53 protein-coding genes and 1 pseudogene (2 of these 54 running past the window's edge) are annotated in these 56,656 nt (G+C 69.9%); 33 read left to right on the top strand and 21 right to left on the bottom strand.

Annotation, left to right across the window (positions count from 1 at the left end; translation table 11 throughout):
* Positions 1-523, top strand: partial view of an ATP-binding cassette domain-containing protein gene (locus M4V62_RS16895; RefSeq protein ID WP_249588094.1) — the 3' portion only. The gene continues 485 nt to the left of window position 1, outside the view; 523 of the gene's 1,008 nt are visible here — the last part of the coding sequence; the start codon falls outside the window, past its left edge; its stop codon occupies positions 521-523.
* Entirely contained in the window at positions 520-1,386 is an 867-nt protein-coding gene (locus tag M4V62_RS16890) for an ABC transporter permease (protein ID WP_249588093.1), read from the top strand. Before M4V62_RS16895 ends, M4V62_RS16890 begins: the two co-directional genes overlap by 4 nt.
* Before the next feature lie 70 nt (positions 1,387-1,456).
* Here the strand turns inward: M4V62_RS16890 and greA are convergent, their stop codons facing one another.
* Together greA and M4V62_RS16880 are read right to left on the bottom strand one after the other, a co-directional pair.
* Positions 1,457-1,954: a transcription elongation factor GreA gene (gene greA / locus M4V62_RS16885; RefSeq protein WP_249588092.1), complete on the bottom strand. Its 498-nt coding sequence runs from the start codon at positions 1,952-1,954 to the stop codon at positions 1,457-1,459.
* A gap of 211 nt (positions 1,955-2,165) precedes the next feature.
* A complete protein-coding gene (locus M4V62_RS16880) occupies positions 2,166-2,573 on the bottom strand; it encodes a DUF4307 domain-containing protein (protein WP_249588091.1) in 408 nt (135 codons plus the stop codon).
* Between the two features lie 113 nt (positions 2,574-2,686).
* On the opposite strand from M4V62_RS16880, the gene mca reads away from it, so the two are divergent.
* Both mca and M4V62_RS16870 read left to right on the top strand, forming a co-directional pair.
* Positions 2,687-3,568: a mycothiol conjugate amidase Mca gene (gene mca / locus M4V62_RS16875; RefSeq protein ID WP_249588090.1), complete on the top strand. Its 882-nt coding sequence runs from the start codon at positions 2,687-2,689 to the stop codon at positions 3,566-3,568.
* Complete coding sequence (locus M4V62_RS16870; RefSeq protein ID WP_249588089.1) at positions 3,561-3,818, top strand: hypothetical protein; 258 nt, start codon at positions 3,561-3,563, stop codon at positions 3,816-3,818. The genes mca and M4V62_RS16870 overlap by 8 nt, the downstream gene beginning before the upstream one ends.
* On the opposite strand, the gene M4V62_RS16865 is transcribed toward M4V62_RS16870, so the two are convergent.
* The gene (locus M4V62_RS16865) at positions 3,815-7,009 is read right to left on the bottom strand and encodes a tetratricopeptide repeat protein (protein WP_249588088.1); all 3,195 of its coding nucleotides are present in this window, start codon (positions 7,007-7,009) and stop codon (positions 3,815-3,817) included. The genes M4V62_RS16870 and M4V62_RS16865 overlap by 4 nt on opposite strands.
* A 168-nt stretch (positions 7,010-7,177) precedes the next feature.
* Between M4V62_RS16865 and M4V62_RS16860 the strand changes: the two genes are divergently transcribed.
* Positions 7,178-9,199, top strand: a complete 2,022-nt coding sequence (locus tag M4V62_RS16860; RefSeq protein ID WP_249588087.1) for a thioredoxin domain-containing protein — start codon at positions 7,178-7,180, stop codon at positions 9,197-9,199.
* Positions 9,200-9,379: 180 nt separating this feature from the next.
* Here the strand turns inward: M4V62_RS16860 and M4V62_RS16855 are convergent, their stop codons facing one another.
* The 4 genes from M4V62_RS16855 to trhA form a co-directional block, all read right to left on the bottom strand.
* Positions 9,380-10,156, bottom strand: coding sequence for a Mut7-C ubiquitin/RNAse domain-containing protein (locus M4V62_RS16855; protein WP_249588086.1), 777 nt, complete (start codon positions 10,154-10,156; stop codon positions 9,380-9,382).
* Between the two features lie 41 nt (positions 10,157-10,197).
* Positions 10,198-10,842, bottom strand: coding sequence for a TetR/AcrR family transcriptional regulator (locus M4V62_RS16850; RefSeq protein ID WP_486388574.1), 645 nt, complete (start codon positions 10,840-10,842; stop codon positions 10,198-10,200).
* 5 nt (positions 10,843-10,847) lie between these two features.
* Complete coding sequence (locus M4V62_RS16845) at positions 10,848-12,407, bottom strand: MFS transporter (protein ID WP_249588084.1); 1,560 nt, start codon at positions 12,405-12,407, stop codon at positions 10,848-10,850.
* Positions 12,408-12,542: 135 nt separating this feature from the next.
* Complete coding sequence (trhA, locus tag M4V62_RS16840; RefSeq protein ID WP_249588083.1) at positions 12,543-13,265, bottom strand: PAQR family membrane homeostasis protein TrhA; 723 nt, start codon at positions 13,263-13,265, stop codon at positions 12,543-12,545.
* 309 nt (positions 13,266-13,574) lie between these two features.
* On the opposite strand from trhA, the gene M4V62_RS16835 reads away from it, so the two are divergent.
* Both M4V62_RS16835 and M4V62_RS16830 read left to right on the top strand, forming a co-directional pair.
* A complete protein-coding gene (locus M4V62_RS16835) occupies positions 13,575-15,419 on the top strand; it encodes a phosphoenolpyruvate carboxykinase (GTP) (protein ID WP_249588082.1) in 1,845 nt (614 codons plus the stop codon).
* Between the two features lie 216 nt (positions 15,420-15,635).
* The gene (locus M4V62_RS16830; RefSeq protein ID WP_249592870.1) at positions 15,636-17,348 is read left to right on the top strand and encodes a YncE family protein; all 1,713 of its coding nucleotides are present in this window, start codon (positions 15,636-15,638) and stop codon (positions 17,346-17,348) included.
* Between the two features lie 139 nt (positions 17,349-17,487).
* On the opposite strand, the gene M4V62_RS16825 is transcribed toward M4V62_RS16830, so the two are convergent.
* Positions 17,488-17,898, bottom strand: coding sequence for an SCO4983 family protein (locus M4V62_RS16825; protein WP_249588081.1), 411 nt, complete (start codon positions 17,896-17,898; stop codon positions 17,488-17,490).
* 104 nt (positions 17,899-18,002) lie between these two features.
* Positions 18,003-19,214 carry a pyridoxal phosphate-dependent aminotransferase gene (locus M4V62_RS16820; RefSeq protein WP_249588080.1) on the bottom strand — a complete coding sequence of 404 codons (1,212 nt, stop codon included), beginning with the start codon at positions 19,212-19,214 and terminating at the stop codon, positions 18,003-18,005.
* Positions 19,215-19,424: 210 nt separating this feature from the next.
* On the opposite strand from M4V62_RS16820, the gene M4V62_RS16815 reads away from it, so the two are divergent.
* Both M4V62_RS16815 and M4V62_RS16810 read left to right on the top strand, forming a co-directional pair.
* On the top strand, positions 19,425-20,258 hold the full coding sequence (locus M4V62_RS16815; RefSeq protein WP_249588079.1) for a S1 family peptidase: 834 nt from the start codon (positions 19,425-19,427) through the stop codon (positions 20,256-20,258).
* A gap of 143 nt (positions 20,259-20,401) precedes the next feature.
* Complete coding sequence (locus M4V62_RS16810) at positions 20,402-21,268, top strand: trypsin-like peptidase domain-containing protein (protein ID WP_249588078.1); 867 nt, start codon at positions 20,402-20,404, stop codon at positions 21,266-21,268.
* Between the two features lie 66 nt (positions 21,269-21,334).
* Here M4V62_RS16810 and M4V62_RS16805 read toward each other — a convergent pair whose 3' ends face one another.
* Together M4V62_RS16805 and M4V62_RS43900 are read right to left on the bottom strand one after the other, a co-directional pair.
* Positions 21,335-22,762, bottom strand: coding sequence for an FG-GAP-like repeat-containing protein (locus M4V62_RS16805; protein ID WP_249588077.1), 1,428 nt, complete (start codon positions 22,760-22,762; stop codon positions 21,335-21,337).
* Positions 22,711-23,213 (bottom strand): annotated as a pseudogene (locus M4V62_RS43900) (hypothetical protein); the annotation flags it as partial. The gene M4V62_RS16805 and the pseudogene M4V62_RS43900, both read right to left, overlap by 52 nt.
* Before the next feature lie 165 nt (positions 23,214-23,378).
* On the opposite strand from M4V62_RS43900, the gene M4V62_RS16795 reads away from it, so the two are divergent.
* Together M4V62_RS16795 and M4V62_RS16790 are read left to right on the top strand one after the other, a co-directional pair.
* A complete protein-coding gene (locus M4V62_RS16795; protein ID WP_249588076.1) occupies positions 23,379-23,705 on the top strand; it encodes an ATP-binding protein in 327 nt (108 codons plus the stop codon).
* Between the two features lie 215 nt (positions 23,706-23,920).
* On the top strand, positions 23,921-24,532 hold the full coding sequence (locus M4V62_RS16790; protein ID WP_249588075.1) for a hypothetical protein: 612 nt from the start codon (positions 23,921-23,923) through the stop codon (positions 24,530-24,532).
* 631 nt (positions 24,533-25,163) lie between these two features.
* On the opposite strand, the gene M4V62_RS16785 is transcribed toward M4V62_RS16790, so the two are convergent.
* Together M4V62_RS16785 and M4V62_RS16780 are read right to left on the bottom strand one after the other, a co-directional pair.
* Positions 25,164-26,774, bottom strand: coding sequence for an N-acyl-D-amino-acid deacylase family protein (locus tag M4V62_RS16785; protein WP_249588074.1), 1,611 nt, complete (start codon positions 26,772-26,774; stop codon positions 25,164-25,166).
* Between the two features lie 341 nt (positions 26,775-27,115).
* Entirely contained in the window at positions 27,116-28,423 is a 1,308-nt protein-coding gene (locus M4V62_RS16780) for an amino acid deaminase (protein ID WP_249588073.1), read from the bottom strand.
* Positions 28,424-28,624: 201 nt separating this feature from the next.
* Between M4V62_RS16780 and M4V62_RS16775 the strand changes: the two genes are divergently transcribed.
* The 4 genes from M4V62_RS16775 to M4V62_RS16760 all read left to right on the top strand — a co-directional run bounded on the left by M4V62_RS16775 (position 28,625) and on the right by M4V62_RS16760 (position 32,435).
* Positions 28,625-29,623 (top strand): sugar kinase, encoded by a 999-nt coding sequence (locus M4V62_RS16775; RefSeq protein WP_249592869.1) that lies wholly within the window; start codon positions 28,625-28,627, stop codon positions 29,621-29,623.
* Complete coding sequence (locus M4V62_RS16770; protein ID WP_249588072.1) at positions 29,620-30,378, top strand: IclR family transcriptional regulator; 759 nt, start codon at positions 29,620-29,622, stop codon at positions 30,376-30,378. The genes M4V62_RS16775 and M4V62_RS16770 overlap by 4 nt, the downstream gene beginning before the upstream one ends.
* 7 nt (positions 30,379-30,385) lie before the next feature.
* Positions 30,386-30,799, top strand: coding sequence for a RidA family protein (locus tag M4V62_RS16765; protein ID WP_249588071.1), 414 nt, complete (start codon positions 30,386-30,388; stop codon positions 30,797-30,799).
* 139 nt (positions 30,800-30,938) lie between these two features.
* Positions 30,939-32,435 (top strand): GntP family permease, encoded by a 1,497-nt coding sequence (locus M4V62_RS16760; protein ID WP_249588070.1) that lies wholly within the window; start codon positions 30,939-30,941, stop codon positions 32,433-32,435.
* 73 nt (positions 32,436-32,508) lie between these two features.
* Here M4V62_RS16760 and M4V62_RS16755 read toward each other — a convergent pair whose 3' ends face one another.
* Positions 32,509-33,492 (bottom strand): hypothetical protein, encoded by a 984-nt coding sequence (locus tag M4V62_RS16755; RefSeq protein ID WP_249588069.1) that lies wholly within the window; start codon positions 33,490-33,492, stop codon positions 32,509-32,511.
* Positions 33,493-33,636: 144 nt separating this feature from the next.
* On the opposite strand from M4V62_RS16755, the gene M4V62_RS43580 reads away from it, so the two are divergent.
* Complete coding sequence (locus M4V62_RS43580) at positions 33,637-33,768, top strand: hypothetical protein (protein ID WP_283779088.1); 132 nt, start codon at positions 33,637-33,639, stop codon at positions 33,766-33,768.
* Positions 33,769-34,079: 311 nt separating this feature from the next.
* Here M4V62_RS43580 and M4V62_RS16750 read toward each other — a convergent pair whose 3' ends face one another.
* Entirely contained in the window at positions 34,080-35,420 is a 1,341-nt protein-coding gene (locus M4V62_RS16750) for a M14 family metallopeptidase (protein WP_249588068.1), read from the bottom strand.
* Positions 35,421-35,567: 147 nt separating this feature from the next.
* Here M4V62_RS16750 and M4V62_RS16745 point away from each other — a divergent pair, with 147 nt between their 5' ends.
* Complete coding sequence (locus tag M4V62_RS16745; RefSeq protein ID WP_249588067.1) at positions 35,568-36,899, top strand: Nramp family divalent metal transporter; 1,332 nt, start codon at positions 35,568-35,570, stop codon at positions 36,897-36,899.
* Between the two features lie 66 nt (positions 36,900-36,965).
* Here M4V62_RS16745 and M4V62_RS16740 read toward each other — a convergent pair whose 3' ends face one another.
* Positions 36,966-37,934 carry a chitinase gene (locus M4V62_RS16740; RefSeq protein ID WP_425575066.1) on the bottom strand — a complete coding sequence of 323 codons (969 nt, stop codon included), beginning with the start codon at positions 37,932-37,934 and terminating at the stop codon, positions 36,966-36,968.
* A 261-nt stretch (positions 37,935-38,195) separates the two neighbouring features.
* On the opposite strand from M4V62_RS16740, the gene M4V62_RS16735 reads away from it, so the two are divergent.
* From M4V62_RS16735 to M4V62_RS16685, 11 genes are all read left to right on the top strand, one after another.
* The gene (locus tag M4V62_RS16735) at positions 38,196-39,104 is read left to right on the top strand and encodes a hypothetical protein (RefSeq protein WP_249588065.1); all 909 of its coding nucleotides are present in this window, start codon (positions 38,196-38,198) and stop codon (positions 39,102-39,104) included.
* A 107-nt stretch (positions 39,105-39,211) separates the two neighbouring features.
* The gene (gene cpaB, locus M4V62_RS16730) at positions 39,212-39,925 is read left to right on the top strand and encodes a Flp pilus assembly protein CpaB (protein WP_249588064.1); all 714 of its coding nucleotides are present in this window, start codon (positions 39,212-39,214) and stop codon (positions 39,923-39,925) included.
* A gap of 91 nt (positions 39,926-40,016) precedes the next feature.
* Positions 40,017-41,627, top strand: coding sequence for a CpaE/TadZ family protein (locus tag M4V62_RS16725; RefSeq protein WP_249588063.1), 1,611 nt, complete (start codon positions 40,017-40,019; stop codon positions 41,625-41,627).
* Between the two features lie 116 nt (positions 41,628-41,743).
* Positions 41,744-42,073, top strand: coding sequence for a TadE/TadG family type IV pilus assembly protein (locus M4V62_RS16720; protein WP_249592868.1), 330 nt, complete (start codon positions 41,744-41,746; stop codon positions 42,071-42,073).
* A 10-nt stretch (positions 42,074-42,083) separates the two neighbouring features.
* The gene (locus M4V62_RS16715; protein WP_249588062.1) at positions 42,084-43,442 is read left to right on the top strand and encodes a TadA family conjugal transfer-associated ATPase; all 1,359 of its coding nucleotides are present in this window, start codon (positions 42,084-42,086) and stop codon (positions 43,440-43,442) included.
* A 70-nt stretch (positions 43,443-43,512) separates the two neighbouring features.
* Positions 43,513-44,457 (top strand): type II secretion system F family protein, encoded by a 945-nt coding sequence (locus tag M4V62_RS16710; protein ID WP_249588061.1) that lies wholly within the window; start codon positions 43,513-43,515, stop codon positions 44,455-44,457.
* Positions 44,458-44,493: 36 nt separating this feature from the next.
* Positions 44,494-45,384, top strand: a complete 891-nt coding sequence (locus tag M4V62_RS16705) for a DUF5936 domain-containing protein (RefSeq protein WP_283779087.1) — start codon at positions 44,494-44,496, stop codon at positions 45,382-45,384.
* Positions 45,385-45,882: 498 nt separating this feature from the next.
* Positions 45,883-46,071, top strand: coding sequence for a hypothetical protein (locus M4V62_RS16700; RefSeq protein WP_249592866.1), 189 nt, complete (start codon positions 45,883-45,885; stop codon positions 46,069-46,071).
* Positions 46,072-46,127: 56 nt separating this feature from the next.
* Entirely contained in the window at positions 46,128-46,679 is a 552-nt protein-coding gene (locus M4V62_RS16695; protein WP_249588060.1) for a pilus assembly protein TadG-related protein, read from the top strand.
* Between the two features lie 33 nt (positions 46,680-46,712).
* Positions 46,713-47,309: a hypothetical protein gene (locus M4V62_RS16690; protein ID WP_249588059.1), complete on the top strand. Its 597-nt coding sequence runs from the start codon at positions 46,713-46,715 to the stop codon at positions 47,307-47,309.
* A gap of 3 nt (positions 47,310-47,312) precedes the next feature.
* Entirely contained in the window at positions 47,313-47,978 is a 666-nt protein-coding gene (locus M4V62_RS16685) for an OmpA family protein (RefSeq protein WP_249588058.1), read from the top strand.
* Between the two features lie 1,318 nt (positions 47,979-49,296).
* Here the strand turns inward: M4V62_RS16685 and M4V62_RS16680 are convergent.
* Positions 49,297-49,755 carry a hypothetical protein gene (locus M4V62_RS16680; RefSeq protein WP_249588057.1) on the bottom strand — a complete coding sequence of 153 codons (459 nt, stop codon included), beginning with the start codon at positions 49,753-49,755 and terminating at the stop codon, positions 49,297-49,299.
* Positions 49,752-50,297 carry a hypothetical protein gene (locus M4V62_RS16675; protein ID WP_249588056.1) on the bottom strand — a complete coding sequence of 182 codons (546 nt, stop codon included), beginning with the start codon at positions 50,295-50,297 and terminating at the stop codon, positions 49,752-49,754. Before M4V62_RS16675 ends, M4V62_RS16680 begins: the two co-directional genes overlap by 4 nt.
* Positions 50,298-50,434: 137 nt before the next feature.
* Here M4V62_RS16675 and M4V62_RS16670 point away from each other — a divergent pair, with 137 nt between their 5' ends.
* Complete coding sequence (locus M4V62_RS16670; protein ID WP_249588055.1) at positions 50,435-51,196, top strand: class I SAM-dependent methyltransferase; 762 nt, start codon at positions 50,435-50,437, stop codon at positions 51,194-51,196.
* A 45-nt stretch (positions 51,197-51,241) separates the two neighbouring features.
* On the opposite strand, the gene M4V62_RS16665 is transcribed toward M4V62_RS16670, so the two are convergent.
* Positions 51,242-52,417, bottom strand: coding sequence for a winged helix DNA-binding domain-containing protein (locus tag M4V62_RS16665; RefSeq protein WP_249588054.1), 1,176 nt, complete (start codon positions 52,415-52,417; stop codon positions 51,242-51,244).
* Positions 52,418-52,478: 61 nt separating this feature from the next.
* On the opposite strand from M4V62_RS16665, the gene M4V62_RS16660 reads away from it, so the two are divergent.
* Entirely contained in the window at positions 52,479-52,892 is a 414-nt protein-coding gene (locus tag M4V62_RS16660) for a winged helix-turn-helix transcriptional regulator (RefSeq protein ID WP_249588053.1), read from the top strand.
* 222 nt (positions 52,893-53,114) lie between these two features.
* Here M4V62_RS16660 and M4V62_RS16655 read toward each other — a convergent pair whose 3' ends face one another.
* A complete protein-coding gene (locus tag M4V62_RS16655; protein WP_249588052.1) occupies positions 53,115-53,474 on the bottom strand; it encodes a DUF192 domain-containing protein in 360 nt (119 codons plus the stop codon).
* Positions 53,475-53,819: 345 nt separating this feature from the next.
* On the opposite strand from M4V62_RS16655, the gene M4V62_RS16650 reads away from it, so the two are divergent.
* Complete coding sequence (locus M4V62_RS16650) at positions 53,820-54,314, top strand: hypothetical protein (RefSeq protein WP_249588051.1); 495 nt, start codon at positions 53,820-53,822, stop codon at positions 54,312-54,314.
* Positions 54,315-54,384: 70 nt separating this feature from the next.
* Here M4V62_RS16650 and mgrA read toward each other — a convergent pair whose 3' ends face one another.
* Positions 54,385-55,422, bottom strand: coding sequence for an L-glyceraldehyde 3-phosphate reductase (mgrA, locus tag M4V62_RS16645; RefSeq protein ID WP_249588050.1), 1,038 nt, complete (start codon positions 55,420-55,422; stop codon positions 54,385-54,387).
* Between the two features lie 117 nt (positions 55,423-55,539).
* On the opposite strand from mgrA, the gene M4V62_RS16640 reads away from it, so the two are divergent.
* Both M4V62_RS16640 and phoH2 read left to right on the top strand, forming a co-directional pair.
* Complete coding sequence (locus M4V62_RS16640) at positions 55,540-56,301, top strand: isoprenyl transferase (RefSeq protein ID WP_249592865.1); 762 nt, start codon at positions 55,540-55,542, stop codon at positions 56,299-56,301.
* Between the two features lie 319 nt (positions 56,302-56,620).
* On the top strand, positions 56,621-56,656 hold the 5' end (the start) of the coding sequence (gene phoH2, locus M4V62_RS16635; RefSeq protein ID WP_249588049.1) for an RNA 5'-3' helicase PhoH2. It continues 1,287 nt past the right edge of the window; 36 of the gene's 1,323 nt are visible here — the first part of the coding sequence; the start codon lies at positions 56,621-56,623; the stop codon falls past the right edge of the window.

Here is a 56,656-nt window from a genome sequence, read left to right as displayed (position 1 = left end):
GACCACGGGCCTGGACCCGCGCAACCGCCAGCAGCTCTGGGAGGTCATCCAGGAGCTGGTGTCGGGCGGCACGACCCTGCTGCTCACCACCCAGTACCTCGAAGAGGCCGACCACCTGGCGCACGACATCTGCGTCATCGACCACGGCCGGGTCATCGCGCGCGGCACCTCCGACCAGCTCAAGGCGCAGACCGGCGGCGAGCGCGTCGAGGTCGTGGTGCACGAGCGCGAGCACATCACCCCGGCCACGGAGGTCCTGCGCGGCCTCGGCAAGGGCGAGGTCGCCGTCGAGAGCCACACCCGCAAGCTCACGGTCCCGGTCTCCGGCGGCGCCAAGCTGCTCGCCGAGGTCATCCGCGAGCTGGACGTCCGCGGCGTCGAGATCGACGACATCGGGCTGCGCCGCCCGACCCTGGACGACGTCTTCATCTCGCTGACGGGCCACGTCGCCGAGCTGAAGGACGAGACGAACGGCGAGACGGCGGACGACGAGGGCACGGGCGAGAAGGAGACCGACAAGTGAGCGCTGCATCGGACACGCGACAGCTCCTGGCGCCCCGCCCCAAGGGCGGCATCGTCCAGTCGGGCAGGGACTCGCTGGTCGTGGCCCGCAGGAACCTGATCCGCATGACCAGGATCCCCGAGATGATCCTCTTCGGGGTCATCCAGCCGGTGATGTTCGTGGTGCTGTTCACGTACGTCTTCGGTGGCTCCATCAACATCCCGGGCGCCCCCGCCGGAAGCGCGAGCGCGTACAAGGAATTCCTGATGGCGGGCATCTTCGCGCAGACCGTCACGTTCGCCACGGCGGGCGCGGGCGCGGGCATCGCCGACGACATGCACAAGGGGCTGATCGACCGCTTCCGGTCGCTGCCGATGGCGCGGGGCGCCGTGCTGACCGGTCGCACCCTCGCGGATCTGGTGCAGACGGCCGTGACCCTGGCCGTGCTCGCGGTGGTGGCCCTGATCGTCGGCTGGCGCACGCACGAGAGCATCGGCGAGGTGCTCGCGGGCTTCGGCCTGCTCCTGCTCCTCGGGTATGCGTTCACCTGGATCGGCGCACTGATCGGCCTGTCCGTGCGGACCCCCGAGGCGGCGACCTCGGGAGGGCTGATCTGGCTGTTCCCGCTGACGTTCATCTCGAACGCGTTCGTGCCGGTCAACGGCATGCCGAAGTTCCTTCAGTACGTCGCCGAATGGAACCCCTTCAGCGCCACGGTGGCGGCGGCCCGAGAGCTGTTCGGCAACACGATCGAGGGCGTCCCGAAGTCGGTCACCGGAGCCTGGCCGATGGAGCACCCCGTCTGGGCGTCGCTGATCTGGTCCGTGCTGATCATCCTGGTGTTCCGCACGCTCGCGGTCCGCAAGTACCGCCGGGCGGCCTGAGTCCGGGCATGCGAAAGGCCCCCCGCGCTCGATGCGCGGGGGGCCTTTCGCGTGGCCGACGCAGGGGGCCTCAGGCCTGGTAGGGCTTCGCCTCAAGGATCTTGACCGAGGCGAGCTTGCCGTTCGGCAGTTCGTACTGCGCGTCCTCGCCGATCTTCTTGCCGTTCACGCCGCTGCCGAGCGGGGACTGCGGCGAATACGTCTCGATGTCGCTGCTCGCGTACTCGCGCGAGGCGAGCAGGAACGCCAGGGTGTCGTCCTCGTCGCCGTCGAAGGCGATCGTCACGACCATGCCGGGCGCGACCGCGCCGTCCGCGGCCGGCGCCTCGCCGACCTTCGCGTGCTCCAGGAGCTGGGTCAGCTGGCGGACGCGGAGCTCCTGCTTGCCCTGCTCCTCCTTGGCCGCGTGGTACCCGCCGTTCTCGCGCAGGTCGCCCTCCTCACGTGCCGCCGCGATCTTCGTAGCGATCTCGGTGCGCGCAGGACCAGACAGGTACTCCAGCTCGGCCTTGAGCTGGTTGTACGCCTCCTGGGTCAGCCAGGTGACGTTTTCGCTGGTCTGGGTCACAGGTGCTCCTCGTAGGTACTGGGAATACAAAGCATCGCCCTACCCAGAAGGATGTTCCCTAACGGGTGGGCGAAACCACGAGCCTAACAATTCAGGCGCCTGAGGGGGAGGACATAAGCCATCAGAAATACGTCAACGCAGGTGAGGGCCGGTACCCCGGTGGCGTCGGGCGACCGGTGGGACGCGAGGGGCGCCCCGAAGGCGGCCCGCGTCAGCCCGAGTGGCAGCCGAGGAGCTCCGCGCTCGTCCCGCGGGCCTTCGTGCGCAGCGTGAGGACCTTGTCGATCCGGCCGGTGTCCTGGTCGAAGCGGAAGTCCCTGCGGCCCACCTCTTCACCGTCCTCGGCCTGTGAACGCAGGGTGCAGTAGCCGTTCGCGTCGGCGTCCTTGCGCACCTCCAGGTGCACCTCGACCGCACTGTCCGAGACGACGCTGAACTTGATCACTTCGCCGCTGATCTTCGTGCCGGAGACGTAGTCGTATCCGAACCAGCCGACCATCAGGAGGAAGAGCACACCGAGGACGCCACCGGCGATCTTGAGCTTGTGGTCCGCGCGCTCATCGGCCGAGCGCGAGTGGCCGTATCGCCCCTCGGGGGCCTTCTCGCTCACGGCGGTCATGATCGTCCTCCAGGAAAGGGGATGCCGGAATTTTCCGCCCCCCGGTTCCGTCACTATAGAAGCCGCACATTGCGCCGAATGACCGAGGGCGCCAGATCACTGAGGATCGAGTCTTGACTGAGCAGCTGCGACTGATGGCCGTGCACGCCCACCCCGACGACGAGTCGTCGAAGGGCGCGGCCACCATGGCCAAGTACGTGTCCGAGGGGGTGGACGTGCATGTCGTGACCTGCACGGGCGGGGAGCGCGGCGACATCCTCAACCCCAAGCTCCAGGGGGACAAGTACATCGAGGAGAACATCCACGAGGTGCGCAGGAAGGAGATGGACGAGGCGCGCGAGATCCTCGGCGTCAAGCAGGACTGGCTCGGCTTCGTCGACTCGGGTCTGCCCGAGGGCGACCCGCTGCCGCCGCTGCCCGAGGGCTGCTTCGCCCTGGAGGACGTCGACAAGGCGGCCGGTGAGCTGGTCCGCCAGATCCGTTCCTTCCGTCCGCAGGTCATCACGACGTACGACGAGAACGGCGGCTATCCGCACCCCGACCACATCATGACCCACAAGATCACGATGGTGGCGTTCGATGGTGCGGCGGACGCCGAGAAGTACCCCGAGAGCGAGTACGGGCCCGTCTACCAGCCGCAGAAGCTCTACTACAACCAGGGCTTCAACCGGCCGCGCACCGAGGCGCTGCACCAGGCGATGCTCGACAAGGGCATGGAGTCGCCCTACGGGGACTGGCTCAAGCGGTGGGACGAGTTCGAGCGGGTCGAGCGCACCCTGACCACGCATGTTCCCTGCGCCGACTTCTACGAGGTCCGCGACCGCGCGCTGATCGCGCACGCCACGCAGATCGACCCCGAGGGCGGCTGGTTCCGGGTGCCGATGGAGCTCCAGAAGGAGGTCTGGCCCACGGAGGAGTACGAGCTCGCGAAGTCGCTCGTCGATACATCCCTCCCCGAGGACGACCTCTTTGCGGGCATCCGCGACAATGCCTAGCGTGAACGCACATCTGGCAATGACGCATCTCGTCCCTCTCGCCAAAGAGGTCGACGATGACAAGGTGACTCCGGGTGTTCTCGGCTTCATCGTCTTCGCGGTGATGGCTCTCGCCGTCTGGGGTCTGATGAAGTCGATGAACAAGCACATGCGGAAGGTCGACTTCAAGGAACCCGCGGAGTCCTCGGACTCCGCGGAGTCCCCATCCGGCGAGGCGAAGACCGCCGGGGCCGAGGCCACCAAGGGCTAGCCCGCCTTCGCCACCGTCACTCCCATCACCTCGCGGGAGTGACGGTTCGGCACCATGCCCAGGCGCCAGGCCTGCCAGCCGGTCTCCAGGTCGGCGCCCCGCTCCATGAGCAGGGCGTACGCCTCCATGTAGTCGTCCAGCTTGCCGTCGCGCGTCGGGTGAGAGGCGCGGGCCAGCTGGCTGAGCTCCTCCTGGGCGACGGCGGTGCCGATCTCCCAGCCGCCGGGCGACGCGTACGGCAGCAGGGTGCAGCGCAGGAAGCGGGCCCAGTCCTCGCCACGGCGGTCTCCGTACGAGGCGAACAGCGCGGCGGCCTCGTCGCACAGGGCGAGCGCCTGCTGGCCGCGGGTGTTCCCCGCGTCCACGACCGCGAGCTCCAGGCAGGTCCAGGCCTCGCCGTGCGCGACGCCGATGCGCTGGAAGTCGGCGCGGGCGTCCACCAGGAGCTGGCGGGCGAAGCCGGAGTTGCGCAGCGAGCCCGTCTGGGCGGCGCGCTGGTCGCGGGTCACCCGTGCCGAGTGGTGCCGCGCGCAGGCCAGGCCGTACACGTCCCGCATCCGCGAGAACATCGTCCGCGAGCGCTCCAGCTCGCGCACCGCCTGGTCCAGGCTGCCCGCCTCCTCCAGGGCCTGGCCCAGGTAGTAGGCGCTCCACGCCTCACCGCGCGCGTCCTCGTTGTCACGGTGCCGGGACACCGCTTGGCGCAGCCCGTCGACCGCGGCCGACGCGTCGCCGTCCACCAGGCGGGCCCGCGCCAGCTGCGTCAGGGCCCAGGCCTCGCCACGGCCGTCGCGCGTGCGCCCGTACAGATCGAGGGCGCCCCGCAGCTGCTCCTCCGCGCGCGGTACGTCGCCCATGCGCAGGAAGAGCTGGCCGAGCTGGAAGTGCGCCCAGGCCTCGCCGTGCAGGGAGTCGTTCTCGCGGTGCAGGGCGAGGGAGTCCTCCAGGAGCCGCAGCGCCTCGTTGAGGTTGGCGCGGTCGCGCTCCACCGCGGCGAGGGCGTGCATCGTCCAGGCGCGGTCACCGGCGAGTTCGTCGGGGGCCTGGAGGTCGAGGGCCTCGTGCAGCCGGGCCGAGGCCTCCGTCAGATTGCCCTGGTGGTGCAGCGTGATCCCCAGCGAGCACAGGGCCAGGGCGGCGCCCGCGTCCTGGTGGGCCTCCATGTACAGGTCCACGACCGACGTCAGGGTCGTGCGCGCCTGGTCCAGCTCGCCGAGCTGACGGGAGGCGATGCCCGTGCGCCACTGCACGCTCCGTACGAGCAGCCCCTGGTCGACGGCCTGCGTCAGTTCGCTGATCTCGCCCAGGCGGTAGAGGTCGCCGCGCAGCAGGCAGTAGTCGCACAGCGCGCCGAGGAGATGGAGCACCGCCTCCTGGTCCACGCCCTCCGCGTGCCGCAGTGTCGCCGTGATGAAGCTCGACTCGTCGTCGAGCCAGCGCAGGGCCGCTTCGAGTGAGGCGAAGCCGTGCCGGTCGAACTGCCCGGCCCGCGTCGACATCTTGCCGTCGACCAGGCGGATCACCGATCCGGCGAGCTCGCTGTAGCTGACGATGAGCCGCTCCTGGGCGGCCGTGCGCTCGGCGGGCTCCTCCTCGTCGATGAGCCGGGCGAGCGCGAAGGCGCGTACGAGATCGTGCAGGCGGTAGCGGCTGCCGCGCACGTGGTCGACGAGGCCCGCGCGCGAGAGCGCGGACAGCTGGCGGGCCGCCTCCGTCTCGTCGGCGCCGAGCAGCGCGGCGGCGGCCGCCGCCCCCAGGGACGCGCGGCCGGCGAGCGCGAGCCTGCGCAGGAGGCGCCGGGCGGGCTCGGTCTGGTCGGTGTAGCGCAGCCACAGGACGCGTTCGACGGGCTCCACGGGGCCGTACGCGGCGAGATCCGAGGCGAGCCGGCGTGTCGTGCGCGCGCCGATCGAGGACCCGGCGACGCGCAGGGCGAGCGGCAGGCCGCCGCACAACTCCCGCACGGCGTCGGCGGATTCGGCGTCGTAGGGCCCGGAGGCGTCCTCTGCGGCCTCCCGCAGCAGCTCCTCCGAGCCCGCCGCGTCCAGCGGCTCCACCGGCAGCTGGTGCACCCAGGCGGGGAGGTCGGCGGGCAGCTCGACGGGCTTGCGGGAGGTGACGAGGACGAGGCTGTCGGAGCGCTCGGGCACGAGGATGCGGACCTGCTCCGGGTCGCTCGCGTCGTCGAGCACGACGGTCACCGCGAGGCCGGTCAGATGCTGGTGGTAGAGCTCGCTGAGCCGCTTGACCTGCTGCTCCTGGGAGGAACGCTCCCGGAACAGCAACTGCTCGCGCGGGGCGCCCAATCGATTCAGCAGATGCAGGAGCGCGTCCCGCGTGGACAGCGGCTGGGAGCTCTCGCCCCGCAGGTCGACGACGCAGGCGCCCCGGAACTGGTCCCGCAGATCGTGCGCCGCGCGGACGGCGAGCGAGGAGCGCCCGGAGCCGGGCGCGCCGTGCAGCACGACGACGGTGGGCCGGGTCTCGGTGCTGGCCCGCGCGGCGTGCACCCACTGGGCGACGCGGGCGAGCTCGGGGCGGCGCCCGGTGAACGGACCCTCGGGCTCGGGGAGTTGGGTGAAGGACTGCTCAAGTACGGTGCGCCTGCGCGCGGCCGCGCTCTTGTCCGTGCCCCGCAGCTGGGGCGAGGCCTTCTTCTTGCCGGAGGAGGCCTGAAGCACCCGCTGCTGTTCGATGAAGGGCCGGATGCCCCGCACCTCAAGGGCCGTCAGCCACTGCAGCCGCAGCTGCTCGGGCCCGCCCGGCTGGCTGATCGCACCGGCGCGGCGGCTGGCCGCGGGCACGTGGTGGGCGGTGACCTTGACCACGGTGGTGGCCGCGCCGACGACGCCGACGGCGGCGCCCGCGCTCAGGGCGGTCGAGACCTCGGTCCCGAGCGCCAGGTCGGCCAGGCACGCGCCCACGGCCGCAACGACGGCCACGAGCAGGGGAGTTCCCGCCCCTTCCTTGGCATACCGCTGCCCGAAGGAGAGCTGCCCGGCCTCCGCCTCGTCGACGGCCTGCGTATAGGCCACGTACTCCTCGTCGGCGGTCTGCCCCATGGCATCCAGCGCACTCCGGGCCCGGGAGAGCAGCACACCCCCGTCGATCCGCCCACCGGAGCGCCGCACCTCTTCTTCCACGGCCCGCACCAACAGCCGCTCGGCTTCGGCCCGATGGCTGTCCCGCATATGGGTCCCCCTCCGAGAGCAATAGTCGCCTGCGGTCACAAGTGTCCTGCGTACGGGGCTCCGGCGCGAGGGAGTCCGCGGATCACGTGGAAGCGTCCCCGGGGCGCGGCTCGCCGCGAACCCGTGGCACCTGCGCGGCGCCCTTCCGTGTGCGCGAGGATGGAGGGCATGCCGAACCGACTGGCCCATGAGACGTCCCCCTATCTTCTTCAGCACGCCGACAACCCCGTCGACTGGTGGCCCTGGTCGGCGGAGGCCTTCGCGCAGGCGCGGGAGCGAGGCGTCCCTGTGCTGCTCAGCGTGGGGTACAGCAGTTGCCACTGGTGTCACGTCATGGCGCACGAGTCCTTCGAGGACGCGGAGACCGCCGCCTTCCTGAACGCGCACTTCGTCAACGTCAAGGTCGACCGCGAGGAGCGGCCCGACATCGACGCCGTCTACATGGAGGCCGTGCAGGCCGCGACAGGCCAGGGCGGCTGGCCCATGACGGTCTTCCTGACGCCCGACGCCGAGCCCTTCTACTTCGGCACGTACTTCCCGCCCGAGCCCCGGCACGGCATGCCCTCCTTCCAGCAGGTGGCCGACGGGGTGCGGCGCGCCTGGACGGACCGGCGCGAGGAGGTCGCCGAGGTCGCCGGGAAGATCGTGCGCGACCTCTCCGAACGCCAGCTTGCGTTCGGCGCCGACGAACTGCCCGGCGAGGACGAGCTCGCGCAGGCGCTGCTCGGCCTGACGCGGGACTACGACGCCTCGCGCGGCGGCTTCGGGGGCGCGCCCAAGTTCCCGCCGTCCATGGTCGTCGAGTTCCTGCTGCGGCACTACGCCCGCACCGGCTCGGAGGGCGCGCTGCAAATGGCGTCCGACACCTGCGAGCGGATGGCGCGCGGCGGGATCTACGACCAGCTGGGCGGCGGGTTCGCGCGGTACTCCGTGGACCGGGAGTGGACCGTGCCCCACTTCGAGAAGATGCTGTACGACAACGCCTTGCTCTGCCGGGCGTACGCCCACCTGTGGCGGGCCACGGGCTCCGACCTCGCACGACGCGTCGCCCTGGAAACGGCGGACTTCATGGTCCGCGAACTGCGCACGAACGAGGGCGGGTTCTCCTCGGCGCTCGACGCGGACAGCGAGGACGCCACGAGCGGCAAGCACGTCGAGGGCGCCTACTACGTGTGGACGCCCGAGCAGCTGCGCGAGGTGCTGGGCGACGCGGACGCCGAGATCGCCGCCGCGTACTTCGGGGTGACGGAGGAGGGCACCTTCGAGGAGGGTGCTTCGGTGCTCCAGCTCCCGGAGGGCGGGGCCGGGGACGTGGATGCCGAGCGGCTCGCCTCGATCCGGGAGCGGCTGCTCGCCGCGCGCTCGCAGCGGCCCGCGCCCGGCCGTGACGACAAGGTCGTCGCCGCCTGGAACGGGCTCGCCGTCGCGGCGCTCGCGGAGGTGGGGGCGTACTTCGAGCGGCCGGACCTGGTGGCGGCCGCGGTGGGCGCGGGTGACCTGCTCGTGCGGCTGCACATGGACGACAGGGCGCGACTCTCGCGTACGTCCAAGGACGGCCAAGTGGGCGCGAACGCGGGCGTGTTGGAGGACTACGCCGATGTCGCCGAGGGGTTCCTCGCGCTGGCCTCCGTGACGGGGGAGGGCGTGTGGCTGGAGTTCGCCGGGTTCCTGCTCGACCACGTGCTCGCCCAGTTCGTGGACGCGGAGTCCGGTTCGCTGTACGACACGGCCGCGGACGCGGAGCAGTTGATCCGGCGGCCGCAGGATCCCACCGACAACGCGGTGCCGTCCGGGTGGACGGCGGCCGCGGGGGCGTTGCTCTCGTACGCGGCGCAGACCGGGGCCGAGCCGCATCGGCTCGCCGCGGAGCGGGCGTTGGGGGTGGTCAAGGGGCTCGCGCCTCGGGCGCCGCGGTTCATCGGGCACGGTCTCGCGGTGGCCGAGGCCGCGCTCGACGGTCCCCGTGAGGTCGCGGTGATCGGCGCGGTCGGCGGGGAGCTGCATCGCACCGCCCTGCTGGGGGCTGCGCCCGGGGCCGTGGTCGCCGTCGGCCCTGCGGGCGGCGAGCTTCCGCTGCTCGCGGGGAGGGGGCTGGTGGATGGGCTGCCGGCGGCTTACGTCTGCCGACGGTTCGTCTGCGACGCGCCTACGACTGACGTGGGGGAACTGGCGGCGAAGCTTTCGGGCTGAGGCCAGGGCGGTCCCTGCGGGGCTTTCCCCACTGAGCCTATTAGCGCGCTCCGCGCGCGGGCGCCCCTTCCCGAAACCATGGGGCTCCGCCCCCTGGACCCCCGACAAGATGTCCTCAAACGCCGGACGGGCTGGAATAGCCCGTCCGGCGTTTGAGGACGAACTCGGCGGAGCCGGTGATCAGCGGCGACCAAGGCCCCCGCGCCAGAGCGGGTTTTCGGGAAGGGGCGGGGTTGGGGAGAATTCACTCACCGCCCGCGCCACGATCCCCTCCAGCCGATCATGATGCGCCCCCCGCCAATACACCCGCCCGCAATCCCCACACTCCGCGAACACGTCATACGTCCCGCGCGTACCACCCTCCAAGCGATCCGCCACGTCCTCCTTGCTCGCCGCCCTCAGCGAGCCATTGCACGCGGTGCAGCGAGTCCAGGGCCGCAAGGAAGGCGCGAACCTGCCCAGGACGTCCCGGAGTTGCTCCTCCGGCGAGTCGCTGTAGACGAACGCCCCGGCCCACAACTCCCGCCGCCGCAACAGCCCCCGGTCCCGGCTGAGCAGCACCCGCCGCTCGGCGGCCGAGCGCGTGGCCAGGGCGGGGTCGCCGATGTCCGTGCTCTCGTACGCCGCGTCGACGCCCAGGAGGCGCAACCGCCGCGCCAGCGTGCCGAGATGGACGTCGAGGAGGAAGCGCAGGGGTGCGTCGGGGAGGGGCTGTGGGCGGGGGACGGCGCGGACCTCCACCGACTCGTCCGCCGACGGTACGTGCGAGACCGGGACCTCGGCGCCGTCCACGACGAGCGAGCCGACCTCCGTCAGCGGCACCCCGAGCGACTCGACGACGTGCCCGAGCGTGGAAGCACCGTCCGTAACGGCCTTGGTGGGGCCGCCCCTTCGCTCGTGCGCGACGAAGAGTCCCAGCTCGGGGGCGAAGTCGATGAGGATCTCCGGACCGTTCATGCGGTCAGGATGGCATGGGGCGCCCGCGGACGGCCGACGATTTACGGCGCCCCGGGTCCGGAGGCGAAACCGGCGGCCAGCATGTCCATCGTGCGGCCCACCAGCTCGCCCAGGTCGTCCTGGTGGCCGTGCTCCGCCCAGTAGGCCGCCGTCTCCGTCAGCGCGCCGATCAGGCCCATGGAGAACACCCGGACCTCCAGCTCACCCGGGTCGCGGCCGGTGCGTTCCGCGATGACGCGGCAGAGCATCCGGCCGGTGACCGACATGCTCTCCAGCATCCGGGAGCGCACGGCCGGGACCTCGATCATCAGGCGGGTACGCAGGCGCGAGACCTCCGGCTCCTCGGTGAACCCGAGGCCCACCGCCCTGCGCAGCACGTGCCGCAGGGACTCCACGATCGGCTCGTCCGCGGGGCGCGCCCGCAGCTCCTCCTCGAGCAGCGGGTCGTACTCGTCGGTGAGGACGATGTCCTCCTTGGTCGGGAAGTACCGGAAGACGGTCGACGGCGACACCTCGGCGGCCTCGGCGATCTGCTCGACCGTCGTCGCGTCGTAGCCCTGTTCGTTGATCAGCCGGTACGTGGCCTCACGGATCGCGATGCGGGTCTTCAGTTTCTTCCGTTCGCGCAGCCCCAGCTGTCCCAGCTGGGGACCGTGCGAGGAAGCGGAGGTACGTGCGGCCGTCATGGCGCTCATTGTCGGGCATCCGTCGCCCGCCGTGCCATGTCGGCGGCGTCCGGCGGCGCGGGAGTCGCCTTCGGCAGCAGCGCCGCGACCAGCAGTGCTGTCACCAGCGCCGCGATACCGCTGACGAGGAGGACCGTCACCATGCCGTCGATGTACGCCTCGTCGGCGGAGTCGGCGAGCTTCGAGACCCCCAGCCGTTCGGCGACCGCGTGGGCGGCCACCACCGACTCGCCCGCGGCGTCCGCCGCCGCGTCCGGGATCCTGGCGGTGTCGAGGCGGTCGACGTACACGCTGGAGAGCAGGGAGCCGAGGAGCGCGATTCCGATGGCGCTGCCCACCTGGCGCACGGTCATGAGGAGCCCCGTGCCCGATCCCGCACGCTCCACGGGGAGCGCGCCGAGGGCCGAGTCCATGGCCGGCACGACGGCGAAGCCGAAGCCGAGTCCGGCGATGGTGAGCCACAGCGCGGTGAAGCCGTAGCCGGACTCGATCGTCGTACGGCTGCCGAGGATCGCCGCGAAGGCGAGCACGACGAGCCCGCAGCTGATCACCGAGCGCGGGCCGAAGCGGCGTACGACGGGCTCCGCGCACTTCGCCGCGACGAGGAGTCCGCCCATCATCGGCAGCATCCGCACGCCCGTGCCGAAGGCGTCGTGCCCCAGGACCGCCTGGAGATACTGCGGGAGCACGAACATCAGGCCCGACAGGACGAACATGACGAGCGTCGCCGCGAGCGTGTTGAGCAGGAAGCCGCGGTTGCGGAGCAGCGACATGTCGAGCATCGGGCGCGGCATGTTCCGTTCCCGCAGGACGAGCGCGGCGATCAGGGCGAGCGCGCCGCCGAACATGGAGAGGATCAGGGGGTCGCCCCAGCCGCGTACGGGCGCTTCGATGATCGCGTAGATGAGCGCGCCGAGCCCGGCCGCGGTGAGCGCGGTGGAGGCGACGTCGACCTTGGGGGACGACGGGTCGGTCGTCTCCGGGAGCAGGAAGACGCAGGCCGTGATGCCGATCGCGACCATCGGGACGTTGATCAGGAAGATCGAGCCCCACCAGAAGTGGTCGAGGAGCCAGCCGCCGACGATCGGTCCGAGCGGCGCGCCGAGCGCGGAGGCCGCCGAGACGATGCCGATGGCCTTGGTCCGCTCGCCGGGGGCGAAGAGGGCGGGCAGCACGGCCAGGGCGAGGGGCATGACGAGCGCGCCGCCCATGCCCATGACCGCCCGTGCCACGACGACCAGCTCGACGGAGTCGACCAGGGTGCCGATCAACGAGCCCACCAGGAAGATCCCGAGCCCGGTGATCAGCATCCTGCGGCGCCCGAACCGGTCGCCGAGCAGCCCGGCCGGAAGCATCAGGGCCGCGAAGACGACGACGTACGCGTCCGCCATCCACTGTTGCTCGCCCGTGCTCGCGTCCAGCTGTCCGGCCATCGTCGGCAGGGCGACGTTGAGGATCGTCATGTCGAAACCGAGCACGAGCATGCTCGCGACCAGGGCGGCGAGCGCCCACCAGCGGCGGGGGTCCTGCCGTTGCGCGGCAGACGAGCTTGTGACAGTGGCCATGAATTGAGAGTAGCTCTCAAAAGGTAGTCACCGTCAAGATGTGGGACCGTCGAGGCGGGACCGTCGAGGCGGGGCCATCGACGAACGCAAATGGCCGCGGCTCGAAAGCCGCGGCCATGAAGAGAGCGGGTGTGCTTATCCGTGTCCGTAAGCCACCAGCGAGATCCCCACGTAGTGCACCGCGAAGGCGGCCAGCGTCAGGGAGTGGAAGACCTCATGGAAGCCGAAGAAGCGCGGGGAGGGGTTGGGGCGCTTGATTCCGTAGATCACGCCGCCCGCGCTGTAGAGCAGCCCGCCCACGATCACCAGGACCAGGACGGCGACGCCGCCCGCCCGCAGGAAGTCGGGCAGGAAGAAGACCGCGGCCCAGCCCATCGCGATGTAGCAGGGGGTGTAGAGCCAGCGGGGCGCGCCGACCCAGAAGACCCGGAAGAGGATGCCTGCCACCGCCGCGCCCCAGACGCCCCAGAGCAGCCACTGCCCCTTGGAGTCGGGCAGGAGCAGCATCGTCAGCGGGGTGTACGTGCCCGCGATGATCAGGAAGATGTTCGCGTGGTCGAGTCTGCGCAGCACGCCGTCCGCGCGCGGACTCCAGGTGCCCCGGTGGTAGATCGCGCTCACTCCGAAGAGCAGGCACGCCGTCAGGACGTAGATCCCGCAGGCGATCCGCGCGCGCGTGGAATCCGTGAGCGCCAGGAGCGCGATGCCGGAGACGAGCACCGCGGGGAACATGCCCGCGTGCAGCCAGCCGCGCATCTTCGGCTTCACTTCTTCGAGCATGGACGAGTCGGAGCCGGAGGCCGGGTCGCGGCTGGTGTCCTGGGTGTTCGTGATCGCGTCAGGGACGGGAGCGGTCATGAGGAGAATCGTACCTACGCAACCGTAAGTTAGGCATCAGTCATGGGGAACCGTGGCCCACAAGTGGCGATGCTCACGGTGATACCCGAGCGTACAAGTGACGGATTCGCGCACGGGAGGCCGCCCGAGCGAGTGGCGATGCTCACGCCGCTCATGTGGGAGGCCCTCTGGACATATGCGCAGAAGCGTCGGATGATCAAATGAGTGCGGTCGGCACCGGATGAGCGCCAGAGGGATCAACACGTGAAGCGTCCGGGTCGCAGCCCCCACGGGGCAACAAACCTATAAACCCCCCGTATAGGAGCAATCGTGGCGCGCGACATCGCGGCTCCCCTTCTCTCTGAGCCCCTGGGCACCGTTCCCACCAACCACCAGGACCTCGTCTCCTGGGTGAGCGAGATCGCCGAACTGACGCAGCCGGACAGCGTGGTCTGGTGTGACGGATCCGAGGCTGAGTACGAGCGCCTGTGCGAGGAGCTCGTCGCCAAGGGCACCTTCAAGAAGCTCGACCCGATCAAGCGCCCGAACTCGTACTACGCGGCCTCCGACCCGACCGACGTCGCGCGCGTCGAGGACCGCACCTTCATCTGCTCCGAGAAGGAGGAGGACGCGGGCCCGACCAACCACTGGAAGGCCCCCGCCGAGATGCGGGAGATCTTCGCGGGCGAGAAGGGCGTCTTCCGCGGCTCGATGCGCGGTCGCACGATGTACGTCGTGCCCTTCTGCATGGGCCCGGTCGGCTCGCCGCTTTCCGCCATCGGCGTCGAGATCACCGACTCCGCGTACGTCGCCGTCTCCATGCGCACCATGACCCGCATGGGCCAGGCGGTCCTGGACGAGCTCGGCGAGGACGGCTTCTTCGTCAAGGCCGTCCACACGCTCGGCGCGCCGCTCGAAGCGGGCGAGGCCGACGTGCCGTGGCCCTGCAACTCCACCAAGTACATCTCGCACTTCCCCGAGGACCGCGAGATCTGGTCGTACGGCTCGGGCTACGGCGGCAACGCCCTGCTCGGCAAGAAGTGCTACGCCCTGCGCATCGCCTCCGTCATGGCGCGCGACGAGGGCTGGCTGGCCGAGCACATGCTGATCCTCAAGCTCACGCCCCCGCAGGGCGAGAGCAAGTACGTCGCGGCCGCGTTCCCGAGCGCCTGTGGCAAGACGAACCTCGCCATGCTGGAGCCGACGGTCCGCGGCTGGACGGTCGAGACCATCGGTGACGACATCGCCTGGATGCGCTTCGGCGAGGACGGCCGGCTCTACGCGATCAACCCCGAGGCCGGTTTCTTCGGCGTCGCGCCCGGCACCGGCGAGCACACCAACGCCAACGCCATGAAGACCCTGTGGGGCAACTCGGTCTTCACGAACGTCGCGCTCACCGACGACAACGACGTCTGGTGGGAGGGCATGACGGAGGAGACTCCCGCCCACCTCACCGACTGGAAGGGCAACGACTGGACCCCCGAGTCGGGTGTCCCGGCCGCGCACCCGAACGCGCGCTTCACCACCCCCGCCTCGCAGTGCCCGATCATCGCGCCCGAGTGGGAGGACCCCAAGGGCGTGCCGATCTCGGCGATCCTCTTCGGCGGCCGTCGCGCCAGCGCGGTGCCGCTGGTGACGGAGTCCTTCAACTGGCAGCACGGTGTCTTCCTCGGTGCGAACGTCGCGTCCGAGAAGACCGCGGCCGCCGAGGGCAAGGTCGGCGAGCTGCGCCGCGACCCGTTCGCCATGCTGCCGTTCTGCGGCTACAACATGGGCGACTACATGGCCCACTGGGTCAAGGTCGGCGCGGACAAGCCCGACCAGTCGAAGCTCCCGAAGATCTACTACGTGAACTGGTTCCGCAAGAACGCGGAGGGCAAGTTCGTGTGGCCCGGCTTCGGTGAGAACAGCCGCGTCCTGAAGTGGATCGTCGACCGCCTCGACGGCAGGGCCGAGGGCGTCGAGACCCCCATCGGCATCCTGCCGACGGCCGACTCGCTGGACACGGAAGGGCTCGAACTGCCCGCCGCCGACCTGGAGTTCCTGCTCACGGTCGACAAGGAGGTCTGGCGCGACGAGGCCTCGCTGATCCCCGAGCACCTGAACACCTTCGGCGACCACACGCCCAAGGAGCTGTGGGACGAGTACCGCGCCCTGGTGCAGCGTCTCGGCTGACGTACCGCGCATACCGGAAGACCCCGCACAACGGCGTGCGGGGTCTTCCGGCATGTGAGGAGCGAGTCAGTCCGTTTACATCCGCATATTGGGTACCTTGCCTTCACATGCCCCTCACATGTTTCAATGACCCCACAAGGCGGCCCGCCGATTTGCTGCGGCCGTCAACACAGCCTGTGGGGGGCCAAGTTGAAGAACTCTCAGCGGTTGAGACGTGTGACGGGCGCCGCGCTCGCGGTGGTGCTCGGCTCGGCGGGCCTCGTCGCCGTCGGCACACCCGCCGCGTACGCCGCCACGCCCTCGGACGAGGCGGCCAAGCTGCCGATCTCCACGTTCGGGGCGATGGTGGTCGACAACGCGCACGAGCGTGTCTATGTCACCGACGGACGAAAGAGCAGCGGCGCCAGCCAGGTCTGGGTCTACAACTTCGAGGGCCAGCGGGTGGGTTCACTCGCCACCGACCAGCCGGCCTCCGGCATGGCGCTCAGCGCGGACGGCGCGACGCTGAACGTGTCGGTGTCCAACCGGATCGTGGCGTTCGACACGGCGACGCAGACCAAGAGCGGCGCGTCCTACACGCCCTACGACGTCGAGTGCGGCCGGGACGTGGCCGTGGCGGGCGGCAAGACGTGGTTCACGGAGACGCCGTACACCGGCTCGTACTGCGACCGGCCCGACAACGCCGCGGACCTGTACGGCGTCAAGGACACATCGTTCGTCAACACCGGCTGGAGCAGCCAGGGACGGCTGAGGCTGGAGGCCGGCCCAGAGGCGCCCGACCGGCTCGTGATGGGGCAGGCGGGCGCGGGCAACGAGGCCAACGCGTTCCTCACCACCTTCGACGCGAGCGGCGAGACCCTGGTGCGCGGGCCCCAGCGGCGCTTCGCGGACGCCGAGGGCAAGGGCGCCCTGGACCTGAAGGACATCGCCCAGAGCGCCGACGGCAAGCGGATCGCCGTCGCGGACGCCGCGTACGGCACCCGGCTGCTCGACGCCGCCGATCTGTCGGACGCCCCGGCGGCGTACCAGCCCCTGGCCGAGGGCGCGAAGGCGTCGGCGGTGGCGTTCAGCGGCGACGGGAAGTACGTGGCGCGGGGCGCGGTCGCGTCCGGCAGCACCTCCGATCTGCTGATCCAGCCCGCCGACCCGGCGGACGGCACCACCCCGATCGAGTTCGCCTTCGAGGGGGAGCTCGACGGCTCGCGGGTCGTGCCGCAGGGCCTTGGCTGGGCCAAGGACGGCTCGCGGCTCTTCGCGGTGACCTCGGACGGCGGCAGCAGCCACTGGCTGCACGTCATCAAGCCGCCGGCGGCCCAGTACGACTCGCGCTTCTCGGGCACGCTCAGCACCACGCCCGCTAAGCCCGTGGTCGGTGAACCCCTCGGTATCCGCGGCAAGTTGGAGCTGGACGGGCCCGCGCCCGCGGAGCCGGTGAAGGTGGAGGCGGTCCGCAAGGACGCGGACGGCACGACGGACGTGGCGGCGGCCAAGGTCGCGGCGGACGGCAGCTTCACCGTCCTGGACGTGCCGGACCGGCTGGGCGAGGCGACGTACACGCTGCGGTTCCTCGGCGATGTCACGCACCGCCCCGCCGAGGACGTCACGGTCACCGTGGACGTCGCGAAGGCGGCCACGGCGATCGAGCTGACGGCGCCCGCCGAGGCGACGCGCGCGGGCGGCGTCGAGATCACCGGCAAGCTGACCGGGCAGGGGCGTGCGCTGCCGTCCGGGATCAGCTTGAAGGTGACGCGGACCGACCGGTTCGGCACGACGGGCGAGCTGACCTCGGCATCGGTCGCGGCCGACGGCACGTTCAAGGTCAGGGACCTGCCGAGCAAGAGGGGCAGGACGGTCTACGCGGTGAGCTACGAGGGCGACGCGCTGCACACGGGCTCGTCGGCCGAGGCGACGGTACGGGTGATCAGCTAGCCGGGTAGATGGCTCCCGGTCCGAAGACCTCAGGGCCTTCGGACCGGGGCCGTTCATGGCCGCGCCCCCGAAGGGGCGCGGGGAACTGCGCGCCCAGCCACGGCGCACCCGCGGCCGCGCAAGCAGCCTCAGCGGCAGCTCAGAGGGCGCCCACAAGGCGGGCAGCGCCCTCATGCGCATCCATGCGCCGCGCAGCGAGAATCGCCGCCGCCGTGTCAGCGCGGGACGCCGCCACCACCAGGGCGCGGCCCGCGAGGGCATGGGCGCGCTGGTGCAGGGCGGTGAGGTGCGGTTCGTGGATCGCGGTCACCACGGCCGAGCGGACGGGCGTGAGGCCTCCGCGCAGCCGGGCCACCTCGGACGCCAGCTGCTCGGCGGCGTCGTCGAGGTCGGCGCCGGGCGCGAGGGCGCGCAACTCGTCCGTGACGGCGAGGAGCGCGGCCAGATGCGCGGCGAGCTGGATGTCCAGCTCCTCCTCGCGGGAGCGGTGCGGGAAGTCGCCCGGGTCGGCCATGGCATGGACCGACTTGGTGCGGATCGGCTCGTACATGGGATGGCCTCCTGGCGGGTAGCTTGAAAGCCATCCTACATTAGATTCAGTCTAAAGTTGAGCCGGGGCTGATCCCGGGGCTGATCCCGGGGCTGATCCCGGGACTAGGGCTGGCTGTAGCCGTCCAGGAAGTTCCCGATCCGGGTGACGGCCTCGGTCAGATCCGTCGTCGTGGGCAGCGTGACCACCCGGAAGTGATCCGGCTCCGGCCAGTTGAAGCCCGTGCCGTGGACGACCATGATCTTCTCGGCGCGGAGCAGGTCGAGCACCATCTGGCGGTCGTCCTTGATCTTGAAGACCTTCGGGTCGAGCCGCGGGAAGAGGTAGAGCGACCCCTTGGGCTTCACGCAGCTCACGCCGGGGATCTGCGTAAGCAGGTCGTACGCGGTGTCGCGCTGCTCCACCAGGCGCCCGCCCGGCAGGACGAGGTCGTTGATGGTCTGCCGTCCGCTGAGCGCCGCGACCACGCCGTGCTGGCCGGGCATGTTCGCGCACAGGCGCATGTTCGCGAGGATCGTCAGGCCCTCGATGTACGAGGACGCGTGCGCCTTCGGCCCGGAGATCGCCACCCAGCCGACGCGGTAACCGGCCACGCGGTACGCCTTCGACATGCCGTTGAAGGTGAGGGTGAGCAGGTCGGGGGCGATGGCGGCGGTGGGGGTGTGGACCGCGTCGTCGTAGAGGATCTTGTCGTAGATCTCGTCCGAGCAGACCAGGAGATTGTGGCGCCGTGCGATGTCGGTGAGGCCGCGCAGCATGTCCTCGCTGTACACGGCGCCCGTCGGATTGTTCGGGTTGATGATCACGAGCGCCTTGGTGCGGTCGGTCACCTTGCGCTCGATGTCGGCGAGGTCCGGCATCCAGTCCGCCTGCTCGTCGCAGCGGTAGTGCACGGCCGTGCCGCCGGAGAGCGAGACCGCGGCCGTCCACAGCGGATAGTCCGGCGCCGGTACGAGTACCTCGTCGCCGTCGTCGAGCAGGCCCTGCATGGCCATGACGATGAGCTCGGAGACGCCGTTGCCGATGAAGACGTGCTCGACGTCCGTCTCGATGCCCAGGGTCTGGTTGTGCATGACCACCGCGCGGCGGGCGGCGAGCAGGCCCTTCGCGTCCCCGTATCCGTGCGCGTCGCCGACGTTGCGGAGGACGTCCTCCAGGATCTCGGGAGGGCACTCGAACCCGAAGGCCGCGGGGTTGCCGGTGTTGAGCTTGAGGATGCGGTGGCCCGCAGCTTCCAGCCGCATCGCCTCCTCGAGCACCGGGCCCCGGATCTCGTAACAGACGTTGGCGAGCTTCGTCGACTGGATGACCTGCATGTCCGCGAGCTTACGGGCGCGTAACGAGACCTGCCTCGTGTTTTGCGCCACGTAGGGCACGCGGCGGCGCCCCGCGCGGCATCCGGACCGTCCTGTCAGCGGTCAGCCGTGTCCGGATGCGGTCTTGTCCTCGCGGCCGAGTACCTCAACAATGCGCATGACAAAACCGAAGCAACTTCGGTCACACAGTCATCAGAGGGGACCCCCCACATGAACAAGCCTCTCGTCGCCGCGTGCTTCTCCGCCCTGCTCCTCGGAGCGACGGCGGCGCCCGCGACGGCCGTCAGCGACGAACGGCCCGCCAAGGCCAAGGCAGTTGACTTCGCGGGCACCGTGGCGCTGAGCAACTGTTCCGGCTCCGTCGTCCGCGTGGCGGACTCGAAGCCGGACGACCCCGCGCTCGTGATGTCCAACGGCCACTGCCTGGAGGCAGGCTTCCCGGCGCCCGGTGAGGTCGTCCTCGACAAGCCGTCGTCGCGCAGCTTCACCCTCCTCGACTCCAGCGGCGGTGACGCCGGCACGGTCAAGGCGAGCAAGATCGCCTACGGCACGATGACGGACACGGACCTCTCGCTCTACGAACTCACCAGCACCTACAGCGAGATCGAGAGCGAGTTCGGCATCAAGGCCCTTGAGCTGAACGCGGCGCACCCGGAGCAGGGCAAGGCGATCACCGTCGCCTCCGGCTACTGGAAGAAGATGTACAAGTGCAGCATCGACGGCTTCGCCTACCGCCTCAAGGAGGGGAACTGGACCTGGAAGGACTCGGTCCGCTACACCCCCGACTGCCAGACCATCGGCGGCACTTCGGGCTCCCCGGTGATCGATGACGCGACCGGCAAAGTCGTCGCCGTCAACAACACCGGCAACGAGAGCGGCGAGGAGTGCACGGACAACAACCCGTGCGAGGTCGACGAGAGCGGCAAGGTGACGGTCCGCAAGGGCATCAACTACGCGCAGCAGACGTACGGGATCGTGCCGTGCGTGGCACCCGGCAACAAGATCGACCTGAGCCGTGAGGGCTGCGCGCTCCCCAAGCCGTAAGGCTCCGGGCAAGAGTGGGGCCGCCCCGAGCGGGGTGGCCCCACCGAAATGCAAGGGTTCTCACCCCTTGTTCCTGATCCGCGAGCCCCCGAAGAATGCCCATGACAACCACACAGGGCACAGCTGCAAGGGGGGCTCCACACATGAAGAAGGCTCTCGCGGGCGGATTACTCGCCCTCACCCTCGTAGGGTTCGGCTCCGCGCCTTCGGTCGCGGCTCCGGACAGCGCACCCTCGACGGCGGCGGGGGAGGCCGCGAAGAAGGGCGTCGACTTCGCGGGGACCGTCGCGCTCAGCAACTGTTCGGGCTCCGTCGTCCGCATGCCGCAGTCGAAGGCGGACGACCCCGCGCTCGTCCTCTCCAACGGCCACTGCCTGGAGAGCGGCTTCCCGGCGGCGGGCGAGGTCATAGTCGACCAGCCGTCCACCCGCACCTTCAAGCTCCTGGACGCGAAGGGCGCGGAGAAGGCGACACTCACGGCGAGCAAGATCTCGTACGCGACGATGACCGACACGGACATCTCGCTGTACCAACTCACCACCAGCTACGCCGACATCAAGAAGAAGTACGGCATCAAGGCGCTGGAGATCGAGGACGCCCACCCGGTCAAGAAGCGGGCCATCACTGTCGTCTCGGGGTACTGGAAAGAGACGTACACCTGCAAGATCGACGGGTTCGCGTACCGCCTCAAGGAGGGCGAGTGGACCTGGAAGGACTCCGTCCGCTACACCCCCGAGTGCCAGACCATCGGCGGCACGTCCGGCTCACCGGTGATCGACCACAAGACCGGCAAGGTCACCGCAGTCAACAACACCGGGAACGAGGACGGCGAGCGCTGCACCCTCAACAACCCGTGCGAGGTCGACCGAAACGGCAAGGTGACGGTCCGCAAGGGCATCAACTACGCCCAGCAGACGTACGGAATCGTCCCCTGCGTCACCCACGACAGCAAGATCGACCTCACCCGCAAGGGCTGCAAGCTGCCGCGACCGGCCGCTGCCCAGAGGTAGCGAGTTCGCCCCGCCCGGCGCACGCGGCCCCCATCCCCGTCACGGAGACGGGGATGGGGGCCGTCGTCAGTCCTGGAGGGTCTCGCCGAACCGCGAGCCGGTCGCGAGGCCGAACTCGGCCGAGCTGAGGGACTTGGAACCGGTACCGGTGAGGCCGGACGACGAGCCCGGCAGGGTCCACAGGCCACCGCTGCGGTCGTTCTCGAAGGAGGCGGTCACCGCCAGGTCGCCCTTGCCGTTCTTGTCGTAGTCGGCGATACGGACCTGCGCGCCGAAGAGGTCCCCGGCCTCGGCGGCGCCCGGAACTCCGGCGGTGTCCTGGGAAATGCGCACGACCCCGGACTGCGAGACACCGGAGGCGGAACCTCGGAACACGGTCACGTCGCCGGCGTTGTCCAGGTCGCCGAGCTGTTCGCCGTTGGCGCCGACCACCAGTTCGGCCTTGCCGTCGCCGGTGACGTCACCGATCGCCACCGAGGCTCCCCAGTTGTCACCGTCCTCGTTGGCGCCGGGCACGCCAGTGCTGTTCTGGTGCAGGGTCACCGGCTCACCGAAGCCCGTGCTGCTGCCGAGGCGGACGGTGACGTAGCCGGAGCCGTTGCTGGGGTCTTCGACGGAGAAGAAGTCGGGCCAGGTCAGGGACGTGGCCATGTCGTCGAAGCCGTCGCCGTTGATGTCACCGAGCGCGACGGCGGTGTTGCCGTCGTCCACGCGCTGAATGCGGTTCGGACTGCCCTCCTGGCCCGTGAAGACGGCGGTGCCCGGACGTCCGGTACCGGCATCGCCGGTCACCGCCAGGTCGTCCTTGCCGTCCCCGTTGACGTCGCCCACGGCGGCCTCCGAGAACCGCAGGCCCGCACTGGAGGCCGACAGGGTGTACGCAGGGACCGGGTTGCTGCCCCGGGCGAGGCCGCCCTTGTACACGACGACCGCTCCCGGCTCGATCACCGCGAGGTCCGCGCCGCTGTCGCCGGTGAAGTCCCCCACCGCGACGTCCCAGCCGTGGGCCTGCCACTGCTCCGGATTCTCCACAGTGGTGGTGGTGCTGGTGGTGAACGGCTTGGTGCCGCCCCACAGGATGGTGACGCTGCCCTGGCCCTCATAGGCCCCCACGTCCTCACCGTCGGCGCCCACGACGAGGTCCGCGTACCCGTCACCGTCGAGGTCGCCGCTGGCGATCGACATCCCGAAGTGGTCACTGTCCTCCGGCGTGCCCGGCACTCCCGCGGAGCTCTGAGTGAGAGAGGCCTTGACGGTGGTGGCCAGGCCGTCGGCCGTCCCGAAGGCCACGACCACCTCACCCGCGGCCTCCGCCCCGCCGACGGTCTTGTACGGCGCGCCGACCGCGATGTCCCGGTGCCCGTCGCCGTTGAAGTCGTCGGCGAGCTTGGCAGGAGCGGCGGCGGCCGACGCCACTGGGCCGACGACCAACAGACCGCCGGTCAGCGCGGAGACGGCCGCGGTGGCAACGACAGTGCGGAAAGGCAGGGGCATGAAGGTTCACTCCTTGGAGCTGTGCTGGACGGTGCCATAGACACTCCAGGGAGTCGAAGAGTTGTACGAGACGGGTGGAAGACTCGTACGGCTTCTGAGCGCCGCCACTCGGCAGCGCGGCGGCGGGGCCCTTCGCCATCCCGCTGCCGCCGCCTTGTCCCCGGCTTGCAGAGCCCGTCCGGCAGCCTTTCGGGGAGGCCCGGCACGCCGCAGCCCGTGCACTCCACGAGGACCTGACGCCGTGCGGTGACCTGCGGCGGACGAAGGCGCCGGGGGAGTGCACCTGCTCCGGCAGCCCGGCGGTGAGGGCGCGCACGAGCCCCTCGGGCGTGACCCCGCGCGCGAGCCACTGGGCGGCGAGCTCTTCGAGGGCGGCGCACTCGGCCGCCGAGAGCGTCAGCCGGTTGTCGGCCGCCCCGAGCCGGGCGAGCGTGTCGTACGCCTCCGATGGATGGCGATGGCCTCGGCCTCCGCCTGCATGAATTCTTGCGACCGCGCCGGAAACGGCTCCGGCTTCAGATAGTCCTGTGCAGACAGCAACAACCCATGCGCATCGCACATCTCACCGGCTGGGAGTTCACCTCGGTCATAGCGACCGCCCCTCAGCGTATGAGGCATGGAACGCGCAACTTCCCCTCTGCCGAGGGAGATTGCCTGGCGGCTGCCGCGCGGGCCGCGCAGTGTCGGCAGGGCACGGTCACTGCTGGCCGAGCAGGCGCGCGCCTGGAAGGTCCCGAACGACGTGGCGGACACCGCCGTACTGCTGCTCAGTGAGCTGATGACCAATGCCGTACGGCACGGGCGGGTTCCGGCGGGGCCGGACGACGAGTCGGGGCGGGGGCTTGCCCTGGTGGAGCTGCTGGCCGACGCGTGGGGGTCGCACCCCCGGCCGTACGGGATCGGCAAGACGGTGTGGATCGAGCTGGCGCTGTGCCGCGCGTGAGGTAGCCCGCGTACTGAGTTCGGCACAGCTCGCCGAGCGCACCGGTATGGAGCAGGACGACATCGAGTGCATCGAAGAGGGCGGGACCGCCTTGAGGTAGGGGGCCCAGCGGCGAGAACCGGACGGGCCGCCACCCGGTGACGGCGGCCCGCTCCGGTGAGACGTTGCCCGCGCGACTCGTCGCCGGACGGACCGGCGGGGAGAAAGGGGACACCATGACCAAGATGATCGGTCACGTGGAATACGCGAACGACGAGACGGAAGCGACCGACCTGCTCACCGAGTACAGCGAGTCGATCGGCCTTCCCTGGGGACTGATCCCGCAGCGCAAGCGGGAAGCCTCCGTCCGCATCGCGACCTACGAGGACAAGAACAACGGTCTGGCGGCGGCCAAGAAGACCCTCGACGACGACGTGGCCGAACAGCGGCGCGCGGCACGGGTGGCGGAACGTACGGCGGAGATCAAGAAGCAGGCCGATTCCTTTGTGAATGCGGTCGGGGTGTCGAGCGACGCCGGCTCGCTCCTCAATCTGTGCAGGCACCACTACGAGCAGGCCAACCATCCCAACTTCACGTTCGGTTCCGGCATGACGGAGACCGAATACTCCTCTTTCCAGGAGGAGTGGGCGGAAGCCGCCGACCTGGCGTCGCAGCGCTACAACCAGTTCACGAACCTCCGCTCGACCGCGATCCAGGACAAGGCCGCCCTCGGCAAGGGGCAGGTCGGGGGCACCCTGGACACACGCGGCCGGCAGGGCAACGTGTTCGTGACGATCCTGGGCGCGAAGTTCAACGCCCACATCGACATCAAGGGCAAGAAGAAGTAGTTAGGGGTAGCGGGCGCGCGGGCCTGGCTTGGGGCTTCGCTGGTCCGGCACCTACACCTATTTCCAAGAAGGCGCATCCGGCGACGCGTGCGCCCCCCTTCTGCCAGAACACAACTTTCCCAAAGTAGGTGCGCCACCCCACGCGGATTGCAGGAAAGTCGCACCGAACCCGCCCCCCCCAGGGCCTCCCCGTCAGCACGCAGATCCGGTCCGCAGCCGCTTGACGAGACCGGCACCCCTCCCCGGAGCGGCTGCGGACCGGGCGCCCGCCCTTCTCCCCCCTGGGGGTCACGCGCAATGAGCCGGGCCGCACCCGGCAGCGAGAGGGTGATGGCCTGACGGGAGTGGTCGAGAGTCCCACCCCGTGGCCGCCCGGTCATATCGCTTCGCGCGGTGGAGGGACGGGTGTCAAGGGTGGAGCGAAGCGGAATCGGCGCAGCCGACGCGACGCAGGAGCGCCCTTGACTCCCGGCCCGGAACCGCCAACCTCAGGACAACCGGGCGGCCCCGGCATGCAGCAAGGCCGCAGGCACCGCGAAGCCTCCCGGCTCGGCGGCGCGGAGCCCCTGGCCACGAAGTGTGACCGCCAAGGAGAATCGGCTTCTCGCGTTCGGGGGCCGAGCCCCGCCACCTAGGGAGTCCGGCGCACCGACCGTCCCGCGAGGACGTCCGTGCGTCGCCCGTCCTCCATCACGAACTTGCCGTCGATCAGGACGTGCGGGATGCCGGAGGGAAGCGTGCGGGGAGCGTCGAAGGTGGAGCCCGCCGCGACCGTCTCCGGGTCGAAGAGGACCAGGTCGGCGCGGTAGCCCTCGCGTACGAGGCCCCGGTCGGGCAGGCGCAGGCGGGCCGCCGGGCGTCCGGTGAGGTGGGCGACGCAGTCCTCCAGGGTGAGGACGCCGAGTTCGCGTACGTAGCGCCCGAGGTACTGCGGGAACGTGCCGTACGCGCGCGGGTGCGGCTTGAAGCCCTGGAGGATGCCGTCGCTGCCGCCCGTGTGCACGGGGTGCTGCATGATCGCCTGGACGTTCTCCTCGTGGCCGACGTGCTGGAGGATCGTGGAGCCCAGCTTGTCGTTGATGAGGAGGCGGCGGGCGGTGATCCAGGGCTCCTCGCCGCGCTGGGCGGCGGACTGAGCGACGGTCTTGCCCACGCAGGAGGCAAGACCGGGGTCGCTCACACCCGAGATCTCGATCTTGTCCCATTCGATCGGTACGCCGTGACAGCCGTCGGCGCCGATGATCTCCATGTGGTGGCGGATCTTCTCGGCGGTCTCGTCGTCCTTCAGCCGGGCGAGAATCGCGTCGGGCCCGCCCTCGCTGGCCCAACTGGGCAGCATGGCGACGAGAGTTGTGCAGCCGGGGGTGTAGGGGTAGGTGTCGAGGGTGATGTCGGCGCCGCCCGCGAGCGCGGTGTCGAGGAGGGCGAGCAGGTCGGGGGCCTTGCCCTTGTTCACGCCGAAGTTCATGGTGGCGTGCGCGAGGTGGAGGGGGCAGTTCGCGGTGCGCGTGAGGTTGACCATCTCCTCGTACGCCTGGAGGGCGCCGGCGCCGTAACTGCGGTGGTGGGGGCAGTAGTAGCCGTTGAACTGGGCCACCACCTTGCAGAGCTCGGTGAGTTCGGAGTCGTCGGCGTACATGCCGGGGGTGTAGGTGAGGCCGGAGGACATGCCGACGGCGCCCTGCTCCATGCCTTCGGCGACGAGCTGCTTCATCCGCTCGACCTCGGCGGGGGTCGCCGGGCGGTCGTCCCAGCCGACCGCGTACATGCGGACGGTGCCCTGGGGGATGAGGTAGGCCGCGTTGACGGCGATGCCGTGGCCGCCGTGCGAGCGGTCGAGGCGGTCCAGGTACTCGCCGACCGTGCGCCAGTCGAAGTCGATGTCGCTGCCTTCGCCGTTCCAGCCGGTGATGGCCTGGCGGACCTGGGCGAGGGTGCGGTCGTCGACCGGTGCGTAGCTCAGCCCGTCCTGGCCGATGACCTCCAGGGTCACGCCCTGGGCGGCCTTCGCGCTGTGGTCCGGGTCGCGGAGGAGGGCGAGGTCGCTGTGGGCGTGCATGTCGATGAACCCGGGGGCCAGGGCGAGGCCTTCGGCCTCGACCGTGCGGGTCCCCGAGAGGCGGGGGCCTTCGCCCTCCCTGCGGATCTCGGTGATCCTGCCTTCGTGTACGCCGACGTCGGCTCGGTAGGAGGCACCTCCGGTGCCGTCGATGACGCGGGCGTCTTGGATGACGAGGTCCACGGGGTGCCTCTCTCTTTGCTTGGCTGCGGGCTGCGTGTGGTGCATCCGGCCTCCGGCCGGGTTGTGTCTCCCACCCGCACCACCCGTGCGACTCTCGTCGTCGGGTGCGGGTGGCCCTGGCGGGGGCGAGCCACCGTCGGCGACTGGCCCTTGCGGGTCGTTGCGGGGGGTGGCGGTCGTCCCACCGTCCCCAGCGTGTGCGGTGTCCCCACCCGCCCACCCCCTCGTGCCGCGGGGCAATCGGGTGGGTGGGTGGGAGACACCCGCCGCGGAGCGGCGGTTCTGCTTGTTCGCCCACCCGGCACCGCGGGGTGATCGGGGATCCGCCCAAGGCCCAGGGGTCAGAAATAGGTGCGGATGTAATCCGTGACCGTTCCGTCGCCCTCGACCAGGGGAATCAGCTGCCACTTGTCGAAGGACGTGCACGGGTGCGAGAGCCCCATGCCCACCCAGTCACCCACGGCGAGATCCGCCTCCGGGGTCGTACGGACCCACCCGTGCTGGTCGGAGAGGCCCGTCACCGTGACGCCCGTAGCAGGCCGGTCCACCCCGCCCCGGTGGACGACCTGCGCCTCGGGCAGGTCGATGTCGTACGCCGCGTCCCGCTTCCCCGCGTTCGTGAACGCCTGCTCCGGCGTGGGCCGGGACACCACCTGCGCCCAGAGCCGGAACGCCGGGTGCAGCGCGCCCTCGTCCGGGACGCGGTTGAAGGGGGTCAGGTGGCGGTAGTGGCCGTCGTCATGAGAGACGTACGCACCCGAACGCAGCAACTTCAGGACAGGCACCGACAGTTCGGGGATCTGGGCGAAGACGTCCGCCACGGCGTCGAACCACGCGCTGCCACCGGCGCTGACGACGACCTCGTCCAGGTCCGCGAACCGGTTCGCCTTGTCGAAGTCGACCGCGAGCGCGGTGAGCCGCTCCAGCCAGGCGCGCACGCGCTCGGGCGTCGCCTCCGGCACCTCGCCCTCGTAGCCCGCGACGCCCACCAGACGCAGCGTGTCCGCCGCCGCGACCGCGTTGGCGATCTCCACGCACTCGGCTTCGGTGCGCACACCGGTGCGCGCCCCGTCGCCCGCGCCGAGCTCCACCACGACGTCGACCGGACGCGTCGCGTTCGCCTCGCGCAGAGCGGCGTCCATCAGGGCGACGCCGGGCACGGAGTCGACGTAGCAGATGAAGCGGAAGGAGGGATCGGCGTCCAGTTCGCCCGCGATCCAGCGCAGCGCCGAAGCGTCCACCAGCTCATTGGCGAGGAAGATCCGCTCCACCCCGAAGGCACGCGCCACCCGCACCTGATGCGGCACAGCCAGCGTGATGCCCCACGCGCCGCGCTCCATCTGCCGCGCGAAGAGCTGCGGAGCCATGGACGTCTTGCCGTGCGGGGCGAAGGCGAGGCCGTGCCGCTCGGAGTACGTCTCCATCAGCGCGAGGTTGTGCTCCAGGCGCTCGGCGGAGAGGGCGAGGACGGGGGTGGTGAAGCCGTCCGTGAAGAGGTTGCGGCGCTGTGCCGCGAGCTCGCCGACCGTCAGTCCCTCCGCGTCCGGGGGCAGGCCCTTGAAGCGGTGGTCCACTCGCTCCTCGCTGAGCCGTGCGAGCTCCCGGGCGGCACGTCCGGCGGAGTGGTCTGCGGCGTTGTCGGCGGCCATGGCGCCTCCTCGAAAAGGTGCGTTGCATAATGTGCAACGGTCATTGCGTATGTCGCTTACTGCTGTCTAACATCCGAGCCAACGCCGGGTCAACGGATCCGGACAGTCGGTTGAGGGGCAGGAAAGATCGTGACGGCAGAGGCCGCAAACGCCGCAGAGGCCGCGCAGGCAGCAGTGGACGTCGTGGCACTCGGCGAGTCCATGGTCACGTTCCTGCCCTCCCGCGCGGGCCGCCTCGCCGACGTCCCCTCCTTCGATCGCGGAATCGGCGGCGCCGAGTCGAACGTCGCCTGCGCCCTCGCCGCGGCCGGGCACCGCACCCGCTGGGTCAGCCGCGTCGGCGCCGACGGCTTCGGCGACCACCTCGTCGAGGCGATCGCCCGCTACGGCGTGGACACCCGCTGCGTCGGCCGCGACCCGCACCGCCCCACCGGCATCTACTTCCGCACGGCGGACGACCGCGACACCGACGCCCACGAGGTCCTCTACTACCGCGCGGGCTCGGCGGCGTCGGCGATGGCGCCGCGCAGCGTGGACCGCGACGCCCTGGACGGCGGCCGCATCCTGCACCTCTCCGGCATCACCGCCGCCCTCTCCGCGGACTGCCTCGCCCTCCTGCGCGAGCTGACCGCACCCCGCCCCGGCCGCCCCCTGGTGTCCTTCGACGTCAACTACCGACCCGGTCTGTGGAGCGGCGAGGCGAGCGAGAGCCCCCGCGTCCTCCTCGACCTCGCGCGCGGCGCCGACCTCGTCTTCGTCGGCGAGGACGAGGCCGCCGACGCGTGGGACGTCACCGGCGGCCCCGACGCCATCCGCGCCGCGCTCCCCGAGCCCGCGACCCTGGTCGTCAAGCAGGGCAGCGGCGGCGCCACCGTCTACACCGAGGGCGAGCCCGCCGTCTTCCAGGCGGCGCTCAAGGTCGACGTCGTCGCCCCCGTGGGCGCGGGCGACGCCTTCGCCGCCGGATTCCTCTCCGCCACCCTGCGCGGCCTGACCGCCGACCAGCGCCTTCGCCACGGGCACCTCATGGCCGCCGCCGCGCTCACCGTCCCCGGCGACCTCGCCACGCCGCCCGCGAGGGAGCACACCGATCGCCTTGCCGCACTGGACGCAGAGGCCTGGGGGACACTTCGTCTCGGCCCGGGTTGGACGGACGGCGTCCCCGTGAACACTGAGGCCAAGGAGGAGGCACGTACATGAGCCAGACCGTCGACCGCGCCCTGTCCATCCTGCCGCTGCTCGCCGAAGGCCCCGCCGACCTCGGCCAGGTCGCCGAGCGTCTCGAAGTGCACAAGTCCACCGCCCTGCGACTCCTGCGCACGCTCCACGAACACGGCCTGGTCTACCGCCAGTCCGACCAGCGCTACCGCCTGGGCGCCCGCCTCTTCGCGCTCGCCCAGGAAGCCGTCGAGAACCTCGACGTACGCGAGATCGCGCACCCCCACCTCCTCGCGCTCAACGAGAAGTGCGGCCACACGGTCCACCTCGCGGTCTACGAGGAGCAGGAAGTCCTCTACATCGACAAGGTCGAGAGCCGCTACCCGGTGCGGATGTACTCGCGCATCGGGAAGCCCGTCGCGATCACCGTCGCGGCCGTGGCCAAGCTGCTGATCTCCGACTTTCCCGAGGCCGAGCGCCGCGCCATCGCGGAGAAGCTCGACTACCCCACCTACACGTCCCGTTCGACGCCCAACGCCGCCGCGTTCCTCAAGGAACTCGCCGCCGTACGCGAACAGGGATGGGCCACCGACCTCGGTGGCCACGAGGAGTCCATCAACTGCATCGGGGCCCCCATCCGCGGTGCGGACGGCCGGGTCGTCGCCGCCATGTCGGTGTCCGCGCCGAACGTCGTCGTCACCGCCGACGAACTCCTCACGCTGCTCCCGCTGGTGCGCCGTACGGCGGACGCCATCAGCCGGGAGTACTCCGGCAAGTCACCCCTCAAGGAAGCCTGAGCACGTCATGACCACCGAGAAGATCGCCCTCACCCCGGCCACCCACACCACCCCGCCCGCGAAGTTCTCCCACGGCGTGAAGAAGGGCAACATCCTTCAGGTCGCCGGTCAGGTCGGCTTCCTGCCCGCCGAGGAGGGCAAGGCCCCCACCCCCGCGGGCCCGACCCTGCGCGAGCAGACCCTCCAGACGTTCGCCAACGTCAAGGCGATCCTCGAAGAGGGCGGCGCGACCTGGGACGACGTGATGATGATGCGCGTCTACCTCACGGACGTGGACCACTTCGCCGAGATGAACGAGATCTACAACGCGTACTTCGAGGAGCAGGGCCTCAAGGCCCCCGCATCGGCCCGCACCACGGTCTACGTGGGCCTGCCCAAGGGTCTGCTCATCGAGATCGACGCGCTCGCCGTCCTGAGCTGACGCAGCCCGTCCCAGCCCGTTCCCTGATCCACCCTCCGCAAGCCGCTAGTCGTCACGGCGCGGCGCCCAACTCCCCCCTTCGGGCGCCGCGCCGTGATCCCCCCTGCCCTGAAAGCTTCATGCACTTACGAGGTCAAAGATGTCCCCGTCGTCCCCCTTCGCCGCGCTCGCGGCCGCCGCCCCTGCCGCCGAGGAACCACCTCACACCGGCGGAATCCTCACCCTGATCGACGGGACGGCGGGCCTGCTGACCGTCGCCGCGCTCGGCATCGTGCTTCTGCTCTTCCTGATCATCAAGGTCAGGCTGCAGCCCTTCGTGGCGCTGCTCGCGGTCTCCATAGTCGTCGGCCTCTCGGCCGGCCTCTCCGTCACCGAACTCTTCGGCACGGTCCAGAAGTCCGACGCGATATCCGTCATCGAGTCCGGCATGGGCGGCATCCTCGGCCATGTGGCGATCATCATCGGCCTCGGCACGATGCTCGGCGCGATACTCGAAGTGTCGGGCGGCGCCGAGGTGTTGGCATCGCGCCTCCTCGGGCTCTTCGGTGAGAAGCGGGCGCCCCTCGCGATGGGCCTCACGGGCCTGATCTTCGGCATCCCGGTCTTCTTCGACGTCGGCATCTTCGTCCTCGCGCCGATCGTGTACGCCGCCGCCAAGCGCAGCGGCAAGTCGATCCTGCTCTACTGCCTGCCCCTGCTCGCGGGTCTGTCCATGACCCACGCGTTCCTGCCCCCGCACCCGGGCCCGGTGGCCGCGGCCGGTCTGCTCAAGGTGGACCTCGGCTGGGTCATCCTGATGGGCATCGTCTGCGGCATCCCGGCCGTCATCGCCGCCTGGGTCTACTCGGCCTGGATCGGCAAGCGCATCTTCGTGCCCGTCCCGCAGGACATGGTCGAGGCCGCCGACGAGGCGCGGCAGGCGGTCGTCGCCGAGCAGCGTGCGGCAGGCGTCGAGCCGCGCGAGAAGCCGGTGCCGCTCGGCATGGTCTTCGCGATCATCGGAACGCCGCTGTTCCTGATCCTCCTCGCGACCTTCTCGTCGATCGCCTTCGACCCCTCGACGCTGCGAAGCGTCATCGAGTTCTTCGGCAGCCCCTTCGTCGCCCTGACGATCGCCCTGCTCATGGCGTACTACCTCCTCGGCATCCGGCGCGGCTGGTCCCGCAAGTCCCTGGAGACGGTGTCGACCTCCTCCCTGAAGCCGGTCGGCAACATCCTCCTGGTGGTCGGCGCCGGCGGTATCTTCGGCGCGGTCCTCAAGGCGAGCGGCGTGGCCAAGGCCCTCTCGGACACCTTCCAGGACGTAGGCCTGCCGATCATCGTCCTCGCCTACCTGCTCTCCCTGGTCCTTCGCGTCGCCCAGGGCTCGGCGACGGTGGCGATCGTGACGACGGCGGGCATCGTGGCCCCCCTCCTCGCCGAGGGCGACCACTCACAGGCGTTCGTCGCCCTGGTCATCATGGCGATCTCGGCGGGTTCGATCTTCGCCTCGCACGTCAACGACGGCGGCTTCTGGATGGTGGCGAAGTACTTCGGCATCTCGGAGCGGGACACGCTGAAGACGTGGACAGTCCTGGAGTCGGTCCTCTCCCTGGCCGGGTTCGCGGTGGCGGCCGTGGTGAGCCTGTTCGTGTAGCGGAAGAGCTGGCGGAATAGCTGGCGGAATAACCCCTGAAGGCGCCCCGGACCGTCATGGTCCGGGGCGCCTTTCACTGTCGCGGGGGCTGGGTGCCCGGCAGCAGTTCGATGCGGACGGTGTCGTCGTCATCGATGACGTACGTGGCGTCCGTACGCTTCTGCCAGCCCAGCGGGAGCACGTAGTAGCGGCGGTCGCGCTCGATCAGGAGCCGCAGGCCGCTGTAGCGGTACCGGTAGCGCACGGTCCTGCCGAGGTCCTCCGCGATGATGCCGGGGCCCCTGATGCTCAGGCGCTCCGTGCTCAGGACGACCACGGCGGTACGGCTCACCAGGCGGTCGGCGGCGGCTCGGGCGTCCTGCCGTCCGAGCTGCCCGGCGAGCAGGGCGATCACCCACACCACGCACAGCCCGGCGACGGCCACCGGCAGTCCCTTGCGCCACCAGCCGTGTGGGGGCGCCGCGGGGTTGGCCGTGCGGCTCTGCCCGAGCACGAGGCCCGCGGCCACCAGCAGGGGAGCCGCCCAGCCATAGGGCTGCACGTACGGCCACAGCACCATCAGGACGACGCCGGCGGCGACGATCACCGGGTTGAGCCGGACCACGGCACGCGCCGCGCGGCGGACACGGGCGAGGGCGGCGGGCGGCAACCGCAGCACGGCCAGGAGTTCCTGCGCACGCGGGACGAGCGCGAGGAGTGCCAGGGCGATCAGGACGTCCATGGTGACCAACCGCAGGCTCCAGATGGTCACTTGGGGCAGTGCGAGACCGAGCGAGTAGACGTTGAGGCGGAAGTACGCGTAGTACGAGCTGCTGTGGATGATGCCCGCGTAGAACATCAGTGCCGCGATCAACGTGCCTGCCCCGACGGCGCCGTTGACCAGTTCCATCAGGCCGGACGCGGGCTTCGGCGGATCGGGTGGGGCGGGGCCGGGACCGGGGCGGGCGCGGATGTGGACGCGGCGGCTCGCTGTCGGTGCCCGGCGCGTGGAGGCCGCCGTTCTGCGCCGCTGCCGGGAGGCCCGCCGGGCCGCCGTGCGGTCGTCCGGGCCGGTCACGGCGCGGGGGTCGGGCCCGGTGGGGTGATGCCAGGCACCTGCGGGGAGACGCTGGAGGGGGAAGGCGGGCACTGGAAGGGGCCCGATTCGCCCGGCCCCGGGGTCTGATCGGTGCAGCCCGGAGGGGAGGAGGGCGGCTCGTGGGTGGGTGTCGTACCCGGTCCGGGCGGCACCGGCTTTCCGGTGTCCACGGAGGGAGACGCCACCGGCGGCACGTCGTCCCCGTGCGGCTTCCCGCTGCCCTGGCCCGCCGTGTCCTGGCCCGCCGTGTCCTGATGCGAGGTCGCCGCACCGGAGTCCGGCGGATTCTCGCCCGGCGGTGCTTCCGGCCCGTCCGACACTCCGGGGCCTCCCGGACCTCCCGGACCTCCGGAGTCCCCGGCCCCACCCGAGCACGCCGCTCCACCCAGGAACAGCGCACCGGAGATCAGGGCAACTACCAAGGTGCGTAAGGCAGTTCGTGGTGTCCTCATGATGGCCCTCGTCCCCCGTGAGCCTGTCTCGCGAGGCTAGCAGCACACGGGGGACGGGGGTACGGCTCGGGCAGGGAACGAGTCTCCCTGCCCGCTCCTGACAGTTCACGCACCTCAACTGGTGCAGTACTGCTGCTCCTTGCCGATGGACCGGTACATGCAGTCCGAGTTCTCCAGGAGCTGCAGAACCGCGTCCCTGTTGCGGTTCGTCTCCCGCTCGATCACCTCGTCGGGCGGGTAGAAGCCGCCGCCGCCCGCGGACGACGGGTACATCTCGAAGGTGTAGCTGAAGATCTTCTGGTTGCCCCAGAGCCAGTCGTTGATCGACCCGTCCGTGATGTAGAGGTCGCTGGACTGCTGCGGCGTGTAGCCGTTGCTCGCGGCCATCTTCCGGCCGATGGCGGCGTGCGCGTCGCGGTCGTCCTGGGTGAGGCCGGGGCCCGTGTCGCTGTACGTGTAGCCGTACGGCCACAGGACCAGCTCGCTGTACGTGTGGAAGTCGATGGAGGCCTTGATCTGCTGCTTGCCGCCGACGATGCGGCTGCGCACGAAGTTGGAGACGACCTGCGTCTCGGGTGCCGACTCGGCGCGCGGGCCGCGGTAGGTCTCGGAGCCCGTGGAGCCGGACGAGCCGCCGCAGCAGCCCCACCGGTAGGCCCAGTTGCGGTTCAGGTCGGTGCCGACGTTCGACGAACCGCTGTTGGGCTGGCGGTTCTTGCGCCAGCTGCGGTAGGAGCCGGTCGCGATGTCGTACTCGCCGCCGTCCGGGTTCAGGTCCGGCACGATCCAGATCTCGCGCTCGTCGACCATCTTCTTGATGCGCGCGTCCGTGCCGTAGTCGTCGCCGAGTTCGCGAAGGAGGTACAGCGCCATCTCGACGGTCAGGTGCTCGCGGGCGTGCTGGTGGTGGGTGAAGAGGACCTCGGGCTCGGCCTCGTCGGTGCCCACGTTGTCACTGATCTTGATGGCGACGATGTCCCGGCCCGAGTAGGACTTGCCGATGACCCTCTTGCTCATCAGGGTCGGATGGGCCGCGATGCGCTGGTTGATCTCCGCGTTCATCTCCGCGTAGTTGTGGTACCTCGCGTCGGCGGGCGGGAAGTCCTTGGCCTCCACGGGCTCGCCGTTCGTACGCTTCGGGGGTCCGGCCAAGGCCTTGAGCTGGTAGCCCGCGTCCCGGAGCCCGGCCGCCTCGCGGCCGTCGGCCGAGACGACCACCGAGCGGGCGTCGACCTCGTCGATGGCGACGCCGGTGCGCGCGAGCGCTGTGCGCGCGGCGGGGTCGTCGCCGAGGGGGATCTCGTACTGGCGCGTTGTGTCGTCGGCCGCCGGCGTGGTCCGTGCGGTCCGGTCGGCGGAGTCCGGTGAGGCGTTGGCGGTGATGGGTGCCGCGACGGCGAGGGCGAGAAGGACGGCGAGGGCCGCGGATCTTCTGCCGCGTATGTGAAGTCGCATGAAGTCTCCTGGGGGGTGGGGGTGGTCCAGTGCGACGCGAGCGGTGCGGGTTGCGCGGCCCCATCGTGGAGGCCTGGCATGCTCCGGTCAATGCTGTCTTCGGCCAACCCCTTGTGCCGCGCGCCGCCATGCGGTTTCTTGATCGGCATGGCTGAAACGACAGGCAGTGGCACTGCCACGGGAGATGCGGCTCCCCAGCCCCGCAAGTCCAGCTGGAAATACATCGGACCCGGCATCGTCGTCGCGGCGACCGGCGTCGGCGCGGGCGACCTCGTCGCCACACTCATCGCGGGCAGCAACTTCGGCTACACCCTGCTCTGGGCCGCTGTCATCGGCTGCGTCGTCAAGATCTCGCTCGCCGAGGCGGCCGGACGCTGGCACCTGGCGACGGGGCGCACCCTCTTCGACGGATGGGCCAGCATCGGCCGCTGGACGACGTGGTTCTTCGTCGTCTATGTGGTGATCTGGGGGTACGTCTACGGGGCCGCGGCCATGTCGTCGTCGGGACTCCCGCTCCAGGCGCTCTTCCCGGACGTCATGGAGCTCAAGTGGTGGGCGATGCTCACCGGCGTCGTCGGCCTGGTCTTCGTCTGGTTCAACAAGTACGCCGTCTTCGAGAAGGTCATGACGGTGCTCGTCGGCATCATGTTCGTCGTCACCGTGTATCTCGCCATCCGTGTCACTCCGCACCTCGGCGACGCCTTCGCGGGCCTGCTGCCGGTGCTGCCCGACGAGAAGGACTCCATCCTCAACACGCTCGGCCTGATCGGCGGCGTCGGCGGCACCATCACGCTCGCCGCGTACGGCTACTGGGTCAACGCCAAGGGCTGGACGAACGCGGGCTGGATGAAGGTGATGCGGCTCGACAACCGCGTCGCGTACATCACCACCGGCATCTTCGTCGTCTCCATGCTCTTCGTCGGTGCCGAGCTGCTGCACTCAGCGAACGTCGCGATCGCCAGCGGCGACCAGGGCCTCGTGCAGCTCTCCGGCATCCTGGAGAAGGAGTACGGCGACGCCACCGCCAAACTCTTCCTGATCGGCTTCTTCGCCACGTCCTTCACCTCGCTCATCGGCGTCTGGCACGGCGTGAGCCTGATGTTCGCCGACTTCGTGGAGCGCTACCGCAAGCAGCGGGCGGGCGCCGACGACAAGTCCCTGAGCGGCGAGGAGGTGGCCTCCGGAGCCCGCGAGAAGTCGGTGCCGTTCCGCGCCTACCTGCTCTGGATGACGTTCCCGCCGATGATCTTGCTCTTCCAGGGGCAGCCGTTCCGCCTCATCATCATCTACGGCGTGCTCGGCGCGGCCTTCATGCCGTTCCTCGCGCTCACCCTGGTCTGGCTGCTCAACTCATCGCGTACGCCCGCCGAATGGCGCAACGGCTGGCTCAGCAACGGCATGCTGGCGATCGCGGGCCTGGTCTTCCTGGTCCTGTGCGTCAAGCAGATCACGGACCAGGACTGGGCGAGCTTCTTCTGACGGCCGGCCACGCATGCGGCAGCGCCGCCGGGGGAGCGGCGGCGCTGCGGTAGGGAGGGGTTGCGCCTACGGCAGGCCGTGGACGTGGGGGCCCACCGCCTTGGACCAGGAACTGCCGTCGGCGGCGTCCCAGTTCGTCGACCAGGTCATCGCGCCCCGGATGTCCGGGTACGTCTTGGACGGCTTGAAGGAACCACAGCTGGTGCCCTTCGCCAGGCAGTCCAGGGCCTGGTTCACGACGGACGGCGAGACATAGCCGCCGCCCGCGGCCTTCGCCGAGGCCGGGACGCCTATGCCGACCTGCGACGGGGCGAGGCCGCCCTCCAGCTGGATACAGGCGAGCGCGGTGAGGAAGTCGACCGAGCCCTGGCTGTAGACCTTGCCGTCACAGCCCAGCATCGAACCGCTGTTGTAGTACTGCATGTTGACGACCGTGAGGATGTCCTTCACGGCGAGCGCCGTCTTGAAGTACTCGTTCGACGTCGACTGCATGTCGATCGTCTGCGGAGCCATGGTCAGGACGAACCCCGAACCGGCTTTCCCGGCAAGGGACTTCAGCGCCTGCGACATATAGGTCGAGTTGAGCCCGTTCTCCAGGTCGATGTCGACGCCGTCGAAGCCGTACTCCTGCATGAGCTGGTACGCCGAGTCCGCGAAGGCGGTCGCGGAGGCCCCGTCGTTGACGGCCACCGCGCCCTTCTCGCCGCCGACCGAGAGGATCACGGACTTCCCCGACGCCTGCTTGGCCTTGATGTCGGCCTTGAACTGGTCGACGGTGTACCCGCCGAGCCCGGCCGAGTCCAGGTTGAAGGCGAGCTCGCCCGGCGTGGCGGTCGCGTCCGCGAACGAGACCGCGATGATGTCGTATTCGTCCTGTACGTCGCTCAGCTTCTGGACCGTGGCACCGTTGTCGAAGTTCTGCCAGTAGCCGGTCACCGCGTGCTTGGGCACCGCGCGGGTCTGGGCGTCCGCGTCGTCGGCGCCGCCGGTGAGCAGGCCGGTGAGCGCGAGGGCGAGTGCCGTTGTCAGACCGATGACGGAACCTGCCTTCCTGCGTGTCCTGCCGCGTACGTGGTCCACTTCTGCCTCCGGTGGGGGGAGTTGGGGCATTCGGAGAGCTCTCACTTGGTCGTACAAGCTGGTCCAGACCAATTGAGTTGTCAAGACCTCTGGCGTCACCCGGATCCCGCCAGTCCGGCCAACCTCAATGTGAACAGTGGGAAGTTGGGTGTTGAGGTGGCGCTGACCTGGATAAGGTGCTGAGGCAGAAGTGCACGAAGACCGGGGGGTGTGCGTATGCCGACCGCCATAGCCGTCACCGGCCCTGACCTGGTGCTGCCATCGCCCGACCGGCACACCCCGTCGGCGGCCGTCCTCCAGAGCGCCGTCCAGTCACCGCGGACGTACTCCCTGGACCAGGCGCTCACCGAGATGCACACGCTCATCGAGCACCACGGCTATGTGATCGTCCTGTGCCCCGCGTCGGCGCCGCCCGCCGTCGCCCAGCGCCTGCACGCCATCCGCTCCGTCCTGGAGAGCGACCGCATCGCGATCCTCCGCCCCGACCTGCCACCGCTGGGTCTCGCGGTCCTCGCGCTCCAGCTCCGCCAGCTGTCGATCTGCGACTTCAGCCCCGGCGTGCTCGCGTCGGCGGCCCGGCTCCTGTCGCACTACATCTACGCGGGCGCGCTGCTCGGCTCGGTGGCGAAGCTCGACCGGGTCCCGGTCACCCTCCAGTCCCACGCCAAGTCGTGGGTGCCGGGCGCCCAGTTCGCCGTCCTGGCCACCCCACGCCCCGAGCTGATCAAGGTGACGGGCGACGCGACGCTCCCCGGGCCCGGATTCGGCACGAAGATGCTGTACGCCACCGGGCAGCTGGGGTCGGCCGCCTGGGTCACCGAAACGCTCGCTCCCGCCTGGCGGGCCCAGGGGGTTTCGGAGACGCGCCTTCCGGGGGAGTCCGCGCGCTGGTGGGCGACGGGCAAGCTCGTCGAGTTCGCCGCGGCGATCCCCGACATCTCCGTGCTCTACCAACTGGTCGCGTCCGTCCGGCGGGACGACTGCCACTGGTGCGGCCTCGAACTCATCGGCGACCGCTGCGGCTTCTGCGCCGCGCCGCTGCCGCCGCCTCCTGAACGCTCGGCGCCGGCGTCCGCCTCATCTGCCGCTTCCCTCGTACGAGTGCTGCCGCGAGGCGCGACGTAGGGCCTGCCCTCTGCCCTTGTGCACGACTGTGCACGACTCCGAACTGAACGCGCGCCACCCCGCTCACTGTCCGTAGCCGTCCGCACCCGATCGAGGTAGTCCGGTTCATGAACTCACGCCAGCGCCGCGGCGTCATCCTGCTGGTCCTGTCGGTCCTGGCCGCGTTCGGCGCGTTCGCGGGTGTCCTCTCGGTGATCCGGGACGTGAACTCGAAGGTGGGGCCGGAGGTGGCCGCGTACAAGCTCAAGGGGGACATCGCCCCCTACAAGGAGCTGAGCGCGGACCAGTTCGAGAAGGTCGAGATGCCGGAGCGGTGGCTCTCGGAGAACGCGGTCACCGACCTGCGCCAGGTGCGCGGCAAGATCGCGGTCACGGAGCTGCGGAAGGGATCGCTGCTCCAGACGGACATGATCGTGAAGCGCCCGGAACTCGACCCGGGGCAGCAGGAGATCGCCATCATGATCGACGCGGCGACCGGCGTCGCGGGCAAGATCACGCCCGGTTCGACGGTGAACATCTACGCCACCTTCAAGGGCGAGACCGACAACGCCAAGGACCAGTCGAAGGTCATCGTCGAGTCCGCGAAGGTGATCGACGTGGGCAGGCTGACGGCGCTCGACCCCGACCAGGACGACCGCAGCAGCCGTCGTACGGCGACGGAGGCCGTGCCGATCACGTTCGCCCTGGACACGGCGGACGCGCAACGCGTGGCGTACGCGGAGTCGTTCGCGACGCACGTCCGCCTGGCCCTGGTGGGCCAGGGCGGGGAGAGCGCCATCCCGCGGGGCGACCGGACTTACACACTCGACGAGGACAAGTAGGGGGCCAGCGGATGAGGCGACGCACGTCCGAACCGCCGCTTCACGGCGGATCTCTCCTGCCCACCCACCCGACTGCCCGGCAGCGTGACGTATGACGACCCGCATCCTCCCCGCCGTAGGGGACCTGGACGCAGCCCGCGCGCTCTCGACGCTGATCGGGCAGCTGCCGGACGCCGAACCCGCGCTGCCCCTCGCCGACTCGACCGCGCTCCTGGACACCCTGGCCAGGCTCGCGTCCGAGTCCCTGGACGAGCTGCCCGAAGTCGTCCTGATCCATGAGCGCATCGGCCCCGTCCCCGCCCTCGACCTGATCCGCGACCTCGTTCTCCGCTTCCCCGCGGTGGGCGTCGTCCTCATCACCGCCGACACCAGCCCCGGCCTGCTCACCGCCGCGATGGACTCCGGCGCACGCGGCATCGTCGGCTTCCCGCTCGCCTACGACGCGCTCGCCGAGCGGGTGCACGCGGCGGCGGCCTGGTCGGCCGGTATGCGCCGGCACCTCGGCAGCGGAGGAATGGAGCTCTACGCCGGGCAGGGGGAGACCCCCGGCGGCGGCCATGTCGTCGCGGTGAGCGGCGCCAAGGGAGGGGTCGGGACCACCCTCGCCACCGTCCAACTCGCCCTGTCCGCACGCGCGTCCGGCCGCAGTGTCGCCCTCCTCGACCTGGACCTCCAGTCCGGTGACGTCTCCTCCTACCTGGACGTCCAGTTCCGCCGCTCCATCGCCGACCTCGCGGCCATCACCGACATCACGCCCCGCGTCCTCCAGGACGCCGTCTACACCCACGAGACCGGCATCGGCCTCCTCCTGGCCCCCGGCGAGGGCGAGCGGGGCGAGGAGATCACCGACCGGGTGGCCCGCCAGACGCTCGGCGCGCTGCGCAGCCGCTACGACATCGTGCTCGTCGACTGCGGTACGTACGTGACCGGGGCGAGCGCGGCAGCCATCGAACTCGCCGACCAGGCCATCCTGTTGGTCACCCCGGACGTCGTCTCCGTACGCGCCGCCAAGCGCATGGTCCGCCTGTGGGACCGCCTCCAGATCCGCAAGGCGGAGGAGACGCTCACGGTCGTCAACCGGCACGGCAAGGGCGCGGAGATCCAGCCCTCCCTGGTGGAACGGGTGACGGGGACACGGGTGGCCCGCACCACCGTCCCCGCCAACTTCAAGGAACTCCAGGGCGCGGTCGACGCCGGCCGCATGCAGGACCTGGACAGCAAGTCCACGGTGAAGCAGGCGCTGTGGGCTCTCGCGGGCGAGCTCGGCCTGGTGGACCCCGAGGCGTCCGGCACGAGCAAGCGCGGTGCGCTGACCCTCCGCAAGCGGATCGGCGGCGACCGGGGCGCGGTCACCCTGGAGTTCGCCGGGATGTTCCCGCTGCTGCTCGCCGTGATGGGCCTCCTGTGGCAGTGCGCGCTGTACGGCTACACGTTCTCCCTCGCGGGAAACGCCGCGGACGAGGCGGCGCGGGCGGCGACGGCCGCGTACGCGGTGGGCGAGGGCGGGGCCGCGGCGTGCGAGTCCGCCGCGAAGGAGCATCTGCCGTCGGCGTGGCAGGGCGCGGAGGTGTCCTGCACGGACGACGGGGCGGTCTGGAAGGCCCACGTGGACGCGGACGTGCCGCTGTTCTTCCCCGGGATCGACGCGGGGTGGAGCGTGAGCGGGGAGGCGGGGGCGGCGAAGGAGGGTGAGGACCAGTGAGAGGGCTGAGGATCCAGCCCGTCCGGCGTTTGAGGACGAACGCGGCGAAGCCGGTGACTGACGGTGCACATCGGTCCCGGCGCGAGAGCCCCCGCTGGAACGACCGCGGCGTCTCCATGCTCGAATTCGCCGGCTTCCTCCCCATCCTGCTCCTCATCGGCCTGGCCGCGATCCAGCTCGGCCTGGTCGGGTACGCCGTCAACCAGGCCGGATCAGGCGCCCGCGCGGCAGCACGTGTCGCGTCCCAGGGCGAGGGCGGCCAGGCCGCGGGTCTGGCGGCGATGGACGGCAGCCTCGACGCGCAGGTCGCCCTCAGCGGGGGCGGCGACACGACCACGGCGGAGGTCACCGTCCAGGTCCCCACCCTCCTCCCCTTCGTGGACGGAGGCTGGTCCGTCACGAAGTCGGCCACCATGCCCAACGACGAAGACGAAGACGGGAGCTGAGAGAGAACAGATGAGCCTCCGCGACCGCATGGCGACCCCGCACGACCACGGCAAGGGGAGCGACCCCAGCCGCGACGACAGCCTCGTGGCCGTCTACCGCGCCAAGCTCCTGGAAGAGATCGACCTCGCCGAGATGTCGTCCCTCACCACGGCGGACCGCAGGGTCCGCCTGGAACGCGTCATGGGGCACATCATCAGCCGAGAGGGCCCCGTCCTCTCGACGTCGGAGCGCTCCCAGCTCATCCGCCGCGTGGTGGACGAGGCCCTGGGACTCGGCGTACTCGAACCGCTCCTCGCCGACGCGTCCATCACGGAAATCATGGTGAACGGCCCGGACTCGATCTTCGTGGAGCGAGCCGGAAGGGTGGAGCAACTGCCCCTCCGATTCGCGTCGAACGACCAGCTCATGCAGACCATCGAGCGCATCGTCTCCACGGTCAACCGCCGCGTGGACGAGTCGAACCCGATGGTCGACGCGCGCCTGCCCACCGGCGAGCGAGTGAACGTGATCATCCCGCCGCTTGCCCTCACCGGCGCGACCCTCACCATCCGCCGCTTCCCCCGCGCGTACACGCTGCACGAGCTCATCGGCCTCGGCTCGCTCGACGAGCACATGCTGCTCCTGCTCTCCGCCTTCGTGCGCGCCCGCTTCAACATCATCGTCTCGGGCGGCACGGGCTCAGGGAAGACGACCCTCCTGAACGCCCTCTCCGGCCTCCTCCCGTCCCACGAACGCATCATCACCATCGAGGACTCGGCCGAACTGCAACTGCAGCAGGACCACGTGATCCGCCTCGAATCGCGCCCCCCGAACGTCGAGGGCAAGGGCCAGATCACCATCCGCGACCTGGTCCGCAACAGCCTGCGCATGCGCCCCGACCGCATCATCGTCGGCGAGGTCCGGGGCGGCGAGACGCTCGACATGCTCCAGGCGATGTCGACGGGCCACGACGGCTCACTCGCCACGGTCCACGCGAACACGGCGGAGGACGCCCTGATGCGCCTCCAGACCCTCGGCTCGATGTCGGAGGTCCAGATCCCCTTCGAGGCCCTGAAGGACCAGATCAACTCGGCGGTGGACGTGGTCGTCCAGCTCGCCCGGCACGCGGACGGCTCCCGCAAGATCGCCGAGATCGTTCTGCTCGTCTCGCACGGCCGCGAACAGTTCCGCATCGCCCCGGTGACCCGCTTCGTGGCCAACCGGCCGGGCGGCGGCGGCCTGGACCGCCGCGTGCACGGCTACTTCGAGCACCTGCCGCTGCCGCGCTCCGTCGCCGAGCGCCTCTACGTGGCGGGCGAGCCGGTGCCGCCAGGCTTCGGCGTGGCCCAGGCCATAGACGCACTGAACACGAGAGAGGCGATCGGATGAGCACGCGGGCGCGTACAGGGCCGGGTACGAGGCCGGGTACGAGGCCGGGTACGAGAGAGGCCACGGCCTGATGGAGAACCAAGCCGCCCTCCTGGCCCTCGGCGCCACGATCCTGACCGGCACACTCGCCGTCGCGGGCATCCATGCCTACGCGTCCGGCCGCGCCCAGCGCCAGGCGCTGGTGGACCGCCTGTCGATCGGCCCCGGCACGGGCGACGCGGGCCACCGAGGCCGCCGCTTCACGGCCGTCGACCGCCGTCTGCGCCGCACCCGCCTGGGCCGCTCCATCCACCTGCGCCTGTCGGCGACGGGACTCGACCTGACGGCAGGCGAGTTCTTCGTCTACGTCGTGGCGGTCGTCGCCGCGCTCTGGCTGATGGCGGCGGCGACCCTTGCCCCGTTCTTCGGCCCGATCGCGGGCATCGTGGCGGTCTGGAGCGCGGTCGTCTTCCTCAACTGGCAACGCCAGAAGCGCATCGAGGCCTTCATCAACCAACTCCCGGACGTGGCCCGCATCCTAGCGAACGCGACGGCGGCGGGCCTGGCACTACGCACATCACTCGCGATGGCGGCGGAGGAACTGGAAGCCCCAGCAGGCGAGGAACTCTCCATGGTGGCAGACCAGTTGACACTGGGCCGTTCGATCGACGACACGCTGGGCGAACTGGCCGAACGCCTCCCGTCCCGCGAACTGATGGTCCTCGTCACGACATTGGTGCTCTCCAACAAGGCGGGCGGCTCGGTGGTGAACTCCCTCCGGAACCTCACCCAGACCCTGGAGGACCGCAAGGAGACCCGCAGGGAGGTCCGCACGATGCTCTCGGAGGTCCACGCGACGGCGTTCACGGTCCCGCTCCTGGGCCTGGGCTCCCTGCTCCTGATCAACTCCTCCAATGAGGGAGCGCTGGCAAGGGTGACGGGCTCACCGATGGGCCAGATGCTGATCCTGATCGCGCTGGGCCTGTACGCGGTGGGCTTCTTCGTGATCAGACGCCTGGGCAAGATCGAAGTCTAGAAAAACCAACCCAACCTGAAAGGAGGGGGAGCCAAGTTGCTGGCACTGGCTCTGGCAGCGGTGATGGGACTCGCGGTGGCGGGCGTCTGCCAAGGCGTACGCATGTACCGCGCGGAGGCGAAGCTCCCCTCGGACCTGGCGATCGCCCTGGAGGTCGGGGCCACCCGTGTCTCGACGGCGGGCTCGGCGGTGGACCGCATCGGCATGCGCTTCGCGCCGCTGGTCCTGCGCCTGATGGGCCCGAAACGGGTGGACGCCAAGCGCCGCAGGATCGACATGGCGGGAAACCCGGGAGGCCTGACGATCGACCGCTATGCGGCGCGCAGGGCGGTCTACGGCATCTTCGGCCTCGTGATGGGCCTGGTCTTCCTCTCGAACGGCTCCTCGCTCTTCGGCCTGCTCACGTTCGCCTTCGGCGTGACGGCGGCGGACGCGCTGATCTGGCAGGCGATACGGGAGCGCCGCGAGGTCATCGACCGCACGCTGCCGGACTTCCTGGACGTACTCGCAGTGGTGGTGTCGGCGGGTCTGGGCTTCCGCCAGGCACTGGACCGGGTCGCGGAACGCTACGAGGGCCCGTGGGCGGACGAACTACGCATCACCCTGCGCCAGATGGACATGGGAGTCAGCCGCCGCCAGGCGTTCGACGAACTGCGCCGCAGGAACGCGTCGGAACAGGTCTCACAGTTCGTCTCGGCCCTCCAGCAGGGCGAGGAACTGGGCTCGCCCATCGCGGACACGCTGATCCAGCTCGCCACGGACATGAGGCGCACGGACGCGCAGAACTCGCGCCGCAGGGCGGCCAAGACGATCCCCAAGGCAACGATGGTGACGCTGGTCTTCATGCTTCCGGCCACGATGATTCTGATCGCGGCGGGCATGTTCCTGGGCTCGGGTTCGGACTTCGGCTCGATCCTGGGGAAGTGAGGGTGGCGATGAACGGTGCGGTGGGCCTCGCGGCCGGAGCAGGTATCAAGCCAGTCAGCGAAAACTCTTCGCGGCTGCAACCCAGTGTGGGACAGTCACCCCGAGGACGGGAAGGGCGGATTGACCCCGGGGGTGGCCCCTGCCGGGGCTGGTCAGCCCCACTCGCCCCAACCAGCCTTTGCAAAAGCCGAGTTCACGGTATTCGCGGGAGGGGAAGTCGTGGAACGCATTGAACCGCCGACGATCCGGTCACGCACCACTGCCGCACGCCTCCGGGGTGCGTGATGACTTCGCCGCCGGGGAAGGGAACTCGCCAACTTGCGCGTCACAAACGGCATTGGTTGCGGAGAGTGGCTGTTGGGTCACATGATCTCGCGTACGTTGCCTATGACGACAGCGGCGTCGGAATTGGTTGCGCCAGCGGTGCGTGTGCGTGTGCGTGTATCGGGTGGGAGAGAAGGGGCCGTCGTGCTGAAAGATCGCGTACTCAGAGTCTGGGTGGACTGGACCGTGACCGTGACTTCCCGGGTTCGGGGGAGGGAGCGGGATGCGGGGGCTGGGTTTGTGGAGTATGCGGGGCTCATGATTCTTATCGCGGGGATCTATACGCTGATCGACAGCTTGGCCCTGGACAACAAGATCTCCACCGCAATCGGCAACGCGGTGGGCGACGTCATCGGCGGGTGACAGCACGCCTATCTCTGCGAAGCGACCGAGGGCAGACTCTCCCCATCTATATCTGGATGACGGGGATTCTGCTTTTCGTTGCGTTCGCCTTCTTTGCGTTCGCCCAAGCGGCATCTGCGCGTAACGGCGCCCAATCAGCGGCCGATGCCGCAGCGTTGGCCGCTGCGCAGGACTCCAGGGCTGAGCTGGTCGATGGCCTGGGCCAGTCGATCGGTGATGGCGACGCTTGGCTCGAATGGCTGGACGGTGACAAGTTCACCGGCGATGGAGCCCAGGGGGCGGCTGATGCGCTGGCCGCCGACAACGACTCGGCCGTAACCGGCTTTGGCCCGGAAGAAGTGAACGGGTACCCGGGTTACCGGGTGGAGATCGAGACCAACTACACCGTCGGCGACTCGATCATTCCCGGCACGGAGTCCCAGCATGCCAAGGCTTCGGCAACCGCTGTCATCAAGCCGCTCTGCGGCATCACCCCCGCTTCCGACCCGGAGAAAGCGGTCGAGTTCGAGTGTGACGGCGGCGATTCCTTCGAGATCGATCCCGACGACTTCGATCTTGAGGATCTTCCGGACGCATCTGCCCTCTTCTCCGTACACCTGGCCGACTGACCAAGCGAACGACGAAAGAAGGAAGCCGTAGCGATGAACATTCGGCGCACCATGAAGACTCGCAGGGCAATGACCGCTGTGGCGATCACGACTGGGCTGGTCCTCACGGTCGCTGGCTGCGGCGGCGGTGGGGACGATGACAAGTCCGACCAGGGATCCAAGTCTTCGGCGTCAGCAAAGGGCGACGACGGCGGGGATGACAAGAAGGAGTCGCAGGCACCCCCTGCCGACGAGACGCTGGCCGAATCCAAGGGGGACGGGGTGACGCTGGTCATCAACTCAGCCAAGCGCGATGAGGGCGGCTTCCTCACCGTTTCGGGCAAGGTGACGAACACCTCTGGTGGCCTTTGGACCGGTGGTCAATGGCGCGGTGACGAAAAGGAGTTGCAGAAGAACGGTGGCTCAATTGCCGGTGCAAGCCTTGTGGATGAACAGGGGAAGAAGCGGTACTTGGTCCTGCGAGACACCACCGGGCGCTGCCTCTGCACCAAGTTCGAGGGTGGCATCGACTCGGGGAACACGGCCGACTGGTTCGCGCAGTTCCCCTCTCCGCCGGAGGGAACGAACAAGTTGACGTTCCAAGTCGGCGGGATGGCCCCAGCCGCCATAGAGCTCTCCGAGAGCGAGTGACCCATGGGCCACCCACGCTCCCGCACCCTCGCCACAGCCACGGCCACCCTCACGGCCCTGGTCCTCCTGACAGGCACCCCCGCCTTCGCCGACGACGAGGACCCCAGCGCACCCCCCGGCAGCACCACCTCCACCGCCCCCCAGGAGGTGGACTCCAACAGCCCCGGCCTGAAACTGGCCGACGGGGCGACCCTGGCCCCCGCGAAGGTCCTGGACATCAAGTCGGTGGTCGAGGACCTCGGTGGTGAGGAGCGCCGCGAGGACACGAACACGGACGTGAAGTTCGCGCTGCAGGCGGAGGTGTTGTTCGCCAAGAACAGCCCCAAGCTGAACCCGGAGGCGAACGCGCGGATCAAGGCGATCGCCGAGGAGGCGAAGGCCCAACAGGCGACGAACGTCAGGGTGTTCGGCTTCACGGACAACCTCGGCTCGTACAGCCACGGCAAGAAGCTGTCCCGCGAACGCGCGGAGGCGGTGCACGACAAGATGGCGAGCTATCTGGGCCCCGAGGTCACGTACTCCGTACGCGGCTACAGCGAGGACTACCCGATCGCGGACAACGGCTCCGAAGAGGGCCGCAAGAAGAACCGCCGCGTCGAGGTGTCCTTCCCCCGGGGAGCCGGGGCGGACACGGGGACAGCCCCCTCCGGCTCCGAGAGCCAGGACTGACCTGTGGCCCTGGACGCCGGCCCCACCGGGCTTCGCTGTACCGGTGGCTTTGATCGGCGCCGGGGCCGCCCGGTTGTCCTGAGGTTGGCGGTTCCGGGCCGGGTGTAAAGGGCGCTCCTGCGTCGCGTCGGCTGCGCCGATTCCGCTGCGCTCCACCCTTGACACCCGTCCCTCCACCGCGCGAAGCGATATGACCGGGCGGCCACGGGGTGGGACTCTTGACCACTCCCGTCAGGCCATCACCCTTTCGCTGCCGGGTGCGGCCCGGCTCATTGCGCGTGACCCCCACGGGAAGAAGGGCGGGCGCCCGGTCCGCCGTCGCTCCGGGGGTGGGTGCCGATCTCGTCAAGCGACTACCGACCGGATCTTCCGGGGCGGCCGTCACGGGGAGAAGGGGGGAGCCGCCCGGTCCGCGATGGCTCCGGGGATGGGTGCCGGTCTCGTCAGGCGGCTGTCGACCGGATCTTCCGGGGTGGTCGTCAGGGGTGGGGTGGGCGAGGGCCTGCTGGTGGGTGCGGGGTGGTCGAGCGCCTGGCGACCGGTGGCGGTGGGGGTGTGCAGGTCGCGGCTGACGTGGGTCGGTCGGCTCCGAGGGGGTGGGGGTCCGGCACCTAATTCCGAGAAGGCGCGTTACGCAACGCGCGCGCCCCCTTTCTGCCAGAACACAACTTTGCGAAAGTAGGTGCCCGTAGGTGCGTCACGTGGATCGCAGGAATGTGTCGCCAAGCCCGCCGGAATGCGCGTCGTGGGGTGGGACTTTCCTGCGAACCGCCCTCCGCGCACCCTGCCCGTGACGGCTGCGACGGCCGCACGCGCTGGGCCGGTCCGCAGTCGCTTGACGACATCGGCACCCCCACCGGAGCGGCTGCGGACTGGGCACCCGCCCCTTCTCCCCGTGACGGTCACGCCGGAAGATCCGGTCGGTAGTCGCTTGACGAGACCGGCGCCCACCCCCGAAGCGGCTGCGGACCGGGCGCTCGCCCATGTCCTCGTAGGGGTCACGCGCAATGAGCCGGGCCGCACCCGGCAGCGAGACCCCCTGATTTGACGGGAGTGGTCGAGAGTCCCACCCCGTGGCCGCCCGGTCATATCGCTTCGCGCGGTGGAGGGTTGGGTGTCAAGGGTGGAGCGCAGCGGAATCGGCGCAGCCGACGCGACGCAGGAGCGCCCTTTACACCCGGCCCGGAACCGCCAACCTCAGGACAACCGGGCGGCCCCGGCAACCAACTCGACGCAGGCCACCCGAAGCACCGGCACCGGCACCGGCACCGGCACCGGCACCGGCGGCAAGCGGCGAGCGGCAACCACAAGCAGCAAGCTACTTGCCGCACTCCGCCAAGTAGCGCTCGAAGGCATGCTCCTTGGCCTTCCGCGCAACGGCATCCGTATACGCATCCGCCCGCAGGACCCCGGCCGCGAGCCGAGTGTCGTCCTCAAGGTTCTTCGTGTCCGCGCACGCCACCACCACGATCCAATCGGCGTGCGTCCCCTTGTCCTTCGCGGTGCCGTACGTCGCCTCGGCGCCGGTGACCGGCTTGGACAGGTCGTACGACACCATCGACGAGGCCGGCGGCAGACCCCCTTCCACCTGGGCCACGGTCTGACCGACGAAAGAGGAGACAGGCACAGGGCCGGGCTCGCCCGCGTCGGAGTCGGAGTCGGAGTGGGTACCGCACCCGCTCAGCAGCATCGCGCCCCCGGCGAAGGCCGAGAGGGCCACGGCAACGGCCCCCGCCGTGGCGCGGCGGGGCATGGCTCGGTCAGGAAAGGCACTCACTTGACCTTGCAACTCACCTTCGCCGGAGCCGGGTTGAAGGCGTGCTTCCACCCACTCGTACCGGCCTTGTAGTCGAGAGGCGTGGTGATGTGCTTCTCGATCTTGTACTTGTACCGGGTGCCGATCGGGTAGGCGACGAGGGAGTGCCCCTTCTTCACCGGCGAGCTGCACGTCACGGCGACGGACTGGGTCTTGGCCTGGCTGATGTTCAGGCTGCCCGCGACGGCACCGCGGCTGAGACCGAACCCCGCGTCGATGGTGCGCGTCGCCGACGCCGTCTTGTTGATCATGCACGTCATGCCCTTGGTCTGGGCCGTGCAGCGGGCGATCTCGTCCTTCTGGTTCGTGTAGTTGCTCTGCTTCGACTTGTTGATGAGCTTGCTGTACTTGCCGACCGCGGCCCTGGTCGAAACGTCGGGCTTCGCGGTGGGCGAGGCTCCGTCGTTCGCGGGTGCGGCGTTCGCGTGGGCGGCGGTGGCCACCAGCGTGGCGGACAGGACGAGTACGGCTCCGGCGATGCGAGTCGTCGAGCTGAGGTGCATGCGTTCCCCCATGAATAATCTTGGTCGCCGAAGATCGTACTCGACCGTATTTCGACCGTACTCGACGGTACAGCGACTCTGACCTGCACGTTCTGGTCCGGTCAGCCAAAGGCGCCACCCGATGCGAAGATCGCTCCATGAGCAGCTTCACCTTCGATGAACTCGTGGCCGAAGCCGAGTCCGCCCCCACCGAAGGCTGGGATTTCTCCTGGTTCGAGGGGCGGGCCACGGAAGAGCGGCCCTCCTGGCGGTACGCCCACGTCATGGGCGAGCGGCTCGGGCGCGCCACCGCCTCCCTCGACATCCAGACCGGCGGCGGCGAAGTCCTCGCCTCCGCGCCCGCGCTGCCGCCGCTCGCCGTCGCCACGGAGGGGTGGCCGCCGAACGTGGCCAAGGCCACCGCCCTGCTGCATCCGCGCGGCGCGGTGGTCGTGGCCTCGCCCGAGGACGCGCCGCTGCCGTTCGCCGCGGAGGCGTTCGACCTGGTCACCAGTCGGCATCCGGTGAAGGCCCACTTCGACGAGATCGCGCGCGTGCTGCGTCCCGGCGGGACGTACTTCGCCCAGCATGTCGGCCCCGCCAGCGTCTTCGAGGTCGTCGAGTACTTCCTCGGGCCGCAGCCCGAGGACGTACGCAACGGACGTCACCCCGACGGCGAGCGCGCCGAGGCGCAGGCGGCGGGCCTGGAGATCGTCGACCTGCGGGCCGAGCGGCTTCGGATCGAGTTCCGCGACATCGGGGCCGTCGTCCACTTCCTGCGGAAGGTCGTGTGGATGGTGCCGGACTTCTCGGTGGAGAAGTACCGGCCGCGGCTCCTTGAACTGCACGAGCAGATCCAGACCGAGGGCCCGTTCGTGGCCCACAGCACGAGGCATCTCTTCGACGCCAGGAAGCGCTAGCAACGCGGAGGGGCGAGGTCCGGTGGGACCTGCAGACTTGCAGACCTACGCGTGCGCCCCCACCGCCACCGGCCCCACCACCAGCTCCGCCCACCCCTCGAGCACTTCCCCCACCCGCTCCGCCTGCCCCTCGAGCTCCCGCTCCTGCCCCGCGTTCAGCGAGCCGAGCGGCTCCACCGTCACGGTGATCCGCCGCCCGGAGCGCCGCTGGTGCCAGACCCCCGCCACGATCCCGTCGACCAGCAGCACGGGGAAGTTGCCCGCCTGGCCCCCGGCCAGCGCACGCTCGTAGGCCCGACCGGGGAAGAGCCGCTCGCGCGGGTGCGAGGCGATGACGTACGCGTCGAAGTACGGGAGGAGCCGGACGCCCCGCACCGGCTCCGCCGGGAACTCCGTGTCGCCCGCGACCACCCAGGAGGACGGCACCCCCTCCATCTCCACTGCCTCGATCTCCCCGGCGGAAGCCAGCGAGGCGAACACCTCGCCCGCCCAACGCGCCGGCGCAGCAGCCCACTTGGCGAACTCGGGAGACGTCGCGGGCCCGTACGCGTAAAGGAAGCGCCGCACCAGACGCCCCGCCGCCACCTCGGCGGAGAGCGGCGGCTCCTCGGACCCGGCGGCCGAAGGGCGCGTGTAGGTCACCTTGCGGCCCCGGTTCGGCGCGAAGCACAGCACCCCGCGGTGGCCCGCCACATGCATGACCGAGCGCCAGCGCGGCCACATCCCCTGGAAGGCGGGCAGCACCAGGTCGCCCGCCCAGGGCCCGGTACGCGCCACCACCTCATCGCTGAGCTCGTCGATGGTCAGACAGGCCCCGTCGAGCGCCTCGCCGATCGCGCCCACGATCTCGTCCGTCTGGGAAGGCGTCAGCCGGTCGCCCGCCTTGAAGGGGCTCGGCCCGCCCGGGACCGCGGACAACGCACCCGTCCACATGGGGAGTTCGGATACGGGAAGGAAGTGGATCGTGCCGCGCGGCCCGTACGTCTTGACCAGGCTCGGCTCCTCGCCCCACAGCGCGTCGCGTACGTCGAGGCGGGTCGCCCCGTCCATCCGCAGCCCCACCGACAGCTCGGCGGCGGACATCACCTGGGCGTGCGCCGCCAGCATCGCGTCGACGACCTCGCCGGGGCCGGCCTGACCCGGCTTCGCGGGATTCAGCAGGAACTGCCGCTCCATGCGCCGGGCGTTGGCGGCACTCCACGAAATAGCGGCGACTGTCATCGGCGTTCCCCTTCAGTACTGTCGATCCAGTAAGTGGCTCTGCGCACCTGAGGAGTGGACCATGCCGAAGAGCGGCACGGAGGGTAATTCGGAGAGCGGCGGCGGGAGCGGCAAGGAGACCAAGACGCTGTACGCCTGTGGGCTCGACGCGGCCGTGGATGTCGTCGGCGGCAAGTGGAAGCCGATGATCCTCTGGGCGCTGTACGCGGGCGCGACGCTCCGCTTCGGCGAGCTCCGGCGCCACATCGCCGGAATCAGCGAGAAGGTGCTCATCCAGCAGCTCCGCGAGCTGGAGTCCGACGGCATCGTGCACCGCGAGGTGTACCGGGAGGTCCCGCCGAAGGTCGAGTACTCACTGACCCCCCTCGGCCAGTCCCTGAACGAGGCGCTGATCCCGCTGGGCGTGTGGGGCGACGAGCACATGCAGCAGCTGGTGGCCAACCGCGAGTGCAAGAAGGACGGCAAAGCCGCCTGAGGGGAATGGTCGCGCGACGGGAAAACGGGGCGGAGGGTTGCTCCGCGCGACGATCGTTAACCAAGTGATCCCGAAACAGGCCGCGTTGATTCCGCATCGTTATCGGCACTGACTCGATTCAGCCGTGCGCATCGCGTAAGTTCAGACCAAGGCGAATTCGCGTGAGCAAAGCCACGTGTGCGGTGCCGCGCGGCGGAGGGGGCTGCGCGGCCCCGCGCGCCCTCATCTCCCGCCGGGATCGACGGAGGAGTCCGCGGACCGCACCTCGACCCGCGCACCCCGGCGCACGCCCCACAGGGCCATCGCCCCGGCCTCCGCCTCCAGGACGTGCCGGGCCCGCGCCCGTGGCCACCCGATCCGCCCGGGACGCATCGTCCGCACGGCCAGCACCCGCAGCTCCCGGTCCAGGTACGCCACGTCGATCGCGAACCGCATCCCCACCGTGTGCACACTGCTCGCCGGGGTCAGCAGCAGCGCCCCGGCGACCCCGTCCCGGCCGAGCAGCCCGCGCCGCCGCGCGCCGGCGGAGTCCGCGATCTCCAGGGGGAGGGTCCGGCCGGACGGGAGCAGAAGCGTCGCCATGCGAGCCGAAGCTAGCGGCCCGTGCGCCCGCCGCGTCAAGGGGGCGCCCCGGCCCCCGTCCCTCCAATGGGCTACCGCTCTGTGAGGCCTGATTCTGTCGCCGGGGCCGAAATCCGGTGGGGGAACAGGGGCCCGGAGTCGTCGGCCGGTTTCGGAGAGTAGTTGTGGCACGCCGATGCGCGCAGCATCACTTACGAAGGGTTATGGTGGAAACCCCCCCTCGGGCCGGTCCGTCTCCCCCCCACGGACCGGCCCGATTTTTTGTGCCCGGACGCCGGGCCTCGCGCCGCCCTCGCCCCGCACCGCCCGATCAGGGAGGCGGGACCTCCGGATATGGTCAGGGACATGTCGAACCAGTTCCCTCCGCCGCCCCATGACCCGCAGGGCAACCCCCAGCCGGGCCTCCCCAGTTACACCGGCCCGGCCCAGGACCCCGCCTACGGAAACGGATACGGGTACGGATACGGCCCCGTCGCCCCGCAGTCGATGCCCGGCATGGTCCGTGCCGCGCAGATCGTGGTCTGGGTCCTCAGCGGACTCGTCCTGCTCGGCACCATCGCGATCGCGGCATCGGGCGACTCGCAGACGGCGGGCGCGGCCTTCGGGGCTAACATCTGCCTCCTGGTGACCTGCGGCTTCGCCTTCGCGTTCCAGAACGCGGGCAACGGCGTGCGCGTGACCTGCATCGTCCTGATGAGCGTGCAGATCGCCCTCGGGCTCGGCGGCCTCGCCTCCGGCAACCCGGGCGGCCTCATCGGCCTGCTCGGCTCGATCGCCACGGTCATCCTGCTCTCGCAGGGCGGCGCGGGCGCCTGGTTCAAGCGCCCGCGCACCCTCTAGACGCGCGGCCCCTATATAGGGGTACCCCTCAGGTGCGCAGGGGCACCCCTCAGAGCCACAGGAACAGCCCTCAGCCCCGCCCGGCCCAGATGTTGGTGCCGGGCGTGGAGACCGCGTACGTGTCGATCTCGGCGAGCTCCTCGTCCGTGAGCTTCGGCCCGGCAAGCGCCGCCACGTTCTCCTCCAGCTGCTTCACGCTGGAGGCGCCGATGAGCGCCGAGGTCATCCGCTCGTCGCGCAGAACCCAGTTGAGGGCCAGTTGCGCGAGCGACTGGTCGCGGCGGGCCGCGATGTCATTCAGGCCATTGAGGCGGCGCACGACCTCGTCGCTCAGGAGGTCGGGGTCGAGCGACTTGCCCTGCGTCGCGCGCGAGCCCTCCGGGATGCCCTTCAGGTACTTGTTCGTGAGCAGGCCCTGCGCCAGCGGCACGAACGAGATGCAGCCCATCCCCGCGGTCTCAAGGGTGTCCAGCAGGCCGTCGTCCTCGGTCCAGCGGTTGATCATCGAGTACGAGGGCTGGTGGATGAGGGCGGGAACGCCCATCTCCCGCAGCAGGCGCGCCGCTTCGGCGGTCTGCTCGCTGTTGTAGGAGGAGACGCCCACGTACAGCGCCTTGCCCTGCTGCACGGCGGACGCGAGCGCGCCCATCGTCTCCTCCAGCGGGGTGTCCGGGTCGAAGCGGTGCGAGTAGAAGATGTCGACGTAGTCCACACCCATGCGCTTGAGCGACGCGTCCAGGGACGACATCAGGTACTTGCGCGAACCCCACTCGCCGTACGGGCCGGGGTGCATGAGGTAGCCCGCCTTGGTCGAAATGACCAATTCATCGCGGTACGGGGCGAAATCCTGCGCGAACAGCTTGCCGAAGTTGAGCTCGGCCGAACCGGCCGGCGGGCCGTAGTTGTTCGCCAGGTCGAAGTGAGTGACGCCCAGGTCGAAGGCGCGACGCAGGATCGCGCGCTGGCTCTCCAGGGACTTGTCGTCACCGAAGTTGTGCCACAGGCCGAGGGAGACCGCGGGCAGCTTCAGGCCGCTGCGGCCCGTGCGCCGGTACTCCATGGTGCTGTAACGGTCCGTTGCCGCTCGGTACAGAGACGTGTCGTTCATGGGTACGAAGCTACTTCAGGCCGGGATCAACGGGCTCACCCCAGGGCGGAACCCCGCCCTCACAGCGGTAGGCTTTCGCCTTCGGGGACTGCCATCTGCATGGAGGGGCTGACAGAAGTGAACCTGCGCGACCTGGTGTACGGACTTTACGCACGCCGGGTGGAAGGCCGCCTCGACCACGATCAGGTGCCCAAGCACATCGGGGTCATCCTCGACGGCAACAGGCGCTGGGCGAAGGCGTCCGGCGGGACCACCGAACAGGGCCACCAGGCGGGCGCGTACAAGATCGAGGAGTTCCTCGGCTGGTGCGCCGAGACGGACGTCGAGGTCGTCACCCTCTGGATGCTGTCGACGGACAACTTCGACCGCCCGGAGCAGGAGCTCATCCCGCTCCTCGGCATCATCGAGGACACGGTCCGCAGCCTCGCCGCCGACGGCCGCTGGCGCGTGCACCACGTGGGCACGATGGACCTCCTTCCCGCCCGCACCCAGGCCGTCCTCAAGGAGGCCGAGCAGGCCACCCACGGGAACAAGGGAATACTGGTCAATGTGGCCGTCGGATACGGCGGCCGGCAGGAGATCGCCGACGCGGTCCGCTCGCTGATCCTGGACCACGCGGAGAAGGGCACGAGCCTGGAGGACGTCGCCGAGACCGTCGACGTCGACCTGATCTCCAAGCACCTCTACACGCGCGGCCAGCCGGACCCGGACCTGGTGATCCGAACGAGTGGTGAGCAGCGTCTGTCCGGCTTCATGCTCTGGCAGTCGGCCCACTCCGAGTACTACTTCTGTGAAGTCTTCTGGCCGGCGTTCCGCAAGGTGGACTTCCTGCGTGCGCTGCGTGATTACGCGGCCCGGCACCGGCGTTACGGCGGCTGACACCCACGCGGTGCTCGTGTTGGTGAGGCACGAGTAACCCAGAGTTCACGGACGCGCCGTCATATGCCCTGGCATGGCTGCACGTGTTCGAGGGAATAAGCCTTCCAGGTCGACATCCGATTCACGGATGTCGTATCTCAGCGGGCGGCATGGGGCCGTCCGCCCGGGAGGCCCTTTGCACCAGGACGACCGTGCGGTGAGTACGGGCGAAGTGGAGGGCCGGAGCTCGGCCCGCGCACTGCGGCACGAGACCGGTCCGGACTTCTCCCGGCATCCTTCCCGTCGCTCCCCGACCTCATCCGAGGGGGTACGTCCTTCCGTGGTGACCAGCACGAAGCGCCGCATGCCCGACAGG

It is taken from the genome of Streptomyces durmitorensis (assembly GCF_023498005.1).
Lineage (GTDB): Bacteria > Actinomycetota > Actinomycetes > Streptomycetales > Streptomycetaceae > Streptomyces > Streptomyces durmitorensis.
Note: the sequence above shows the minus strand (reverse complement) of the source record. Positions and strands in the feature narration are given on the sequence as shown.

Coding starts and splice junctions, on each gene's coding strand:
- M4V62_RS16660 (WP_249588053.1), top strand. CDS start 52,479: ATGCCGAAGAGCGGCACGGAGGGTAATTCGGAGAGCGGCGGCGGGAGC.
- mgrA (WP_249588050.1), bottom strand. CDS start 55,422: ATGAACGACACGTCTCTGTACCGAGCGGCAACGGACCGTTACAGCACC.
- M4V62_RS16665 (WP_249588054.1), bottom strand. CDS start 52,417: ATGACAGTCGCCGCTATTTCGTGGAGTGCCGCCAACGCCCGGCGCATG.
- M4V62_RS16790 (WP_249588075.1), top strand. CDS start 23,921: ATGACCAAGATGATCGGTCACGTGGAATACGCGAACGACGAGACGGAA.
- M4V62_RS16845 (WP_249588084.1), bottom strand. CDS start 12,407: ATGGCCACTGTCACAAGCTCGTCTGCCGCGCAACGGCAGGACCCCCGC.
- M4V62_RS16720 (WP_249592868.1), top strand. CDS start 41,744: ATGCTCGAATTCGCCGGCTTCCTCCCCATCCTGCTCCTCATCGGCCTG.
- M4V62_RS16810 (WP_249588078.1), top strand. CDS start 20,402: ATGAAGAAGGCTCTCGCGGGCGGATTACTCGCCCTCACCCTCGTAGGG.
- M4V62_RS16815 (WP_249588079.1), top strand. CDS start 19,425: ATGAACAAGCCTCTCGTCGCCGCGTGCTTCTCCGCCCTGCTCCTCGGA.
- M4V62_RS16710 (WP_249588061.1), top strand. CDS start 43,513: ATGGAGAACCAAGCCGCCCTCCTGGCCCTCGGCGCCACGATCCTGACC.
- M4V62_RS16670 (WP_249588055.1), top strand. CDS start 50,435: ATGAGCAGCTTCACCTTCGATGAACTCGTGGCCGAAGCCGAGTCCGCC.
- M4V62_RS16780 (WP_249588073.1), bottom strand. CDS start 28,423: ATGGCCGCCGACAACGCCGCAGACCACTCCGCCGGACGTGCCGCCCGG.
- M4V62_RS16685 (WP_249588058.1), top strand. CDS start 47,313: ATGGGCCACCCACGCTCCCGCACCCTCGCCACAGCCACGGCCACCCTC.
- M4V62_RS16855 (WP_249588086.1), bottom strand. CDS start 10,156: ATGAACGGTCCGGAGATCCTCATCGACTTCGCCCCCGAGCTGGGACTC.
- M4V62_RS16650 (WP_249588051.1), top strand. CDS start 53,820: ATGTCGAACCAGTTCCCTCCGCCGCCCCATGACCCGCAGGGCAACCCC.
- M4V62_RS16770 (WP_249588072.1), top strand. CDS start 29,620: ATGAGCCAGACCGTCGACCGCGCCCTGTCCATCCTGCCGCTGCTCGCC.
- M4V62_RS16765 (WP_249588071.1), top strand. CDS start 30,386: ATGACCACCGAGAAGATCGCCCTCACCCCGGCCACCCACACCACCCCG.
- M4V62_RS16860 (WP_249588087.1), top strand. CDS start 7,178: ATGCCGAACCGACTGGCCCATGAGACGTCCCCCTATCTTCTTCAGCAC.
- M4V62_RS16805 (WP_249588077.1), bottom strand. CDS start 22,762: ATGCCCCTGCCTTTCCGCACTGTCGTTGCCACCGCGGCCGTCTCCGCG.
- M4V62_RS16795 (WP_249588076.1), top strand. CDS start 23,379: ATGGAACGCGCAACTTCCCCTCTGCCGAGGGAGATTGCCTGGCGGCTG.
- M4V62_RS16725 (WP_249588063.1), top strand. CDS start 40,017: ATGACGACCCGCATCCTCCCCGCCGTAGGGGACCTGGACGCAGCCCGC.
- trhA (WP_249588083.1), bottom strand. CDS start 13,265: ATGACCGCTCCCGTCCCTGACGCGATCACGAACACCCAGGACACCAGC.
- M4V62_RS16745 (WP_249588067.1), top strand. CDS start 35,568: ATGGCTGAAACGACAGGCAGTGGCACTGCCACGGGAGATGCGGCTCCC.
- cpaB (WP_249588064.1), top strand. CDS start 39,212: ATGAACTCACGCCAGCGCCGCGGCGTCATCCTGCTGGTCCTGTCGGTC.
- M4V62_RS16735 (WP_249588065.1), top strand. CDS start 38,196: ATGCCGACCGCCATAGCCGTCACCGGCCCTGACCTGGTGCTGCCATCG.
- M4V62_RS16655 (WP_249588052.1), bottom strand. CDS start 53,474: ATGGCGACGCTTCTGCTCCCGTCCGGCCGGACCCTCCCCCTGGAGATC.
- M4V62_RS16870 (WP_249588089.1), top strand. CDS start 3,561: ATGCCTAGCGTGAACGCACATCTGGCAATGACGCATCTCGTCCCTCTC.
- M4V62_RS16850 (WP_486388574.1), bottom strand. CDS start 10,842: ATGACGGCCGCACGTACCTCCGCTTCCTCGCACGGTCCCCAGCTGGGA.
- M4V62_RS16750 (WP_249588068.1), bottom strand. CDS start 35,420: ATGCGACTTCACATACGCGGCAGAAGATCCGCGGCCCTCGCCGTCCTT.
- M4V62_RS16695 (WP_249588060.1), top strand. CDS start 46,128: ATGACGGGGATTCTGCTTTTCGTTGCGTTCGCCTTCTTTGCGTTCGCC.
- M4V62_RS16775 (WP_249592869.1), top strand. CDS start 28,625: ATGGTCACGTTCCTGCCCTCCCGCGCGGGCCGCCTCGCCGACGTCCCC.
- M4V62_RS16825 (WP_249588081.1), bottom strand. CDS start 17,898: ATGTACGAGCCGATCCGCACCAAGTCGGTCCATGCCATGGCCGACCCG.
- M4V62_RS16880 (WP_249588091.1), bottom strand. CDS start 2,573: ATGACCGCCGTGAGCGAGAAGGCCCCCGAGGGGCGATACGGCCACTCG.
- M4V62_RS16690 (WP_249588059.1), top strand. CDS start 46,713: ATGAACATTCGGCGCACCATGAAGACTCGCAGGGCAATGACCGCTGTG.
- M4V62_RS16715 (WP_249588062.1), top strand. CDS start 42,084: ATGAGCCTCCGCGACCGCATGGCGACCCCGCACGACCACGGCAAGGGG.
- M4V62_RS16865 (WP_249588088.1), bottom strand. CDS start 7,009: ATGCGGGACAGCCATCGGGCCGAAGCCGAGCGGCTGTTGGTGCGGGCC.
- M4V62_RS16760 (WP_249588070.1), top strand. CDS start 30,939: ATGTCCCCGTCGTCCCCCTTCGCCGCGCTCGCGGCCGCCGCCCCTGCC.
- M4V62_RS16675 (WP_249588056.1), bottom strand. CDS start 50,297: ATGCACCTCAGCTCGACGACTCGCATCGCCGGAGCCGTACTCGTCCTG.
- M4V62_RS16820 (WP_249588080.1), bottom strand. CDS start 19,214: ATGCAGGTCATCCAGTCGACGAAGCTCGCCAACGTCTGTTACGAGATC.